Origin of the sequence: Hydrogenispora ethanolica, assembly GCF_004340685.1 — a bacterium.
GTDB lineage: Bacteria > Bacillota > UBA4882 > UBA8346 > UBA8346 > Hydrogenispora > Hydrogenispora ethanolica.
In genome coordinates this window covers 1-57671 of the sequence record NZ_SLUN01000019.1, presented here as the reverse complement: position 1 = coordinate 57671, position 57671 = coordinate 1, and the positions used below count along the sequence as shown (strand labels likewise).

53 protein-coding genes, 1 tRNA gene and 1 other annotated feature (1 of these 55 running past the window's edge) are annotated in these 57671 nt (G+C 51.1%); of the genes, 5 read left to right on the top strand and 49 right to left on the bottom strand.

What is annotated here, in order from left to right; genetic code table 11:
* From EDC14_RS15330 to yunB, 4 genes are all read right to left on the bottom strand, one after another.
* Positions 1-397 carry the start of a pyridoxal phosphate-dependent aminotransferase gene (locus tag EDC14_RS15330; RefSeq protein ID WP_132015195.1) on the bottom strand. It extends 797 nt beyond the left edge of the window, so 397 of the gene's 1194 nt are visible here — the first part of the coding sequence; it begins with the start codon at positions 395-397; the stop codon falls past the left edge of the window.
* A 249-nt stretch (positions 398-646) separates the two neighbouring features.
* Positions 647-1954 (bottom strand): M20/M25/M40 family metallo-hydrolase, encoded by a 1308-nt coding sequence (locus tag EDC14_RS15325; RefSeq protein WP_132015194.1) that lies wholly within the window; start codon positions 1952-1954, stop codon positions 647-649.
* 75 nt (positions 1955-2029) lie between these two features.
* Positions 2030-2683, bottom strand: coding sequence for an HD domain-containing protein (locus tag EDC14_RS15320; protein WP_132015193.1), 654 nt, complete (start codon positions 2681-2683; stop codon positions 2030-2032).
* Between the two features lie 147 nt (positions 2684-2830).
* A complete protein-coding gene (gene yunB / locus EDC14_RS15315; protein ID WP_132015192.1) occupies positions 2831-3538 on the bottom strand; it encodes a sporulation protein YunB in 708 nt (235 codons plus the stop codon).
* 205 nt (positions 3539-3743) lie between these two features.
* Here yunB and EDC14_RS15310 point away from each other — a divergent pair, with 205 nt between their 5' ends.
* Both EDC14_RS15310 and EDC14_RS15305 read left to right on the top strand, forming a co-directional pair.
* Complete coding sequence (locus tag EDC14_RS15310; RefSeq protein WP_165908052.1) at positions 3744-6008, top strand: transglycosylase domain-containing protein; 2265 nt, start codon at positions 3744-3746, stop codon at positions 6006-6008.
* A 495-nt stretch (positions 6009-6503) separates the two neighbouring features.
* Entirely contained in the window at positions 6504-7040 is a 537-nt protein-coding gene (locus EDC14_RS15305) for a hypothetical protein (protein WP_132015190.1), read from the top strand.
* Between the two features lie 145 nt (positions 7041-7185).
* Here the strand turns inward: EDC14_RS15305 and EDC14_RS15300 are convergent, their stop codons facing one another.
* The 12 genes from EDC14_RS15300 to EDC14_RS15245 form a co-directional block, all read right to left on the bottom strand.
* A complete protein-coding gene (locus EDC14_RS15300) occupies positions 7186-9546 on the bottom strand; it encodes an endonuclease MutS2 (RefSeq protein WP_132015189.1) in 2361 nt (786 codons plus the stop codon).
* 227 nt (positions 9547-9773) lie between these two features.
* A complete protein-coding gene (lon, locus tag EDC14_RS15295; RefSeq protein WP_279388768.1) occupies positions 9774-12131 on the bottom strand; it encodes an endopeptidase La in 2358 nt (785 codons plus the stop codon).
* A 110-nt stretch (positions 12132-12241) separates the two neighbouring features.
* Positions 12242-14158 (bottom strand): ABC-F family ATP-binding cassette domain-containing protein, encoded by a 1917-nt coding sequence (locus EDC14_RS15290; RefSeq protein WP_132015188.1) that lies wholly within the window; start codon positions 14156-14158, stop codon positions 12242-12244.
* Between the two features lie 12 nt (positions 14159-14170).
* Positions 14171-14731 (bottom strand): signal peptidase I, encoded by a 561-nt coding sequence (gene lepB / locus EDC14_RS15285; RefSeq protein ID WP_132015187.1) that lies wholly within the window; start codon positions 14729-14731, stop codon positions 14171-14173.
* 693 nt (positions 14732-15424) lie between these two features.
* Complete coding sequence (locus tag EDC14_RS15280) at positions 15425-16177, bottom strand: polysaccharide deacetylase family protein (protein WP_165908051.1); 753 nt, start codon at positions 16175-16177, stop codon at positions 15425-15427.
* A gap of 107 nt (positions 16178-16284) precedes the next feature.
* Entirely contained in the window at positions 16285-16563 is a 279-nt protein-coding gene (locus tag EDC14_RS15275; protein WP_132015185.1) for an HU family DNA-binding protein, read from the bottom strand.
* A gap of 343 nt (positions 16564-16906) precedes the next feature.
* Entirely contained in the window at positions 16907-18385 is a 1479-nt protein-coding gene (spoIVA, locus tag EDC14_RS15270) for a stage IV sporulation protein A (protein WP_132015184.1), read from the bottom strand.
* A gap of 287 nt (positions 18386-18672) precedes the next feature.
* A complete protein-coding gene (locus EDC14_RS15265) occupies positions 18673-19701 on the bottom strand; it encodes an NAD(P)H-dependent glycerol-3-phosphate dehydrogenase (protein WP_132015183.1) in 1029 nt (342 codons plus the stop codon).
* Positions 19698-20324: a glycerol-3-phosphate 1-O-acyltransferase PlsY gene (plsY, locus tag EDC14_RS15260; protein ID WP_132015182.1), complete on the bottom strand. Its 627-nt coding sequence runs from the start codon at positions 20322-20324 to the stop codon at positions 19698-19700. Before plsY ends, EDC14_RS15265 begins: the two co-directional genes overlap by 4 nt.
* A gap of 13 nt (positions 20325-20337) precedes the next feature.
* Entirely contained in the window at positions 20338-21654 is a 1317-nt protein-coding gene (der, locus tag EDC14_RS15255) for a ribosome biogenesis GTPase Der (RefSeq protein ID WP_132015181.1), read from the bottom strand.
* Positions 21630-22997, bottom strand: coding sequence for a DUF512 domain-containing protein (locus EDC14_RS15250; protein WP_132015180.1), 1368 nt, complete (start codon positions 22995-22997; stop codon positions 21630-21632). Before EDC14_RS15250 ends, der begins: the two co-directional genes overlap by 25 nt.
* Before the next feature lie 274 nt (positions 22998-23271).
* The gene (locus EDC14_RS15245) at positions 23272-23721 is read right to left on the bottom strand and encodes a hypothetical protein (RefSeq protein WP_132015179.1); all 450 of its coding nucleotides are present in this window, start codon (positions 23719-23721) and stop codon (positions 23272-23274) included.
* Between the two features lie 225 nt (positions 23722-23946).
* Between EDC14_RS15245 and EDC14_RS15240 the strand changes: the two genes are divergently transcribed.
* Positions 23947-24279 (top strand): phage holin family protein, encoded by a 333-nt coding sequence (locus EDC14_RS15240; RefSeq protein ID WP_132015178.1) that lies wholly within the window; start codon positions 23947-23949, stop codon positions 24277-24279.
* 193 nt (positions 24280-24472) lie between these two features.
* Here the strand turns inward: EDC14_RS15240 and ytxC are convergent, their stop codons facing one another.
* The 4 genes from ytxC to EDC14_RS15220 form a co-directional block, all read right to left on the bottom strand.
* Positions 24473-25399, bottom strand: a complete 927-nt coding sequence (ytxC, locus tag EDC14_RS15235; RefSeq protein WP_165908050.1) for a putative sporulation protein YtxC — start codon at positions 25397-25399, stop codon at positions 24473-24475.
* A gap of 198 nt (positions 25400-25597) precedes the next feature.
* A complete protein-coding gene (locus EDC14_RS15230; protein ID WP_132015176.1) occupies positions 25598-26338 on the bottom strand; it encodes a class I SAM-dependent methyltransferase in 741 nt (246 codons plus the stop codon).
* A 191-nt stretch (positions 26339-26529) separates the two neighbouring features.
* Positions 26530-26606 (bottom strand) — tRNA-Val (locus tag EDC14_RS15225).
* Between the two features lie 211 nt (positions 26607-26817).
* Positions 26818-29010, bottom strand: coding sequence for a methyl-accepting chemotaxis protein (locus tag EDC14_RS15220; protein ID WP_165908049.1), 2193 nt, complete (start codon positions 29008-29010; stop codon positions 26818-26820).
* A gap of 292 nt (positions 29011-29302) precedes the next feature.
* Between EDC14_RS15220 and EDC14_RS15215 the strand changes: the two genes are divergently transcribed.
* Complete coding sequence (locus EDC14_RS15215) at positions 29303-29656, top strand: hypothetical protein (RefSeq protein ID WP_132015174.1); 354 nt, start codon at positions 29303-29305, stop codon at positions 29654-29656.
* Between the two features lie 132 nt (positions 29657-29788).
* Here EDC14_RS15215 and EDC14_RS15210 read toward each other — a convergent pair whose 3' ends face one another.
* The 29 genes from EDC14_RS15210 to EDC14_RS15070 all read right to left on the bottom strand — a co-directional run bounded on the left by EDC14_RS15210 (position 29789) and on the right by EDC14_RS15070 (position 56660).
* On the bottom strand, positions 29789-30943 hold the full coding sequence (locus EDC14_RS15210) for a homocitrate synthase/isopropylmalate synthase family protein (protein ID WP_132015173.1): 1155 nt from the start codon (positions 30941-30943) through the stop codon (positions 29789-29791).
* A 26-nt stretch (positions 30944-30969) separates the two neighbouring features.
* Positions 30970-31275 (bottom strand): (2Fe-2S) ferredoxin domain-containing protein, encoded by a 306-nt coding sequence (locus tag EDC14_RS15205; protein WP_132015172.1) that lies wholly within the window; start codon positions 31273-31275, stop codon positions 30970-30972.
* Positions 31276-31300: 25 nt separating this feature from the next.
* On the bottom strand, positions 31301-32557 hold the full coding sequence (locus EDC14_RS15200; RefSeq protein WP_132015171.1) for a radical SAM protein: 1257 nt from the start codon (positions 32555-32557) through the stop codon (positions 31301-31303).
* A gap of 56 nt (positions 32558-32613) precedes the next feature.
* The gene (locus EDC14_RS15195; protein ID WP_132015170.1) at positions 32614-33975 is read right to left on the bottom strand and encodes a nitrogenase component 1; all 1362 of its coding nucleotides are present in this window, start codon (positions 33973-33975) and stop codon (positions 32614-32616) included.
* Complete coding sequence (gene nifE, locus EDC14_RS15190) at positions 33965-35332, bottom strand: nitrogenase iron-molybdenum cofactor biosynthesis protein NifE (protein ID WP_132015169.1); 1368 nt, start codon at positions 35330-35332, stop codon at positions 33965-33967. The genes EDC14_RS15195 and nifE overlap by 11 nt, the downstream gene beginning before the upstream one ends.
* Positions 35333-35393: 61 nt before the next feature.
* The gene (gene nifK, locus EDC14_RS15185) at positions 35394-36770 is read right to left on the bottom strand and encodes a nitrogenase molybdenum-iron protein subunit beta (protein WP_132015168.1); all 1377 of its coding nucleotides are present in this window, start codon (positions 36768-36770) and stop codon (positions 35394-35396) included.
* Positions 36771-36817: 47 nt separating this feature from the next.
* Entirely contained in the window at positions 36818-38446 is a 1629-nt protein-coding gene (nifD, locus tag EDC14_RS15180) for a nitrogenase molybdenum-iron protein alpha chain (protein ID WP_132015167.1), read from the bottom strand.
* A 464-nt stretch (positions 38447-38910) separates the two neighbouring features.
* Positions 38911-39291, bottom strand: a complete 381-nt coding sequence (locus tag EDC14_RS15175; RefSeq protein ID WP_132015166.1) for a P-II family nitrogen regulator — start codon at positions 39289-39291, stop codon at positions 38911-38913.
* Between the two features lie 32 nt (positions 39292-39323).
* On the bottom strand, positions 39324-39650 hold the full coding sequence (locus tag EDC14_RS15170) for a P-II family nitrogen regulator (protein WP_132015165.1): 327 nt from the start codon (positions 39648-39650) through the stop codon (positions 39324-39326).
* 105 nt (positions 39651-39755) lie between these two features.
* Positions 39756-40580 (bottom strand): nitrogenase iron protein, encoded by an 825-nt coding sequence (nifH, locus tag EDC14_RS15165; RefSeq protein WP_132015164.1) that lies wholly within the window; start codon positions 40578-40580, stop codon positions 39756-39758.
* Positions 40581-40843: 263 nt separating this feature from the next.
* Positions 40844-41644 carry an ATP-dependent sacrificial sulfur transferase LarE gene (gene larE / locus EDC14_RS15160; protein ID WP_132015163.1) on the bottom strand — a complete coding sequence of 267 codons (801 nt, stop codon included), beginning with the start codon at positions 41642-41644 and terminating at the stop codon, positions 40844-40846.
* Positions 41645-41676: 32 nt separating this feature from the next.
* Positions 41677-42159, bottom strand: coding sequence for a 2-amino-4-hydroxy-6-hydroxymethyldihydropteridine diphosphokinase (gene folK / locus EDC14_RS15155; RefSeq protein WP_243662947.1), 483 nt, complete (start codon positions 42157-42159; stop codon positions 41677-41679).
* Between the two features lie 4 nt (positions 42160-42163).
* Positions 42164-43414, bottom strand: a complete 1251-nt coding sequence (folP, locus tag EDC14_RS15150) for a dihydropteroate synthase (RefSeq protein WP_132015161.1) — start codon at positions 43412-43414, stop codon at positions 42164-42166.
* Between the two features lie 318 nt (positions 43415-43732).
* Positions 43733-44512, bottom strand: coding sequence for a SigB/SigF/SigG family RNA polymerase sigma factor (locus EDC14_RS15145; RefSeq protein WP_132015160.1), 780 nt, complete (start codon positions 44510-44512; stop codon positions 43733-43735).
* Positions 44487-44936 (bottom strand): anti-sigma F factor, encoded by a 450-nt coding sequence (gene spoIIAB / locus EDC14_RS15140; protein WP_132015159.1) that lies wholly within the window; start codon positions 44934-44936, stop codon positions 44487-44489. Before spoIIAB ends, EDC14_RS15145 begins: the two co-directional genes overlap by 26 nt.
* Positions 44937-44949: 13 nt before the next feature.
* A complete protein-coding gene (gene spoIIAA / locus EDC14_RS15135) occupies positions 44950-45288 on the bottom strand; it encodes an anti-sigma F factor antagonist (protein ID WP_132015158.1) in 339 nt (112 codons plus the stop codon).
* A 216-nt stretch (positions 45289-45504) separates the two neighbouring features.
* On the bottom strand, positions 45505-46692 hold the full coding sequence (locus EDC14_RS15130; protein WP_132015157.1) for a D-alanyl-D-alanine carboxypeptidase family protein: 1188 nt from the start codon (positions 46690-46692) through the stop codon (positions 45505-45507).
* A gap of 122 nt (positions 46693-46814) precedes the next feature.
* Positions 46815-47108: a 50S ribosomal protein L27 gene (gene rpmA / locus EDC14_RS15125; RefSeq protein WP_132015156.1), complete on the bottom strand. Its 294-nt coding sequence runs from the start codon at positions 47106-47108 to the stop codon at positions 46815-46817.
* Positions 47109-47111: 3 nt separating this feature from the next.
* A complete protein-coding gene (locus EDC14_RS15120; protein ID WP_132015155.1) occupies positions 47112-47447 on the bottom strand; it encodes a ribosomal-processing cysteine protease Prp in 336 nt (111 codons plus the stop codon).
* Positions 47447-47893 carry a 50S ribosomal protein L21 gene (rplU, locus tag EDC14_RS15115; RefSeq protein WP_132015154.1) on the bottom strand — a complete coding sequence of 149 codons (447 nt, stop codon included), beginning with the start codon at positions 47891-47893 and terminating at the stop codon, positions 47447-47449. Before rplU ends, EDC14_RS15120 begins: the two co-directional genes overlap by 1 nt.
* Before the next feature lie 9 nt (positions 47894-47902).
* Positions 47903-47977: a sequence feature (ribosomal protein L21 leader region), on the bottom strand.
* Positions 47978-48018: 41 nt separating this feature from the next.
* Positions 48019-49704: an Rne/Rng family ribonuclease gene (locus EDC14_RS15110; RefSeq protein ID WP_132015153.1), complete on the bottom strand. Its 1686-nt coding sequence runs from the start codon at positions 49702-49704 to the stop codon at positions 48019-48021.
* Positions 49704-50408: a TIGR03936 family radical SAM-associated protein gene (locus EDC14_RS15105; protein WP_165908048.1), complete on the bottom strand. Its 705-nt coding sequence runs from the start codon at positions 50406-50408 to the stop codon at positions 49704-49706. The genes EDC14_RS15110 and EDC14_RS15105 overlap by 1 nt, the downstream gene beginning before the upstream one ends.
* A gap of 1 nt (position 50409) precedes the next feature.
* Positions 50410-52218 carry a TIGR03960 family B12-binding radical SAM protein gene (locus EDC14_RS15100; RefSeq protein WP_243662944.1) on the bottom strand — a complete coding sequence of 603 codons (1809 nt, stop codon included), beginning with the start codon at positions 52216-52218 and terminating at the stop codon, positions 50410-50412.
* Positions 52219-52444: 226 nt separating this feature from the next.
* Positions 52445-53188 carry a murein hydrolase activator EnvC family protein gene (locus tag EDC14_RS15095; protein ID WP_132015150.1) on the bottom strand — a complete coding sequence of 248 codons (744 nt, stop codon included), beginning with the start codon at positions 53186-53188 and terminating at the stop codon, positions 52445-52447.
* 137 nt (positions 53189-53325) lie between these two features.
* Positions 53326-53514, bottom strand: coding sequence for a ferredoxin (locus EDC14_RS15090; RefSeq protein WP_132015149.1), 189 nt, complete (start codon positions 53512-53514; stop codon positions 53326-53328).
* Positions 53515-53729: 215 nt separating this feature from the next.
* On the bottom strand, positions 53730-54521 hold the full coding sequence (locus EDC14_RS15085) for a DUF3307 domain-containing protein (protein ID WP_165908047.1): 792 nt from the start codon (positions 54519-54521) through the stop codon (positions 53730-53732).
* A gap of 188 nt (positions 54522-54709) precedes the next feature.
* A complete protein-coding gene (locus EDC14_RS15080; RefSeq protein WP_132015147.1) occupies positions 54710-55333 on the bottom strand; it encodes a SatD family protein in 624 nt (207 codons plus the stop codon).
* 458 nt (positions 55334-55791) lie between these two features.
* Positions 55792-56223, bottom strand: a complete 432-nt coding sequence (locus tag EDC14_RS15075) for a CBS domain-containing protein (RefSeq protein WP_132015146.1) — start codon at positions 56221-56223, stop codon at positions 55792-55794.
* Positions 56224-56366: 143 nt separating this feature from the next.
* Positions 56367-56660 (bottom strand): zinc-ribbon domain containing protein, encoded by a 294-nt coding sequence (locus EDC14_RS15070; RefSeq protein ID WP_132015145.1) that lies wholly within the window; start codon positions 56658-56660, stop codon positions 56367-56369.
* A 255-nt stretch (positions 56661-56915) separates the two neighbouring features.
* Between EDC14_RS15070 and EDC14_RS15065 the strand changes: the two genes are divergently transcribed.
* Positions 56916-57428: an amidase domain-containing protein gene (locus tag EDC14_RS15065; RefSeq protein WP_132015144.1), complete on the top strand. Its 513-nt coding sequence runs from the start codon at positions 56916-56918 to the stop codon at positions 57426-57428.
* Positions 57429-57671 lie beyond the last annotated feature (243 nt).

Sequence of the window (57671 nt, the reverse complement as noted above, 5' to 3'; positions counted from 1 at the left end):
GCAATACCTGCTCCGAATAGCTGACCCAATAGGGTCCGGGAATGACCACCTCATCGCCCGGGTCACAGATCACTTGAAACAGATTATACAGCGCATGTTTCGCGCCACAGCAGATCACCACCTGATTCGGGGCGTATTTCAAACCATGATCCCGTTCCATCTTCAGACAGACTGCTTCTTTCAGTTGGACAGTACCGGATGCCGGGGTATATTTCGTCTCGCCTTTTTTCAGCGCGGCGATCGCTTCGTCTTTGATAACTTCCGGGGTATCGAAGTCCGGTTCGCCGGCTCCGAAACCAATGACATCCATTCCATCCTTGAGCATCTGCTTGGCCTTGGCATCAATCGCCAGCGTCGGCGAAGGATTGATGCCGTGTGCCCGTTCAGACAATTTCACGATTATCCGCTCCTTACAACTTTCAATCACCCATATTTTATTCGGGAATTCGACCAATTCGCCCTTATTCCTGCATTTTTTCGCCAAAAACCCTGTATTTTCGATGCTTCTTGTATACCGTATTCTCTAGCGCGTTATTTTACATTTTGAAAAATGGTCTTTCTCCGCAAAGTTCATCATCATATAAAGAAACCCGGATTCAAGATCCGGGTAATGTGATTTTATATAGCAAATATAAAATTTTGGCGCCTATTCAAGCTGCCGCAAGATCTCATACATGATGCGCGTTCCCCGTTCTAAATTGGGAAGCGAAAGCCGTTCGTCGATGCCGTGCAGCCGTTGGAGTTCAGCCTCGGAGATAATGACCGGCATCAAGCCGTAAGCTGTAATGGAACGGTAGCGAAAAAACCGGGAATCGGTCGCGATAGGCGAAAGAAACGGCACCAAAACCGCCTGTGGCACTTCTTGTTGCAGGATCCGGCCCATGGTCTTGAACAACTGAGTGTCGGAGGAAGATTCCGTCGGATCGGCGGCCTGAAGTATTTCGTACTGAACCGCCGAATCATTGACGGATTTTTGAATCTCCGCCAAGAAATGACCCGGCGTTTCGCCGGGCAACAACCGGCAGTCTAAAGTCAGCTCACAAGCCTCGGGCAAGACATTGGCTTTCAAGCCAGCCTGTAAAATGGTGGGTGAAATCGTATGGTAGAGCATCGCTTGAATGGAGCGTTCATCCTTGAGATGGCGGGTGGCAAACAGTTGGAGACTGTAATCGAGCGCAATTTGGGACTCAAGATTCAGGCCCTTTAAGTAGGCTAATTCCTTCAAATACGCCCGGCTGGTTTCACAAAGAATCATCGGCCGTTTCAAACGCATAATCCGCTGGATGATTTGGACCATCTTGATGATGGCATTGTCCCGCGCCGGCATGGAGGCATGTCCGGGTGTGCCGGGCACCGTGAGTTTGACCCACAATACTCCTTTCTCCCCGCACTGGCAAGAGAATAGCGGAATTCCCTCCCGAATGCCGCCGAATCCGCCCTCGTTGATAACGTACTCCGCTTCTTTCAACCCCGGAATATCCTGTTCGATAAGCCAACCCATGCCCAGGTTGCCTCCGGCTTCTTCATCGGCGACAGCCACCAGCATAATTTCCCGCGGCGGCATCATTCCCGAGCGCTTGAGCAGGACCAAGGCCATCAGCTCCATCGCCAGCATGCCTTTCATATCCAAAGCGCCCCGGCCCCAAAGATAATCCTCCGCCACCGCGCCTTCAAAAGGATCAAACCGCCATTGGCCGGAGTTTGCGGGTACAACATCCAAATGGCTGAGTACAATGAGGGGTTTGCCATTGCCGATGCCGGGCAGGCGCGCCACCAGATTGGCCCGTCCCGGGGCGGCTTCATGGATGGTGCATCCAATCCCTTCCCGCTGCAAGAACTCCTGAATATACAGGGCAATTTGAATCTCGTTACCCGGCGGATTGGTGGTATTGATACGAATCAGGTCTTGTAACAGTCGGATCGTTTCGGTCCGAATCGAATCCCAATCGAACATCGTCTTACTCCTCCAGCCAATTCAAAAGTCCATGGGAACGGTCCAATATGGGCGGATAGTCCGTCCCGGCCGGCGTCACTCTTCTCCGACCACTTCGCGGGCGAGGATCTCCAAAAAAGCTTCCATGGTGCGATGGCGTTTTTCCGCCAAGGCCCGGGCGGTTTCCGTATACAAGTTATCTTTCAGGTATTGAAGTTTGATGAACCATTCTCTTTGCAGTGAATCGTCTTCCGGGCGGTTACTCCGAAAATCGGTTCGTTCCCAAACTTGGCGCGGAACATAAACCGTGCCACCCCGTTCGCCGAGCCACAGATAGGCGCGGGCGACTCCCACCGCACCCAGCGAGTCTAGTTTGTCGGCATCAAAAAGGCACTTCGCTTCGAGCGTTTCCGGTTTATGTTCATCCCGGTAACGATGGGTGGCGATACAATCACAAACCGCTTCCACCACCGCCGGGTTCATGCCGCGGCTGAGTAAAATCCGGCGGGTTCGCTCCGCGCTGGCCGCGGCATGACAGATCATTCCTTGGCTCGCGGCCTCCTCATCACGGGCTAAATCATGAAACAAAGCAGCCAAACCCAGGATCTGTAGATTTGCATTTTCAGCGGCGCCAATTTTCAGCGCCAATCGAAATACCCGTTCAATATGGGAAAAATCATGTGCGGGTCCGGTCTGATACAATTGGCGCGCCAATTGAAAATACTCCGGTAACGGCTGAACAAGTCTCATGATGGATCCCCAATCGTAGTCATAGTATTTCATTCCTTGATTTGCCTGTGAATCTTTTTCCATATGGCGCGGCTCGGAATGATGTCGAAAGGTGCCGATCCTTGATAATATTCCCCTTTCCGCGAGCTTTTCCTGTAATTTGTCAAATTATTTTCCAGGCGGATTCGGGTTTCCCGGCACGATCACGCCGGATCCGCCATGGACGTAAACGCCCGGGACAGCTCCCACAATAACCGCCTCGGTCAGCGGAATATCCGATGTTACCGCCACTTCTTCATGGACCAGCGGCACGATGACCCGAATTATCGCGGTGATTCGGATGAAGATCCGGTGCCGGGTCTGATTAATGCCGGCGGCATCGAATCGGTCATTGATCGTACTGTCCACCAGTCCTACCGGGGTGATCCGCACCGGTAACTCCGGCCCATAACCAGCCAAAATCTTGGACCCAAAGACCTGCCAAAGGGGAATTTTGACTTCCTGACGCGGTAAACCGGTTAATCGTTTCTGAACCGCAAGGGTGGCTTCAGAAGCGATCCGGTTAATCGCCCCGGTATTCGGCTGGAAAAAGGTTACCCGCCCTTCGGAGTCCAGCTGCATTCGGATCAGGCTCTGGTATTCGATATCCGGGGAAATATTCGCCCGGATCGAATCATTAATCGCTTGGATCGCGGTCTTGTGAGCCGCGACCCGGACCAGTTGCACCAAGGTCGGGCGAATCCGGAAATCAACGATATAAAAACTGATAATGGAGGTCAAAACCAAAAAGCCCAACGCCGTTAATGAAGCCAGCCATCTTTTTTTGTAAGGGGGAACCTGAAACCATACGATTCGTTTTTTTATATTGAACTTCATACGCACCGCCTCAACAAACTTTATGTTTGAATCCGTAAAGTTATAATATGCGTTCCGCCTGTCCCCAGCGAAAAACTTTCACGGGAGAAAGAGGCTTGTGGTATAATTTTGTTTATAGAAGCGATGTCGCAAGATGTGGCGAGAACGATTTGAACGAACCGGAATCAGCTTTTCGCGACACGCAAACGCCCCATGGAGGTGCTCAATGCCGGTCTCCAAGAAAAAGTCCCCGCCCCGCTCGCAAGCCAAGCGCCTTGATACCAAAAAGACAATGGTCATTGGTTTTACTGCCTTGGCCGGTATTTTGCTGGGTCTGCTGCTGGTGCTCATGATCAGTACTAACAGCAATCTTTTGAATCTGCCTCCTCCCAAGCAGGCAACCATTTTTTACGATGTTAATAAGAAGGAATTCACCCGGATATATGTAGAAAATCGCCTTGAGGTTCCACTCAGCAGGATTCCCGACGTGATGAAGCAGGCCATCGTCGACGTCGAAGACAATCGTTTCTATGAACATTCGGGAATCGATCTCCGCGCGATAGCCCGCGCCCTCTGGGTCGACCTGAAAGGGGGCGGCTATATCGAGGGAGCCAGCACTATCACTCAGCAATTAGCCAGGAATGTCCTTTTAACCCAGAAAAAGGCGCTCTCCCGCAAGGTTCAGGAGGTCTTCCTGGCCATGAATATTGAACGGAGTTATACCAAGGACGAGATCTTGGAACGCTACCTCAACCAAATCTATTTCGGCCACAATACCTACGGCGTTGAGGCCGCTTCCCGGTTGTACTTTGGAAAAAGCGTCTCCGAGCTCCGGTTGCACCAAGCTGCCATGCTGGCCGGATTGCCCAAAAATCCCAGCGGTTTCTCGCCGTATTTGCATCCCGAGGCCGCCATGGAGCGCCGGGCGGTGGTGCTCGGCCAGATGTTAAAGTACGGCTCCATTTCACAGAGCGACTTTGACGCCGCCAACCGCCGTCCATTGGACGTGATCCCGCTCTCGGCCGCCAAACGCCGCGCCGCTTATTTCATCGATTATGTGGTGCAGAATCTGAAAGGCGTCGTCGACGAGCAGGCTTTATTTACGGGCGGCTACAAGATCTACACCACGCTAGATCCGCTGGCCCAACAAGCCGCCGATGAGGCCGTCGCCGCGCTGAATGGCGGGAAACCCGATGCCCACGGCGTCCTCCAGCCGCAAATGGCCTTGGTGGCCATCGATCCGCATAACGGCTACATTAAAGCGATGGTAGGCGGCCGCGACTTTGGCAACACCCAGTTGAACCGCGCGGTCTATGCGCACCGGCAGCCGGGTTCGGCGATCAAGCCCTTCACCTATGTCGCGGCCATCGACAGCCGGAAATATACGCCGAGTTCGATCGTGCGGGATGAGCCGTTGAGTTATCCGACTTCTGGAGGAGTCTGGGCGCCGCACAATTATGACAATATCTTTCGCGGCGACATCACGTTGCGGCATGCGCTGGAAGAATCGGTGAATATGGTGGCCATCAAATTGGTGGAGAACCTCGGGCCCAGCACCGTGATTAAATACGCTCAGGACATGGGCTTGAAAAATTTGGTCATTAACGGCGAACCCAATGACATGAACCTTTCTTCACTGGCCCTGGGCGGTTTGACCCGGGGAGTTACTCCGCTGGAATTGACCGCTTCTTATTCGCCACTGGCCAACCAGGGAATTTATGTACAACCCATCGCGATTCTGGAAGTACGCGACGCCAATGACAACATTCTCTATCAGGACCGGCCGCATAAAAAGATCGCCATTCCGGAGGATACGGCATTTCTGGTAACCGACATGATGCGCGGGGTTATTATGCGGGGAACCGGCCGGGCCGCGCTGATCGATCGCCCGGCGGCGGGCAAGACCGGGACTACCAGCGACTACACCAACGCCTGGTTTGTCGGATTTACACCGGATTTGCTGGCTTCGGTCTGGATCGGCAACGATTCGCAAAAAATACCGGTACGGATCAACGGCAACGTCATCGGTAGCGGTAAAGCCGCCCAGATCTGGGGTATCTTCATGCGCAAAGCCTTGTCCGAGACTCCGCCATCGGATTTCATTCCTCCCGCGGGCATCGTCTCCGGTGTCGAGATCTGCGCTCAAAGTGGGGAACTGGCCACGTCCAATTGTCCGGAAACTCTCTATGAAAGTTATCTGGATGGGACTCAGCCTACGGTTCCCTGTCATCTGCATTCCGACGGCCAACCGCCGCTGGATAATAACAATCCGGCTGGCGACGGCTCCGGCACGCCGCCGGTTGACAATAACGGTTTCCAGCAGCAACGCTCCGCCAATTGGCCGTTTGCCAAGAAAAAACAGGTGGCTGTCAAAATCTGTACTGAGAGCGGCTTGCTGGCGACCCCGTATTGCCCGAGTGATTGGGTGGTCACTGAAATTTTCACCGACGGCGAACAACCTACTTCGTATTGTAATATCCACCGGAGATAACCAATTGAACCCGATAAAAAACGCCGGAAAACCGAAGCGTCAAGGCTTCAAATTCCGGCGTTTTCTTTTCGGACCGTCACCATAAAAAGTCAAAAAGCAATCGTTTGAAAATCGGTCCCGTTTGAATACGATTACCCAGAGCGCTCAATCTCAACGTCCTTGAGCATTCCCTTTCCGTTTTTTTGCTACCAATCGCACCCGGCAACTATGATCTTCGAATGTTTCTCCAAATCCATCAGCAGCTACGATATTGCCGATAAGCAAAATCCAAAAGTCTGACTCATCGGAAAACAAAATCACCGCAATATGGCAACCGCTCCGGTGATAAACGATTCGGCTCACGGTTGGGAGGCTTCTTTGGCTGCGGCGAGGAATTTTTTCAATTTCAAGTTAAATTTCGCTTTCTCCGGAACAATTTGGCTCGATCCATCGTCTATCTTTACAAAGAGCGCTTCTTTGAATCCCACTTTGAATTCCAGTAGAGGAGGAACTATCATGAAAAAATGGTACATTGGTTTCATGGTTGCGGTTTTGATCGGATCTTTTTCAGTGACTGCTTTGGCGGGTCCCGGCAGAGGTCCCGGTCCCGGACCGGGTCATCGTTATGATGGACCCGGCAGATATGATAAAGGCCCGGGCGGTCCCGGAGATCGCCGGGTGAGAGACGATGCCCGTTTTGTGATTCACCGGACGGCACAAGTCATCGACGACGCTCAAGCTGCGGCGCGGCGCGGCCATCGCCCGATGGGCTTGGCGCAGGCGGTGGCTCATCAACGCTGGGCCCGCGATCTGTATTGGAAAGGCGCTTATCGCGACGCGATTTATCATTCCTTGCGGGCGCGGAACATCGCCTTCCAAGTCTTGGAGAATAACCGTGGCTGGGTCCGGCGTGAATATCGCCGGGACAATATGGAGGAAGTCTACTTCCGCAGTTCGCCGCGGGATAAAGATTTAGATCTCAGCCTGGGTATGATCAAGGTCGGCCGCGATGATGAATTTATTTCCATCCGCTTAAACCTCGATTTAGATTGAGCACCTGTGCGTCAAAACCGCCACTCCTCCGAACATCAACAGTGAGGTTTGGAGTGGATGCCTATTTTGAGTGCAGGGAAAACAAAAAACCGGTTGTAGGCTTCTACCTACAGCCGGTTTTTCGACACTTCACGCGCTAAATTTATTAACGTTTCAACTCCACTACCGTGGCACCCAAACCGCCTTCGCTCTGCTCGGCAAAACTGAAACTGCGGACCACCGGATGACCTTTCAAAAACTGCTGCACTCCGATGCGTAAAGCGCCGGTGCCCTTGCCGTGAATAATCCGGAATCGTTCCAGGCCGGCCAATAAGGCCTGATCCAGATACTTCTCCAACTCGTATAATGCCTCGTCGACCGTCATCCCGCGCAGGTTCACTTCAGCGGAGATAGTTTTGGCGGCATCAAGGCCGGTCTCGCCGCTTTTACGCTTGGTTGCGGGCTGTTGGACTTTTACTTTCGGTTCGGCGATGATCTCAATATCGCCGAGTGGCAGGTTCACCTTCATGATTCCCAGTTGCACCAGGGCCGTCCCCTCGCCGACCTCCAGCACCGTTCCGACCTGATTCAAGGAGATGGCCCGCACTTTGCCGCCGGGTTTAAGGTCGTCAGCCTCGGGTTGCCGATCGGTCCGGGCCGGGGTTTTCACCTCGTCCAGCCGCTCCAGCTCCTTGGTGATGCGTTGCCGCGCCTCGTTGACAATGCCGCTGAGTTCTTCGCGGGGCGCTTCTTTTAACCGGCGCAACAGATTCTCGCTGTCGCGTCGGGCTTCAATCAGGATCTCCCGGGCCTCGGCCTTTGCCTGGCGTAACAGTTCCGCCCGCTCCTGCTGCAGCCTTTTCAATTCGGCCTCATATTGCTGTTTGTAAGTTTCCCCTTTAACGCGCGCCGCCTCGCCGGCGATCCGATCTTCCCGGGCTTGTTTGCTGTCGGCCTCGATCTGCCGTAATATCTGTTCTACTTTGGCTTCCTCGGCTGAAATATAACCGCGCGCCTCATTGACGATGCCCATGGGCAGCCCTAACTTGGCTGCGATCTCAAAGGCCTGGCTGCTGCCGGGCAGACCGATCGTCAGATGATAGGTCGGCCGTAACGTGGCGATATCGAACTCCACCGCGGCGTTACGAAGGCCGGGAGTTTTATAAGCGAATACCTTTAACTCACTGTAATGCGTGGTAGCCACCGTCCGGACCCCCAAACGGTGGAGGTGGCTGAGGATACTCATGGCCAGAGCCGCCCCTTCGGTCGGATCGGTCCCGGCCCCCAACTCATCCAAGAGCACCAGCGAATCCGGGCCTTGCGCCGCCGCAATGATCTTCACGATCTGGGTAAGATGCGACGAAAAAGTGGATAGGCTCTGTTCGATGCTCTGCTCGTCGCCGATATCGCAGAACACCTGATTGAAGACGGCCAGCTGCGAACCAGGGGCCGCCGGAATGTGTAAGCCGGATTGGGCCATCAATGTCAGCAGGCCGACTGTCTTCAGCGTCACAGTCTTGCCGCCGGTATTGGGGCCGGTGATTACCAGCGTATCATAGTCCTGGCCGAGCAGGGCGGTGATCGGAACCACTTTACCGGTGAGCATCGGGTGGCGGGCGTCATACAGTTGAATGATGCCATCCTGATTGAGCTGCGGTTCACTGGCATTCAACGCCAAGCTGTAGCGGCCTTTGGCGAAAGCCAGATCCAGCCGGGCGAGAATCGCCACCGCATTCGTCAAGGGTTGCTGGACCTCCTTCACCCGGCCCGAAAGTTCGGTCAAAATCCGTTCAACCTCTTCAACCTCTTGGGACTCAACCACTCGCAACTGGTTATTCAGCTCGACTACGCTCATCGGTTCGATGAAGAGCGTCGCGCCGCTGGCCGACTGGTCATGGACGATCCCGGGAAAGAACGAACGGTATTCCTGTTTCACCGGAATGACATAGCGCTCGTTACGGACAGTGACGATCGGATCCTGCAGATATTTGCCGTTCTCGGAGGAACGGACGATCGAATCCAGTTTGTCGCGGACCCGGTTCTGAAAAACCTTGATCTGGGAACGGAGCGAATGCAGTTTCGGACTGGCGCTATCATTGACCTCGCCGTTATCGGCGATGCAGCGCTCAATCTCCCGTTCCAGGCCGGGAAAGGCCGCGAGACGGCCGCCCCATTCGGGTAGGATGGTCAGCGTCTCCCCTTGCTCACTCAAAAATTCGCGCATCAACCGGGAGGCGCGGATAGTGGCGGCAATCTCCAGCAGTTCCTGGGGAATGAGCGATCCTCCCAGTGCCGCCTTACGGAGTGAATTCCGGATATCAAAGATCCCGCCCAACGGGATCCGGTCGGTCTCCAGCAGGATCTGGACCGCCTCCGAAGTGATCTGTTGCGCCTCGCGGATCTCGCTCAGATAGGTCAACGGCTGCAACTCTTGCACGAGTTCCTTACCCCGGGTGGAAGAGGCGAACTCCGCAAGTTTGGCGATGATCTTGGGGTACTCCAGGACGGTTAAGGTTCTTTCGAGCACGGAACAACCTTCTTTCACGATTTCTACACCAGCCGGAAGGCTGCGCGTCCGGCGTCTCTTACCGGAATCATTCGAGCAGTATTTAATTTCTGGATAGTTTTTCCGAAATCCTTTTTCTAATCAAAATGGGTAAAACAATCCTTTCAGGATGAATCGGCCATTGCCGCGAAATCTAATAAACAAAAACCGGGAGAAGTCGCCCTCTCCCGGAAGCAAAAGTCTGGTGTTTAACTAACCGAGGCCACCTGGATTTTGGGAATCAGGGCTTCCCGCCAAACCTCATCCATGGATTCGACGAGGACCAGTTCCACTTTGCGCAGGATATTGGCGGGGATCTCCTCCAGATCTTTTTCGTTTTCTTTCGGCACCAGGATCTTCTTGATCCCGCCGCGGTGGGCCGCTAAAATCTTCTCTTTCAGTCCGCCGATGGGCAGTACCCGTCCGCGCAGGGTAATCTCGCCGGTCATGGCCACGTCTTTCCGGATCGGCTGCTCGGTGAGGGCCGATGCCAAAGCGGTAGCGATAGTGATGCCCGCCGAAGGGCCGTCTTTCGGAATGGCTCCTTCCGGAACATGAATATGCAGATCATACCGTTCATGAAAATCTTCCGGTATTCCAAGCTCTTTGACGCGGGAACGGATATAACTGTAGGCTGCGTGAGCGGACTCGCGCATCACCTCGCCCAGTTTGCCCGTCAGGATTAACTGGCCCTTCCCTTTGACCAACGAAACCTCGACTAATAAGATATCCCCGCCGACCTCAGTCCAAGCCAGCCCAGTGGCCACCCCGACCTGGTCGGCATTCTCCGCCAGGCTGTGGCGGTATTTGGGAATGCCCAAAAACTTCTGGAGATGCAATTTATTCAGACGGATCGTGTTCCGTGAAGACTGCACAATCTCCAACGCCGTTTTCCGGCAGACCGTGGCGATCTCGCGCTCCAGATTCCGGACGCCCGATTCCCGGGTATAGCCGGCGATCAGCTGCCGGATGAATTTTTCATGGAACAAAACGCTCTGTTCGGTCAGGCCGTGCTCTTTGAGCTGCTTCGGAATCAAATGGCGTTTGGCGATCTCCAGTTTTTCCTCCTCGGTATAGCCGGAGATATGAATGACCTCCATCCGGTCCAGCAACGGCCGGGGAATGCCATGGAACGTATTGGCCGTGGTGATGAAAAGCACCTGCGACAGATCGAAAGTGACTTCGAGATAGTGATCGCCGAAGGCGCAATTCTGTTCCGGATCCAACACTTCGAGCAAAGCCGAAGCGGGATCGCCCCGGAAGTCCGCGCTCATCTTGTCGATCTCGTCCAACAGAATCACCGGATTTTTCGTCCCGGCCTGTTTCATAATCTGAATGATCTTGCCGGGCAAGGCTCCGACATAGGTGCGGCGATGGCCGCGAATCTCCGCTTCGTCCCGGACCCCACCGAGCGAGAAACGGACGAATTTGCGGTTCAAGGCCCGGGCCACCGATTTCGCCAGCGAGGTTTTGCCGACGCCGGGCGGTCCCACCAGGCAAAGGATCGGTCCTTTCAGTTGATTGGTCAACTGGCAGACGGCGAGGTATTCCAAGATCCTCTCCTTCACCTTCTCCAGGCCGTAATGGTCTTCGTTCAATACCTTCTCGGCACCTTTTACATCCAGACTATCTTCGGTTAAAGTATTCCAAGGCAATGAAAGGATCCAATCGATATAATTCCGGACTACCACGGCCTCTGCGGCCATTGGCGGCATTTTCGACAAACGGTCAATCTCCTTGAGCGCCTTCTCTTCCGCCTCGGACGGCAGATTCAGCTCCGCCAGCCGTGACCGGAGTTCCTCCACCTCCGCGGCGCGCTCATCGCCATCACCCAGTTCTTTCTGGATGGCTTTAATCTGTTCCCGGAGATAATATTCTTTCTGGGTCTTTTCCATCTGTTTGCGGACCCGCAGATGGATCTTGCGTTCCATCTCCAGAATATCGATCTCTTTCACCAGAAAGGTGCAGAGCGTCTCCAAGCGGGACTTGGCGGAGACCGCCTCCAGAATATCCTGTTTCTCTTCGATCTTCAAATTCAGATGCGAAGAGATGATATCAGCCAGCCGGCCCGGGTCTTCAATATTGGATACTGAAGTCAACACTTCCGGCGGGATCTTCTTGCTTAACTTAATCAACTGTTCGAACTGATACAGAGTGGACCGCATGAGGGCTTCCACTTCGACATTTTTCTCATCCGCCTCGGCAACCTCGGCGAGTTGCACCCGATAATGGGGATCGGATTGTACGAAACTGACAATCTGGGCGCGCCGGATCCCTTCAACCAGCACCCGAATGGTACCATCGGGCAATTTCAACAACTGCTTTACCTCAGCAATCGTCCCCATGGTATAGATATCGTCCGGTTCGGGGTCGTTAATTTTGGCGTGGCGCTGTGCGGCCAACACAATCAACCGTTCCTGGACCATAGCCTCTTCCAAAGCACTGATTGATTTATCCCTACCGACATCCAATGGGATGACCATAAACGGAAAGACAATCATTCCCCGTAGCGGCAGCAAGGGTAACACTTCTTTAAAAGAAACGACGCGATTCTCTTCTGTATTCAATACCGGTTACACCTCCTGCTAAAATCCTAGATATTCGACATAAAGACTGTTTATTCGCCGTAAGATCTGGAAGATCCTTTCTGTAAATATTGGAGAAATCCCCAAAACCCCTACGGTTCCGTTTCCAGCTCGGCCAGCTCGGTCTGGAGCTGCTCCCACGCTTCGTACAAGCGCGCCAATTCCGCTTCACACGCATTCAGCTCCGTGCTCAATTCCAGACTCTTTTTATAATCGGTACTGTTGGCCGGATCGCTTAGGGTTTCAGTAAGAGTAGTTTTCCTGGCTTCCATTTCAAAGATGGCCGTTTCAAGCTGTTCCAGAGTTCGTTGTTTCCGTTTCAGCTCCCGCTGCGCCTCTTTGGTTTGAGCCCGCCGGATCTGAGCCTCACTCCTGGGTTTGGCTGTTTCCGGGCTGCCGGCGGCTTGCCGGGAGTGCCAGGCCAGATACTCATCATACGAATCGAACGGGATGACGGACCCCGCATCGATCAGCAAGAAACGATTCGCCACTTGATTGAGGAAATAGCGGTCATGGGAAACCACCAGCACGGTTCCCTGATAGTCGGCCAAGGCCTGTTCCAGCACTTCAATGGATTGCAGATCCAAATGGTTGGTGGGCTCGTCCAGTATTAAGAAGTTGGCCTTGGAAAGGATCAACCGAATCAAGCCCAAACGGCGCCGTTCGCCGCCGCTCAGGTCGGTCACGGCCTTAAAGACATCGTCGCCCTGGAATAGGAAGCGGGCGAGAATCGTCCGGGCCTGGGTATTGTCGAGATCGGCCATCGCCATGACCTGGCTGAAGGGCGTGCCTTCCAGGTCCGATTCCGCGGTAAACTGGGAAAAATAGCCGGGATCGACTTCATAACCGAGCCGGATCCGGCCCTGGTCCGGTTCCTCCAGTCCCATGACCATCCGCAGCAAAGTTGTCTTGCCGGAGCCGTTGGGTCCGATAAGGCCTACCTTTTGGCCCGAATAGACCGTGAAATCCACCGCCTTCAGCAGCTGCCGCTCGGCGAAGTTTTTGGTAAGTCCTTCGATCTCCAGCACTTTCTTGCCGCTCGGCTCATGGCCGCCGAAGGCCATCTTCAATGTCTTCCCGTCGGTACGGGGTTTATCAATCCGTTCCAAATGTTGCAGGCGTTTTTCTAAATTATGGGCTTTCCGTTTGCTTTTTTCGGTGGCCCGTGACTCTCGAATCAACTTTTCCTGGCGGCTGATCTCCTTTTGTTGCAGTTCATATGCTTTAAGTTGGACTTGGTAATCCGCCTCTTTTTTCTGCCGGTACGCGGTATAATTGCCCTTATAACGGGTGATCCGGCAATCTTCCATCTCCATGATCCCCTGCACCACGCGATCGAGAAAAAAACGGTCATGCGAAATGAGCAAAACCGCACCGGGAAAACTGATCAGGAACTCTTCCAGCCATTCAATGGCCACGATGTCCAGATAGTTGGTGGGCTCGTCCAGCAGCAGGATATCATTGGCAGTCAGCAGGATGCGGGCCAAGCCGAGACGGGTCCGCTCCCCGCCGCTAAAACTGGCGGCAGTGTCATTCCAGCGTTCTTTGGGAATCCCCAATCCCCGCAAGACTCCCTGAATCCGGCCCTCGATCTGATACCCCCCGCGCTGGGCGAATTCCTCGCTCAGCCGGTGGTGTTCCTCGATCAAAGCCTCCAGGGCGGAAGGCGCCAGCCCCGGTTCTGACATTTTGCCCTGCAGCGTGTTAAGCTGGTTTTGCAATTCATCCAGTTCGCGGAAGATGCCCCGCAACTCGTCATAGATGGAAAGAACCTCGCTAAAATCAGCTTCCTGCCGCAAATAACCGACTTGGCAGTTTTGACTCCAAAAGATGGAGCCGCGGTCGTAATCTTCCTGGCCGGTGATGATCCGCATCAGCGTGGTTTTACCGCACCCGTTCTTGCCGACCAAACCCCATTTTTCGCCCGGATGAATCTCCAGGGACACATCCCGTAAGATCGGATTGGCTCCGTAATATTTGTCGAGATCGCGAATTTGTAATAATGCCATGGATACTCCAGATTAACGAATGATTCCCATGCGGTTGACCGGCCAAAATCTGAACCATGCCTGGCCTTTGACGTTTTTCAGCGGTAGGGTTCCCCAGTACCGGCTGTCTTGACTGTTATTCCGGTTGTCGCCCATCATAAACAGACTGTCTTCCGGCACCATCACCGGGCCGAATTCCTGAATCGGAGCCCGATCCGGAGTAATATACGGTTCCTTCAACGGTTTCCCGTTGATGTAGACCACCCCCCGGTGCACTTGAAGGGTTTCCCCCGGCAACCCGATCACCCGTTTGACGAAGTCATCCTTGGAACCGGCTTCCGCGGGCGGCTTGAAGATAATGATCTCGTACCGCTGGGGTTTCTTAAACCAATACGCCGTCTTATTCATCAAAAAACGGTCTTGAACCTCAATGGTGGGAACCATCGAGGGCGAGGGCACGAAACGGGACTCCAAAAAGAACGTGTGGATCACCAGGAACAGAATCACTGCCGGCACAACGACTTCCAAAAAATCGCGCATGAATTGCTTGGCGGAATATTCTTTCGCGGGCTTTTGGGACGATTCTTTTGCCATTCTTTTTTCACCTCAGATAATTAACCAGAAATTCTCCAAACAGCTTTCAAAAAGCAATGAAGCCGCTTTTTCGGTAACAACCCACCGCAGCCGCACACACTACTATACCTAACGCAAAGGTTCAGAAAAAATTTCAGCACGTCAATTATAACATAAATTTATCCATTGTCCATTTCGAAGTGCGAGATTTGCATGACTCTTCGTAAGCTTTGCGCCACAGTCTGATAGGATAGCCAATTCCCCCGGGAATCAATCCGCTACGGTCCCCTTCCGTTCAACTCCCGCCCGGAGCCGGGGGAAGGCCCGCCGGATTTCCCGCGGGAGGGGTGGCGGCGACCGCCACAGTTCCTTCGTTCCCAACAGCAACTACCGGAGTCAGCAAAGGCGGATCATGATCCACCGCTGCAACGCCTTGAATGACTCAAGGCACAACTTGATTCACAAACGATCAATCGTTATCCACAAAAGCAATTCCCGGATTCGCAAAAGGAACGCCGTGATTCGCGGAAGCAGCGTCTTGAATGATTCAAGGCGCTGCTTGATGGGCAAACGATCGCCCTCCGGCTATCCCCGGGTCCAAATGATACCCTCCAGGCTTGCATTGCTCCAACCGGATAGAGCGGCTGCCGCCAATGCTTCCGCCGCGCTGAGCGTGCGGTCCAGTATGAATCCCCCGTCGCGGACGACCGCTCCTTACCGCGGATCGCGCCGGATCAACTCTCCGTTCGCCGCCAGCTGTGACAAAGCCACCAGCTTCAAACCTTTGGCGCGCAAACCCGAGATAATTCCGGGAAGCGCCAGATGAATTTCTTGGCTGGAATCACTGGCATGGCACAAAATAATGGCTCCGGGAATCGTTCGAGCCAACACCCGGTCGATCATATAGCGCGGTCCGGGATTCTTCCAATCCAGCGTATCCACGGACCAGATGACGGTCTCATAACCGAGTTCGCGGGCAGTATCGATCACCACATCATCATAATCTCCGTTGGGCGGGCGAAAATAAGGCGCCACTCTGCCCGCTACCGACAGGATATCCTGATGGGCCTTGGCGATATTATCATGTACCACATCTTTGGAGACCTGACTCAGGTTGATGTGGCGATCGCCGTGGCTGGCGATTTCATGGCCATCATTGACAATGGCTCTTACCGCTTCCGGATGCCGCACCGCCCACGGGCCGGACACAAAGAAAGTCGCCGGAGTCTGGTTCTGCTTCAGCACCTTTAATACCAGCGGCAGCGTCTTCTCGCCCCAGCTGATATCAAACGTCAGACAAACCTCGGGCGCAGATTTTTTCACATAAAACAGCGGCATTTCCTTGGCCAAAAGCCCCATGGTCGGCCAATTCTCATTGTGAAACCGGCCGGCCAGGTAGCCAAGGCTGAAGACGAGGGCTATGCCGATACCCACCCAAAGAATCGACCGAAAATAAAAAATCCGCACTCTTAATCCCACCTTTCCTGCCATAATGTATTCGGCGGGATTTCCGGTAAGAACAGCGCGGAAATAAGAATGGACCCAATGAGGTCCATTCTTTATTTACTGTTTTATTACTTCTTGCCCACAGCATCTTTCAAAGCCTTGCCGGCTTTGAACACAGGAACCTTTCTGGCAGCAATTTTAATTTCAGCACCGGTTTGAGGATTACGGCCTTTACGAGCCTCTCTCTTACGGACTTCAAAGCTACCAAAGCCGACTAATTGAACTTTCTCTCCTTTGGACAATGCTTGGGTCATAGCGTTAATCACTGCATCAATCGCTTTTCCCGAATCCTTCTTTGTCAAACCACTCTTCTCGGCGACTTTGTCGATGAGTTCGGTTTTGGTCATGAACAATTCACCTCCTTCCGAAAAAGGTGGAAAGCCTTTACTTAAAGTTCAAGGCGATATTTGGTTAACCAACATACCCTTTATTCTAGATTCTTCCCTTATCTCCTGCTTTTAAAACAAAAAAATAGGTTTTTTTTCAACAATAACCTGCGTTTTCCGAATCGTACCAGCTAAAACGATTATTCAACTTGTTTGCTTGGAGAAAAGCCTGAAAACTCCAGTACTATACTATCGTCAAGGATCAGGAAAAACATTATAGCCAGTTCTTTTGGGATCAAAAAATGTTGACTGAATCCTCCGATTTCTTACATCAAATAAAAAAAATGGTCTCTATGGACCATCTTTACAGGATAATGCAGATTAAGCCTCCGCTACCCTCATTAATTATCTTTGTTAAAGTCTCTTGCAGTTTTTCCTGGGCATTATCCGGCATTCTGGCGAGTTTGGACTGGATTCCCTCTTTCACCAAGTCATACATGGTCTTGCCGAAAAAATCGGTCTGCCAGATCCGGGACGGGTCCTTCTCGAACTCGCTGGTCAGATAATGAACAAATTCTTCGCCCTGTTTTTCAGTTCCGACAATGGGCGTAACCTCCGTCATGATGTCGGCTTTGATCATATGGATCGATGGTGCACTGGCCTTGAGTTTAACTCCGAAGCGGCTCCCGTGTCTGATCAATTCCGGTTCGGCCAAAGTCAGTTCTTCGAGCGAAGGATTGACAACGCCATAACCTGTCTGCCGGACTTGTGACAACGCCCCGGAAAGTTTATCATATTCCCGCTTGGCTACAGACAACTCCCGCATCATTCGCATTAAGTGATGATCGCCGCTGACCGTAAAGCCGGACATTTCTTCCAATACTTTATAAAAAAGCTGCCGATCGACGGTCATCTCAATCAGGACCGATCCTTCGCCCAGATCGACCCGATGCATCAAGACATCTTTGACATCCTCGGTCTGGCGTAATGAACCGACAACCTGGTCGATGTCTTTGACGCGATCCACTCCGGCGATTGCGCTATATACCGCCCCTTCAAAACGAGTCCGCAGCCAGTGTGCGGGTTCGAGTTCTTCAACCCATTTGGGAAAATCCACGCGGAGTTCCCGCAACGGGAACATATACAGAAGTTCCTGCAAAACTCTTTCAACCTGCGCGCTGGACATCTGCTGGCAATTGATCGGAACTACCGGCACTGCATATTTCTCTTGCATTTCTCCGGCTAGTTTCAGCGTCTCGCCGCTGTCCGGCTGTATGGAGTTTAAAACGACTACAAATGGTTTCCCCAGGGCCTTCAATTCTCCGATGACTCGCTCTTCGGCCGGGATATAAGCGGACCGCTGAATTTCCGTGATGCTGCCATCGGTCGTTATCACCAAGCCAATGGTCGAATGATCGGTGATGACCTTTCGAGTTCCCATTTCGGCCGCTTCGCCGAAGCTGACCGGACTCTCTTGCCAAGGTGTAATGACCATGCGGGGTCCGGAATCATTTTCATAGCCTAATGCGCCTTCCACTGCATATCCTACACAGTCGACCAAACGCACCCGAAACTGGATGTTGTCCCCAACCGTCACTTCCACTGCTTCGCTCGGGACAAATTTGGGCTCCGTCGTCATTATCGTACGTCCGTTGCCGCTTTGTGGCAATTCATCCTGGGCGCGTTGCTGGTCATAATAATTGCTGATATTCGGAATCACCATCAGTTCCATAAATCGCTTGATAAAAGTAGACTTCCCTGTACGTACCGGACCGACCACTCCGATATAAATATCACCATCGGTACGTTCGGCGATATCTTGAAAGATATCAAACCTCTCCATGATTCTCCCCCCTTTTCACCGAATTTGTATTTATTGAAACGGGAATTGAGCCATCCCCCCTTTTGTTCTCATCAATCCTGCCTGACCATTAAACAATATATATATATTGATAGGTTTAGCCCAATATAACTAAATGCTGCTTCAGACAAACAAAAAACGGTTCCAATAGAACCGTTGCTTCATTTTGTGTTGTATTGACAGGATTCTCCACCCGCTACATACGGGTCATCACCGAGATATCCCGCTTCTACCAAAAAGTTCGATCAATCCTTCCGGTTTGGATTCGTTTATTGCCAGGTATAGGTCGCCGCTACTACTTCTTCCATTTCATGCGTGCGAACCCGTTCCATTAATCGGCTGACCCCTTCCAGCGGGGGAACGCCTTCAAAAAGAACTTGATATGTGATATTCGTAATGGGAATTTCGACCTGTTTTTCTCTGGCTAATCGATAAGCGGCTTGGGTCGTGGTGACACCCTCGACTACCATTTTGGTGGAAGAAAGGATCTCCGCCAGGGAGCGGCCCTTGCCAAGCTCCCGTCCAGCCCATGCGTTGCGGCTATGTTTGCTGGAAGCGGTCACGAATAAATCTCCCATTCCGGAGAGGCCGGAAAAAGTCGGGGTTTGGGCTCCCATCGCCGCTCCCAGGCGAGCCATTTCGGCAAGCCCCCGGGTGATCAGGGCCGCTTTGGTGTTATCTCCGAAACCCAATCCATCGGAGATTCCGGCGGCCAAGGCGATGATGTTTTTTAAAGCGCCTCCCAGTTGCACGCCGAGACGGTCGGGATTGGTATAAACCCGCAACAATGGCGAGATCAATAAATCCTGAACTTCTTCGGCAAATTTCAGGATCGGAGTGGCAACCACCGTAGTCGACGGAATCCTCCGGGCCACCTCTTCGGCATGATTGGGCCCGGATAGCGCGATGACCGCACCCGGCTCGACCATGGGCAACTCTTCTTCAAGCACGGTGGCCAATGTTTTTAGGCTCTGAACTTCCAGGCCCTTGGAAGCACTGATGATCAGATGATTCCGGGTGATCAAAGGAGCCATTTTTTTGGCGACGCTTCGCAACCATTGACTGGGAACCGCAGTAATCACATAACGGCAGCCGCTTAAAACCTCTTCCAATGAGCCACTGGCTTGTATGGACTCGGGTAACGTAATTCCCGGCAAAAATGTTGCATTGGTATGTTGGCGGTTAATTTCCGTGACCACTTCAGACTCGTGAGCCCATATTTTTACCGGGTACCCTTTTTGAGCGCAATGAAACGCCAACGCTGTGCCCCAGCCGCCGCTTCCTACGACAGCGATCATGATTTGTCTCCTCCACGATGTTTATACAGAATTCGGTGCTCCTCGCCGCGTAATAAACGTTTGATGTTCGAATGATGCCGGTAAATCGCCAGAACCGCGATGATCAGGGCCAGGAACTGTTTATACGGATCATCGTGATAAAAAAGAAATACCGATACGGGATAGGCAATCGCCGCAACAATGGACGCGAGCGAAACATAGCCGGAAAGCAGGAAAACCGCCAGCCAGACCGGTAACGCCGCCAGAATGCTGACGGGCGTCAACCCAATCATCACTCCGGCCGACGTCGCAATGCCTTTTCCGCCTTTAAAACCGGCGTGAACCGGCCAATTATGCCCGATAACTGCAAACACCCCGGTTAGAATCGCCATGTCAAAGCCGTGAAAACTGCCCAGGACATAATGTCCCAATAAAACCGCCAGAATCCCCTTTACAATATCGCCGGCCAGCACGACAGCACCGTAGAAAGAGCCCAATACCCGGAAGGTGTTAGTAGCGCCGATATTGCCGCTGCCTAGACTCCGCAGGTCTACTTTTTTGATGCGAGCTACGATATCGCCCGAAGTAATACTGCCGATGAAATAAGCCACCGCCAAAACGATGACCGTTTTAATCCAAAGCATGTTGTCACTCCCGTCAATCGCCGTTTTTATTACTGGTTTTCAACTCAAACTTGATAGGGGTGCCGACAAAACCGAAATACTCCCGGAACTTGTTTTCCAGATAGCGGTGATACGAGTAATGAAAGCCTTCCGGATCATTCACGGTCAGCTGGAATGACGGCGGTTTTACCCCCGATTGCCGGGTGTAATAGATCTTAAACGGCCGGCCTTTATTGGAAGGGGGATGGTGAATCACAATCGCTTCCGAGACCACTTCGTTCAGGCGGTTATTGGAGATCCGGAAAGTGTAACTCTCCATCACCTGGTTGACGAGGGGCAAGATCTTTACCAGCCGTTGTCCGGTTTTGGCCGAGATGAAAACCAGCGGCGCATAATCCAAAAACCCGATCTCCCGGCGGATCTTCGCCTCATATTCCGCGGCCGTCGCTTCGTTCTTTTCAATCAGATCCCATTTATTTACAGCAATAAGGCAAGCTTTACCGGCATCCTTGATGATCCCGGCGATCTTCAAATCCTGTTCGGCAACCTCCGCCGTGGCATCCAACACCAGAATGACGACATCCGAACGTTCAACCGCCCGCAGCGCCCGTAAAACACTGTAGTATTCGACTGACTCTTCCACTTTCGATTTGCGCCGGATCCCGGCGGTATCCACCAACAAATAATGGTGGCCATCCGCAGCCAGGGGGATGTCCACCGCATCCCGGGTCGTACCGGGTCTATCGCTGACGATCATTCGTTCCTTGCCCAGGAGTCCATTGACCAATGAAGATTTGCCGACATTGGGCCGGCCGACCATCGTGACCCGGATGAGATCCGGATCGCTCTCCTCCTCTTCCTTGGGAATACTCTCCAAGGCCGCATCCAGCAAATCGCCGATGTTTTTGCCGTGTTCGGCGGAGATGGGGATCGGTTCGCCGAGGCCCAACGAATAAAACTCCGGGTCCACCGTTTGAGCGATGTTTTCAATTTTATTGACCGCCAGCACGGTAGGTTTATGGCTTTTTCGCAGCAGGGTAGCCACTTGATAATCGGAAGCCGTCAGCGGTTCCCGGCCGTCAGTCACCATGATGACCGCATCCGCTTCCTCCAGAGCCATCTCCACTTGGGTGCGGATTTGCTCTTGGACCGGATCGCGTTCATCCGTGATTCCGCCGGTATCAATCACTAAAAAGCTCCGGTCCAGCCATTTGCCATCGGCATAGATCCGGTCGCGGGTGACGCCGGGGGTATTTTCGACGATCGCCAAACGTTGTCTGACGATCCGGTTAAACAGGGTGGATTTTCCGACATTGGGTCGGCCAACTATTGCAATGACTGCTCGAGACAACCGTCAACACATCCCTCATGAATAATCCAGCGAAGCCATTCGGCGGCTTGCGTCGGCACGATCATCACCCGTTTCGGCGCGCATGCCTCGCGCAATTGGGCGACGGATACGCCATCTAAAAAAAGATCGTCCCCTTGGCGGAGCGTGATTTGCGGAACCAGATAACAGGCCTGATCCGCCGGCTGGTGGCTTTGAATCGCCTCCATCACATCGTTGCCGCTCAATAAACCCGTGACCGTTACGGTACTTCCCAAAAAACGGTTTTGGATGGGTAATAGTTCCAACGTCAGGGCAAGATTTTGCGCCGCCCAATAACGCCGCACTTCCTCCCACATTCCGATGGCCGCTTGTCCGGTAATGACCACCAACTTGCCTTGGAGCCGGGAAAGGGCTTGATAGAGGGAAGGAAATGTTTCATAAAAATCCGTCAAAAACCAGCGCAACAGCCCCACGCCGTTGTCAAGCTGTAAGTAATCCTCATACGCTTCATCCTCCGGGACCTGCCTCCCGGCTAAAACATACCACTCATCCGCGGCGAAAACAAAGCGCGAACCGAGAGATTCCCGAAACTGTTTTTGAAAGCGGTGCACCAGGTCGATCACCCGGCTGGCCTCATCCGGCCGAAAGATGCGCAACGGGAATAGCTTGGAACGGTGTTCGGTCAATCCCACCGGCACAATGGCCAGGGAAGCAACTTCCGGCCAGAATTGCGCCAAATCCTGAATGGTCTGTTCCAGAACCGGACCGTCATTGATCTCCGGACAAATAACCGCTTGGGTGTGAACGGTGATGCCCGCTGCAACCAGCCTTTTAATTTGTTCGAGGATCGGTGCGGCACCTTTTACGCCCAAAAGTTTTTGACGGACTGCCGGATCGGTAGCGTGCACCGAAACATATAGGGGACTCAGATGTAGTCTCTCAATCCGCCGCCAATCCGATTCGGTTAAATTCGTAAAAGTAATGTAGGCTCCATGCAAAAAGGAGAGCCGGTAATCATCATCCCGAATATATAAGGTGGCCCGCTGCCGCGCGGGCAGCTGATGCACAAAACAGAACAAACAATGATTCGCGCATTCCCGGATCCCGTCGAACACTACGTGTTCAAAGCTTACACCCAGAGATTCCGCCGCATCTTTCTCGATCTCAAGGAGCTCAACCGCTCCGTTCTTTTTTTTCAGTACTTCCAAAGAAATACGCTCATCGGCATTGGCCATCAAGAAATCAATATAGTCCTCCAGTACGGCCCCGTTCACGGATAAAATGCGGTCACCCGGTTCCAGCAGTAATTCCGCGGCAATGCTGTCCGGCTCGACCCGATGAATTATCGCTCCATTTTCTGCCATAAGAGCCTCCTTAAACCTGACTAATATTCGCGCTCCCAGTTCATAACTCCTTCATCTTTTCTTAATTATCTGCGCATTTACGGCTTCGGCGGAGGGGCGGCATTTTTTATCATATTTAAAAGTGTTGTGATAAGCCCCGTCCGAAAGGTCGGGGTGTTCACAAAAGCTCAGAAAAGCAAGTGATAAAGTCGTTTATAAAGAGCCTTTTTGCCTTCTGATTTCCGATTCAAAAGACTTTATCACATGGCTTTTAAAATACCATAAAAAAAACGGCTCAGGTTGATGCCTGATCCGCTAATACTTCGGCCCCTCTGCTCTCTAGAATGACCCGCAGTTTGGCCCGTAATTCGGGTTCAAAATCGATGATCGTGACGACTTTGGAATCCTTAATCCCCTGCTGTACGATTTGTAGTGCCTGACCCGCCAAGGTTTCCGGGAGCACCTGATTTTTACCGGGCTGCCTGCGAAAGGTCGTGCCATAGCGGATCTTTCCCAAGCCATCCCAGTAATCCCGCCGCAAGCCCGACCAATCCCTTTTCTCATCCCGGTCCTGGGCCGCAAATTCGGCAGCCAACTCCATCGAGTCATTGTTCGAGGACTCAGGCGAACCTTCCGGCAGAATGACTGTGAGATCAGCCCGATGCCAACTTTCTTTCTTGATCCTTCCCAAAGCATTGCGGGCATCTTCGATATTGGTGAACATACCATAGATTCTTTGCCGCATTCGACTCCTCCCCGGGTTCGTCGCATGAGCTACTTTTCCACAACACCTGCCAAAGACCCGAATAAGCAGTTCATGCATTTAGCGATATTTTTTACCGGGCAGCCCCGTTTTAATCGGATGGCCAGGGAAAGTCCAGATTGGAGTTTTTTGCCATAGCCGCTGTGCATAGCTTATCCTGGATTGGATAAGATAAAACCGATATTCGAAGCTGAAGGAGGTGATTTCATGGATTGGCTTAGAACCTTGGTGCGTTTTGTCGTCGCCGCCCTTGTGCTGATGTTCATTGGCGCGATCGTACCAGGATTTAAATCGTTGAATTTTATCAGCGCCCTTTTGGCAGCAGTGGTAATCGCCGGAATCAGTTACCTCATCGAATTGGTGCTTGGAAGAAATCTCTCGCCGTACGCCCATGGCGTTGTAGGATTTTTGGTCTCGGCGGTGGTTATTTATATCACTCAATTCATTGTTCCGGGAATGTCGGTTTCGGTAATCGGTGCATTACTGGCGTCTCTCGTCATCGGGATCGTCGACCTTTTCATTCCAACCCGTATCAAATAATAAACCCAGCTTTCCCAATGCTTTAAATGGGCGCGTCAGCGCCTTATTTTATTTTCCGGATTAAATCGCCACATTTTTAGTTTGTTTGCCATGAAAGATATTATCGGGGAAAGCGCCAGCTTCTTCGATAGAGTTCCAAGTCAAAAAAAATCACCCTTCCATGACGCGAAAGAGTGAATGACTTATGTTGGGATTAACGAGGGGAAGTGGGATGCAAAGAACTGGATAAAAGGACGGGAAACGTCTGTTTGCCGCATAGCTCGCATCCCCCGCACAGAATGACCCGTTCTCGAAAAACGCTGATGATCGTTTCCATGATTTCGATCCTGGCCAGCGCGTGAATGACGATTCTCCGGGGCGAGATGGTTATCAGGGCGCTAAGCAGGAGATCGTCATAATCGACTTCGGTATTTTCACTGTGGAGTTCTGCCAGGACGCTTTGGAGCTGTTCCTCTTCAATCGGTTTTTTCTCCTCGTCCAGCAGGTAAAACGAGTCCTTATCCTTGATCAACACGTGCACTTCATCAATGCGCGGCTCCTGAATTTCGACGAAATAACGGAGTAATTTGATAAATTCCAAATACTCCCGCTCTACCAAGAAATTATCGATCGCCTTTTCAATGGATTCCTCCATCTCCTGAAAGTAATCTTTCAGGCGGAAGCGCAAAAAGCCTTCTAAATACAATAGGGAATCGGACTCCAAATACTGACTGATGCTGGTGAGGATCTGGTTATGACGGTATAGGGTCTTACTGATATCGCCGTCCTCATACAGGTTGTTCAAATACGAATAGGCGCTCTTGACAATGGCGCGTGATTCGCCTTGGGCAATAAACCGGTACCGATTCCTCACAATCTGGGCCATTAATTCTTTGGTGACCGTATTCATTAATAAATCCGTCAGGATATTGGCCAAATAGTAACGGAGAATCTTTTCATGAGCTTCTTTCAGATCGGGTTGTTGTTCCAATATGGCGTACTGTAAAAATAAAAATTTTCCGGAAACCAGCTCGGTTAGTTCAACGTTGATTCCTTCCCTTTGAAGAAAATCAACCTCTTTAAGGAGGTTGTTCCTGATCTCCGGGTCAGTGTTGAGGGTGCTGATCGTTATCTCCGACATCTTGAATCCCCCCATTCTAAACCTATTATATGTGCTGGCTATATTTTGTATACTGTGAGAAGGGAGGAACCAATCGGCTGCAATTTCCATAAAAGCCAAAAGCAAAAGAGGTTGCCCGCGCTTTCAATTGGATGACGACCATTGGACTTTCGCGCATCCCGGGAAACCGGAGAACAAGGTAATTTCTCCACCGATTCTCTATTCGGAGGCTTTCAGATCCCGGACGCCTTTACCGCACCAATAGTGTCCCACCCGAATATTTCCCAGATGAAGCAAGGCCCGTCGATAGAATGCGATTGGCCAGGGGTCGTCGTCCGTATAACTCTCAATGGTCAGACCTGCCTGCTTCACGGTCTCGTCCCATTTTTCCCTCGACAAGAAGCAAACACCGCAGCCTGCCGTATTCGCGCCCAGCCGGCGCAGGACCGGAGCCATGGTCCGGTTGGCGGTGAGGCCAAAAATGAGGCGGCTCGGCAAATTGTCGAAATAAAGACCGTCGTACATATTTTCAAAAATCGAAAAGTAACCGCGCTCCGAAAGCAAGGATTTCGCCATCCTCAGGGCATTGGTGATATTCATCCTGGTCGCGCCGTAAGTATCGGATACCAAGTGATGCAGCAACCAGTTGCAGAATATAATGTCAGCGCTCCCGACGTAGCGCGCGGTATTTTCGATCGAGTCGCAGATGAGCACTTTGCGCGGAACCGGTCGATTCAGTCCAATCAGGTATTCGGAATTGTCGATCAGGACGCCGCGCGACCAGGGAAACTCCCGTAGAATCCGGTCCGTAAAGAGCCCATTGCCGCCGCCGAGGTCGACAAAACTGAAATCCCCTTCGGGAAAATACTTCGTGATGCAGGCTGCGACCATTTTCCAGCGGTTCGCATCGACGTATTCGGTATCGAAGGCCGCAATCTGGGAATCCGCTAGTTTTCTCATCCATTTTCTCTCCTCTCCCGCCGTTCCAGGGTTGATTTGACCGGCCTCTATTCGCAATAATATATGGGCACCACGATGGAAATAGAATATGTCACCTAAAAATAAAAAAAGGCTGTCCCGAAGCAACTTTTTCGGGACAGCCAAAATTTTGACAAAGAAAAAGCGAGGTTACCCTCGCTGAAAAATTCATATGGTGGGGAAGGTTGGGATCGAACCAATGACCTCTACGATGTCAACGTAGCGCTCTAACCAACTGAGCTACTCCCCCGTGGCAAAATGTATTTTATCATGTTCAGGATCGTTTGTCAACCGATCCGGGTCAATAAATTTTTGCTGTAAGAGGGCTTTTTTTAAAAAGCGTTGTGAAATACCCTGTCGAAGGTTTGGGTATTCACAAAGCTCAGAGAAGCGGGTGAAAAAGTCGGCTCAATCTTTTTACAAGACAATTTCCGTTTCGAGAGACTTTATCCCAAGGCTTCTTAAACATGAAATTTGGACGCCGCTTCCACCAGTCTTGCAGCCATGCTTTTCAAATCATCGGCCATTTCCTTGATCCGTTCGGCGATGGCGGTCTGCTCTTCGGTAGTCGCTGTGACTTCTTCCGTGGCGGCGGCGGTTTCCTCCGTGATCAGACTGATATTGACAAAAGCCTGGGCCGCATGTTCTTTGAATTGATCGATCCCCTGGATCCGCTGATCCATCTTTGAGATTTTCCGAACGGCCTGGTCCATTTCGTTGATAATTCCATCGAACGCGCGTTGGGTTGAGGCTACTGCGCTCTGTTGTTCCGACAGGATCAAGCTCGCTTGTTGAACGGTCTGGGCGGAATTTTGATTTTTGAGTTGAATCTGCTTCAGGATTTTATCGATGCCTCTGGCAGCTTCCTTGGATTGTACCGCCAGTTGGTTCACTTCATCCGCTACCACCGCAAAACCATGTCCCACATGACCCGCCCGGGCCGCCTCAATGGCGGCGTTTAATGCCAAAAGATTGGTTTGTTCGGAAATATTGGCGATAAGCGCGGTGATTGCCTGAATCTGCCCGGTATTGGTGTTCAAATCGGCGAGATCGGCCACGATTCTGTTGGTAATCTGCTCCGTCTCGCCGGATTTACGGATCAACTGCTGAATGATCGCTTTGGATTGGACACTCAAATCCCGGGTAGAACCGGTAATTTGGGCAACTTCATTGGAGTTTTTGACCAAACTACCGATCTCCACCGCCAACTGGTCCATTTGGGCCGTCGTCTGTTCTGCCTGGCGGGTCTGTTCCGAGGTGCCCCTGCTGATCTCTTCCATGGCTCTGGCCACCGACCGGGCCGAATGAGCCGCCTGTTCCGAACTGGTCTCCAACAAGGCGGCGCGTTCCAAAACGGCCTGGATAGCATTCTTGGTATCCATTAATAAACCGCTGATCCGGATGAGCATCCGGTTGAAACACGTAGCCAAGTAACCGAACTCATCCTGGGCCTTGACCGGTATCCGTATCGACAGGACGCCGTTTTCCGCCGTTTCCATCGCCTGCACCATTTGCTGCAGCGCCTTTGAGATATTCAAAGAGAACCGTACCGATAAAAATATCGTCAGGAAAGCGACGGTCAACCCCAGCATCAGAGTATTCAGCCCCACCGCCCAGGCCTCCCGGTACAAATATGAGGTCAGAGTGATACTCAAAAGATGCCAGCGCGAATTGGCGCCGATTCCGGTTTCGCTTCCAATTGATTTATAGACGACCAATGAACTTTGACCATTTACCCGAGTCAGATAACTGCCTTGATTTTGTTCGCCTCCGTAATCCCGATCCGAGGTTTTTCCGCGCAGCAATTCCCGCAGCGGCGCAATCCCAGCGATCATCCGCCCGACCGGCTTGCCGATGTCTTCCTTGAAGGGCGTGGAGACCACCTTTCCCTGCTCGTCGATGATCAGGGCGTAATTTTTGACTTGGTCCATCGCCAAATCCGCTTGGTTATAAAGATAGAAGTTAACGAGTCGGTCGAACTTCTCTTCATCGATGAAAATTGCGAGAATACCCATGCTTTTGCCGGTCTCCGGGTGTTTCAGGCTCCGTCCCAGCAGCTCGTAATGACTGGCTCCAAGTTTGAGCGAAGAGACCCAGACACTGCTCCCTCCGGCCCGAAGAATGGTTTGGTAGGATCGGGTACGCCGGAAGCGCCGGATAAACCCGGGCATTTCAGCGGCATAATCTTTCGTAACCGTGACGATCCGCTCCGGGCCTCCCTCTCCGATGAATACCATCGCCCCAATGTCTTGGTAACTGATCATATACGTATTGAAAAAAGCGGCCGCCGTTTTTTTCAAAGCCTCCAGGCCGCCATCGTCCGGACTGCTCTCCAATCGAACCAGAGCTTCGATGAAAGCCTGATTCAGCAACAGCTGTCCCGCTACGTTTTCCAGCTCTCTTATTTTTTGTTGAAGATTGGCCACTGACTGAGTCGTCACTTTGAGGGAGTACTCGGTTATCTTCTGGACCATGGCCTCCTTGGAACTGGTATACGACATGGTCCCGACGATACCGAGCGGTAACAGCGAGATAACGAGAAAGAAACCGATGAGTTTATAGCGGATCGGAATCGCGGCCAGGGTTTGCCAGTACCTGCTTTCTTGAAGACGAATGAGCCGATTCAGCCAGTTTTGTTCTTGATTTCCAGGCAAAATCATGACCTCCTTCATTTCGAAAGGAAATCGCATTTTCGCGAAATTGCCGATTCGAGTCAGGCAAACGAGTCTTTCAAAGATTAGTTAATCGATTGTTAAGTTTATCTTAATTCTTCTTAGGCTGACATCACCATAGAAGATTTTTTTTAATGATTTATTTTTTTTAACTGAGTATCAACTTAGCTCCGCTCACCCTCCCACTTTACCCGGTTTGAGCCGCACTTCCCCGACTTATCCACAGCCAAAACCATTAACTCCGTTAAACGGATCCGTTTATCCACAAAAATAGATGACTGATTCACAAAAAGAGCTTGCTGAACGACTGAGCAAGCTCTCCCATTCACAAAACAAGCTTGCTTATCCACAAAAAGAGCTTGCCGAGCGACTGAGCGAGCTCTCTTATTCACAAAACCAGCTTGCTGATTCACAAAACAAGCTCACTCATCCACAAAAAGAGCTCGCTGAACGACTGAGCAAGCTCTCTTATCCACAAAACGAGCTTGCCCGACGACTGAATGAGCTCTTTCAGGACCCAAAGCGCTCCGTGATTCATAAAACGTTCTCTTTCAGCTCCTCACCCCGGTCACGTATCCGCCAAACGACGCTACTAGACGCCATGACTTATCCTTCAATCCCTTCGTGAGTGAGCGGAGCTAACTTGATAATCGTCTTTTTTTAAAACAAAAAGAAACTCAATCCGTGAGAATGAGTTTCTGTCATTTTTAAATCACTCAGATTCTTTCTGATTACATATTCCCCGCATGGAGTGAGTCCTTCAATGCATCCTTTGCCGAGATTCCTTACTCCGATCATAAAATGCCAGAACTTCCTCCGCAGTGCATTCGCGTTTCGATTCCGCGGCGCGGCGGCGGATCTGGCTCAATACGGAGCGAACCGTTTCTTTCTCAATCTCCAGACCCTGAGAGGTCAAAAACTGTTCCACCATGGCGGAACCGGAATGCTTTCCCAAAACCATGCGGGTACCGGGCTGGCCGACGCTTCGCGCCGGAAAGAGTTCATAGGCCGAGTCGTCTCGAAGCAAGGCATGGCCGTGAATCCCGGATTCGTGATTAAAAACCCGCTCCCCGACGATGGGTTTATCCGCCGGTATGGCTCTGCCGGCGGCTGCGGCGACCAACTTGCTGAGGTCATACAGGCCTTCGGTGACGATGCCGCAATCTTTTTGGGCGATAATTCTCATGGCCATTACCACTTCGGCCAGGGCGGCATTGCCGGCCCGCTCGCCCATTCCGTTCACGGTCACACTCGCCGATTGCGCTCCGGCTTCCAGAGCGGCCAGAGTATTCGCAGTCGCCAAGCCAAGGTCATTGTGGCCGTGAAATTCCAGATTGGCCGTAGGCGCGACCGTTAATAAGCCACGGAACAGTCTATGGGTAGCCGCCGGATCGAGGAGTCCGACAGTATCGGCGATCCGTACCCGTTTTGCCCCCAGGCGTAAGGCTGTCAGCATAAACTGTTGCAGGAACGGCAGATCGGCCCGGGATGCATCTTGGGCTCCCACGGAGACATGATCAAACCAGCGCACGGCGACAGGTAAAATATCGGCGAGTGCCCTTTCGATCCAGGCCGGATCTTTTTCCAGAATACGCAAGTGGATCGGGGATACCGGAAAAGAGACATGAACGCTCCGCAGACCCGAATCACGCGCCTGAGTCAGATCGAAGATCGTTGCCCGGCACCAGCCCGTCAAACGGGCTTTCAGGCGGAGAGCGACCAGATTCCGGATGACGGCGATCTCCGCTTCACCCATCGCCGGAATTCCCACTTCCAGTTCGGGCACTCCGATATCGCTCAACGCTTGAGCGATGGCGCATTTTTCAGCATCACTGAAGACTACTCCGGCCGCCTGTTCGCCATCGCGCAATGTAGAATCGATTAGCCATGCCGCCCGGCTCTGACGGTCATCCATATTCCTCGCTCTCCGTTTCCTCGCTGCTACATTAATAAAAGATCGGTGGCGGCCTTTCCCTCTTCCAGGGCATCCAGAATTTGGTCAATGGCCTCTTCATTGACATTACCGTACCAATAGCCTTCCGGGTAAATCACCATCACCGGGCCGTGGTCACAAAGCTTCATACAGCCCGTATTCGTGACCATGACTTCCTCCATGCCGCGATCATTCAGTTCCGACTCCAAATATTGAATGAGTTGGGAAGCTTCTTTCCGGGAGCAAACCCCTTTCGGTTCGCCGTTCACCCGGGAGCTGGAACAGACAAAAATGTGGTGTTTCGGTTTTTCCACTGCAATTCCTCCTTTTGATGATTATTCAACCGCAGCCCAGGCCATCGCCCCGGCAACTTTCACCGCAGACGAAACGGCGCGGCGCGGGAATAAACGTTCCATGAAATACCGCTTCACTGACCTGTTCAATGATTCCGGCGGTTTCAATGACTTGGATCCCTTGCTCGGATAATGTCTGGCGCGGCGATTCGCCCGCGCCGCTAGCCAATACCGCCCGGCAATCGCCGAGAATCTGCGCCAGCTTTAACCATCGTTCTTTGCCACCGCCCGGCGCCGGAGTGGTCCGGGTTTCGATCATTTTCAACCCTTGCGCGGTTTGCGCGAAGATCTGCAACGATTCCGCTTCACCCAGATGCAGATTGACCAGGAATCCTTCCCGGCTGGCGACCGCAATGTAGGGGCGATCTTGCTTTAAGCCCGGAATCTTGCGTGAATACTCCGCCAGCAGTTGAGCGGACTCGTCGGAAAGCCCCTCGCCGAGCAAGCCGACGGCATCGGCCCGGCAGCGGGTACAGTGGGCCATCTGCGGCAGATATTGTTTGAGCCGTTCCCGCAGACCATTTACAGTCTCATCGGAGGCCGGGATCACCTTCTCAAAGATCGTACCCGCCGTAGGATAAACGGGAATACAATTAAAATAGTCAGCGCCTAACTCAGCGACGCGGCTGGCGACCCGCTCAATCTCATTTTCATTGACACCAGGAATGAGGATCGAATTCACTTTAACCCGGAAGCCATGAGCTTTTAGTTGCCGGACTGTCTCCAACTGTCTTTCGATCAACAGTTCGGCACCGGCAGTGCCGCGATAAATGGATTTCGCATAACGGACCCAGGCATAGATCTTGGCGCCGATTTCGGGGTCGATAGCGTTCATGGTTACCGTGAAGTGTGTGACATTCAACTCAGCCAACTCTTGGATATAGGGCAAGACATTAAGCCCATTGGAGGCCACGCAAATGGTAAGGCGCGGAAATCTCTCCCGAATCAGCCGAAATGTCTTTAACGTCTCTTTGGGATTGGCGAAGGGATCGCCAGGTCCGGCCACGCCCACCACGGTGATCCGGGGATCGTTGCGCAAAACCTCTTCCAGGTACAGAATCGCCTGTTCGGGCTGGAGCACCGCGCTGGTCACTCCGGGACGGCTTTCATTCAAACAGTCATATTTGCGATTGCAGAAGTTGCACTGAATATTGCACTTTGGCGCCACCGGCAGATGAATTCGGCCGAACTGGTGCCGCACCTCCGGATCGAAGCACGGATGATGGGTTGGAAAACGGTTCATCGTGATCACCCCGTCTTTTTGACAAAATCATGATTGGGCCGAAATGGCCCGAAGCCTTACATATAACTGTAGCCGACCGGCGATGCGTCTTGCTGTCGCTCGATCACCGCATTGACGATCCGGTCGAATAGTGCTTGGGTGCCGCGATAGCCCAGGTGGAGCAGGCGCTGCCCGCCAAGACGGTCGTGAATCGGAAAACCGACCCGGATCAAAGGAATCTGCAACTTTCGCGCCAGGGGATAACCCTTGCTGTTGCCGACGATGAGGTCGGGTTGCAGCTTTTCGGCCAATTCGGCAATGTCCATAAAGTCGGCGCCGTCCCGGACCGTAATCCGGTCCGCCACTTCCGGAGCCGCCGCTTGTACGGCTTCCGCCAGCCTTCCGCTCTCACCGCCCGAGGCGCACAGAACCGGAATTACACCGATCTCCGCCAGGAATCCGGCCAGGGAAACCACCAAGTCCTCTTCGCCATAGAGAACCGCCCGTTTACCAAAGATGTACTTATGGCCATCCACATAGGAATCGACGAGCCGGCCCCGTTCCTTCCGGTAACAGTCGGGAATAGGATTGCCGCTGACTTCAGCCAGTTTGGTAAAGAATTGATCACAAGCCCGAACTCCGATGGGCATCGCGGTCTGTAAATAAGAAATGCCAAAGCGCTCCTTCAGCAGGTTGCCGGTTGAATGTTCGGCCGCGATGGTCCCGCTGAACTCAAAGGAAGCCATGGCGCGGCCGGTCCGGCGGATGGCCGCCAATGGCGTTCCACCCGGAGCAATTTTTTGATACTCTTGCCAAATCTCCCCGTCCAGTGTCTCTGAGTAATCGGGCAACAGCGTGTAATCCACCCCGAAATCAGCCATGATTTCCTTCAGGTGACGAAGGTCGGCCGGGGATACTAGGCCGGGAAAAAGATTGATGCGCCGTTCCGGCGCGCCGGCTTCCGCCAGTTCGTCCACTGCGGCCCGAACCGCCGCGTGAAAACCGTCCATGTGAGTCCCCCGGTAACTGGGGGTTGAGACATGAATGATCTCCGGCGGTCGTTCGGGATGCTCGCGGCGGTACTGCCGAATGAATAACGGGACATCGTCCCCGATTGTTTCACTCAAACAAGTGCTGGCGACCGCGATCAGTTCCGGATGATACTGGGCGGTAACATTTTGCAAAGCGGTCGCCAGATTGACTCCTCCTCCAAAGATGGCGCTGGATTCGCTGAAGTTGGAGGAAGCCACGTCAATGGGTTCCTTAAAGTGACTGATAATATAACGCCGGATGTAGGTAGAACAGCCTTGCGAACCGTGCAGCAGAGGAACGGTTCCTTCGATGCCGCGAAAAGCCAGACAGGCGCCCAGCGGCGTACAGAGTTTGCAGGCATTGGTGGTAACGCTGACTGCCGGCCGGGGTTGATGGTTAACCGACATCGGCCACACCTCCCCCGCAACAGGAATAACGCGGCACCAGTTTCCAGATGGGACTGCAGACCGTGCCATGGACCTCCCGGGCAAAATTGAGCATTCCCACGAAGCCCGCCAAGGCAATCTTGCGTTCATGATTATGATCGCAGAAGCCGATCCCCATCTTATAGGCGATAGGCCGTTCTTTGACGCCGCCGATAAAGAGATCGACGCCTTTTTCCTTTAAAAATCCGGCCAATTCAAGCGGGTTCGAGTCGTCAACGATGACAGTTCCCTCGTCGCATAAATCTCTTAATTGCTGATAATCTTCGCTACTGCCGGTCTGAGAACCCACCACTGCCGTTTGCATGCCCAGAATCCGCAGCGCCTTTACCAACGAAAAGGCTTTAAAGGCGCCCCCGACATAAATGGCGGCCTTCTTCCCAGTCAGCGCCTTGCGGTACTCCAGCAGCTGCGGATAAACCGCCGCAATTTCGTCGCGTACCAATTCTTCGGTGCGCCGCATCATTGCCGTATCATTGAAGAAACGGGCCACCTGATACAACGCCTCCGCCATGTCCTCGATTCCGAAGTAGGAGACCTGCAGATACGGAGTTCCGTATTTCTCTTTTAGCATTTTCGCCAGATGATTCATGGAGCCCGAACACTGCACCAGATTCAAGGCGGCACCGTGCGCCCGCCGGATCTGATCGACCCGGCCGTCCCCGGTGATCGTGGCCACGACTTGAATCCCCATCTTCTCGTAGTACTCGCGGATCATCCAGACTTCCCCGGCCAGGTTGAAATCGCCCAAAATATTGATACTGTGCGGCTGGATTCCCTCGGCCGGTCCGGTCCCGATCAATTGCAGCAACGCTTCACAAGCCGCCCGGTAGCCGTCCTTTTTGGTTCCTTTGAAGCCTTCGGAATGGACCGGCAGCACCGGAATGCCTTTTTCGGCGCTGACCCGCTTACAGACCGCCCCCACATCGTCGCCGATGATCCCGATGATGCAGGTGGAGTAGACGAATGCCGCCCGCGGTTGATACCTGTCGATCAGCTCCACCAAGGATTGATATAACTTCTTTTCACCGCCGTGGATCACCTCGATCTCCCGGAGATCGGTAGAGAAGCTCAACCGGTGCAATTCGGGTCCGGACGAGAGCGCGCCGCGGATATCCCAGGTGTAGGCGGCGCAGCCCACCGGACCGTGTACGAGATGGATCGCGTCGGCGATTGGGTATAGCACAACCCGGGAGCCGCAGAAGACGCAGGCCCTTTGACTGACCGAACCGGCCAGACTGGTCTTGCCGCATTCCATGGCATACGGTTCGGAACCCTTGCGATAAATCTGTCCTTTCCGCTCTTCCAGCACCTTGACCACGGAGCATGCCCCCTTTCTCGATTTAAAGCTAATGTCAGTTCGGGAAAATTACGGGCGAAAACTACATAACCAACTCGAATTTTTCCTCCAGAGCATCCCGGTCTTGCCGGTCCTGGAAGGCGTATAGGAATTTCTCGATTAAGCGCATCGCTCCGACGTATCCCACCGACGGGAAAAGGGAGTGCCCCACCCGGTCGAGAATGGGAAAACCGAACCGCACGAAAGGAATATCCTCATCCCTGGCGATATACTTGCCATAAGTATTGCCGATCAGCAGATCGACGGGTTCACTCTTGATCCATTGATGCAACAGGAATGAGTCTCCGGCCGCGCGCACATTGACCTGAGGAACATCGTGCTTCAGGATCTCCCGAATGCGCTGTTCGAACCGTTGTCCCGGGGTTCCGGTGACAATATGGACCGGCAGCATATCCAAACTGACCAAAAACTCGGTCATAGCGATCAACTGATCGGGATCTCCGAAGAGGGCCACTCTTTTACGGTAAAAATACTGATGCATATCGGTAATCAGGTCCACCAGCCGGCCCCGTTCGTCGGTGATGGCGTCGGGAACGGACACTCCGGCGGTTTTGCGCAGCGCGTCCACGAAACGGTCGGTCGCCATCAAACCGATCGGCAGGTCCAATACCTGGCAGGGAACCTTACACTTGGCATCCAAGGCCTCCGCGGCCGGTCCCGAAGCGAACTGGCCGAGGGCGATGGTCGCCCGGCTATCCCCGGTGCTCCGAAGCTCCGGAATGGTCACGCCGCCCTTGGGAAAGAGATGATGCTTTCCGGTCTGCGGAGTATCCAACACATCCGACGTATCCGGGAATAAGACGGTCTTGATGCCCATCATTCCGGTCATGCGCTTGATCTCCCGCATATCGGACGGTTCCACCCACCCGGGGATGATATTCAACTGATCTTTTTCGGTCCCGCTGGACTCGGAGAAATAGTTGACCATGCTCTTGGTCATATTCGCGAAGCCGGTGACATGAGAACCCACATAACTGGGGGTACTGGTATGAATCACGTATTTGCCGTCGGGAATCTTCCCGTCATCCTTGGCTTTGGAGACGATCTGCGGCACATCGTCGCCGATGGTCTCCGAAAGACAGGTGGTATGCACGGCAATGACATCCGGATTATAAATCGTGAAGATATTATTGATCGCTTCCACCAGATTGGCCTGGCCGCCGAAGACCGATGCGCCTTCCGTGAAGGAGCTGGTCGAGGCCATTATCGGTTCCTTATAATGCCTTGTAAGCGTACTACGATGGTAAGCGCAGCAGCCCTGAGAACCGTGGCTGTGTGGCAGGCAACCGTGAATGCCTAGGGCGGCGTACATAGCCCCGATCGGTTGACAGGTTTTGGCCGGGTTCACCACCAGAGCCTCGCGCTCTTTCACTTCAGACGGTGTATGTCGTAACAACATGAATATTCCCTCCTCGCATCCGGGGGTCCGCGACCGCCCGGGAAACGTTATTTCACAGCATAGGTGGCGGTGATCTCCGGATTTTTCTGCCAGGGGGCCTGGATGTAGCCCCAGATCTTGCTATTGACCAAGCGGTCGATCTCCTTGTAAAAATTAATGGCGCCTTCAAATCCGGCATAAGGCCCGCCATAATCGTAGCTATGCAACTGCTTGCAGGGGACCCCCATTTTCTGCACGGCGTACTTTTCCTTGATTCCGGCGCAGAAGACCGCGGGCTTGTAGATCTCGATCAATTTTTCGGATTCATAATGGCTGATGTCGTCGATGACCAGGGACTCCCGCTCCATCTCGGACATCATTCCCTCATAATCGCTGAATTCAAAACCCTGTTCCTTCAGGCGTTGGCGCTCGGCCTCGGTTTTGCGCGGCCGGTAACGTTCGGGATCCGGTTCCACCGTCAGCTGTTCGATATTGCGGCTATCGGCGTCCACTTTAATGTTGGGGAGCACCCGGCGACCCTCATAATCGTCGCGGTGCGCGAATTCGTAACCGGCGGCCACGACCTTCATCCCGATCTCCCGGAATAAATCCTGGTAATGGTGGGCGCGGGACCCGCCGACGAATAACATGGCGGTTTTCCCTTCGCAGCGGGAGCGGATCTCGGAGCGAACCTCCTCTACCTTCGCCATTTCTTCGGCGATGACTTGCTCGACCCGTTCCATCAATTCGGCGTCCTCAAAATAAGCGGCGATCTTCCGCAGCGATTTGGCGCTGCTCTCGGCGCCGATAAAATTCACTTTAATCCAAGGAATTCCGTATTTCTCCTCCATCATCTCGGCGACATAGTTGATGGAGCGGTGACACATGATAGCGTTCAGATCGGCGGTATGGGAGTTGGCAAAAGCATCGTAACTTGAGTTGCCGCTGAAAGTGGCCACCAATTTGATGCCGCACCGTTCCAAGAGATCCTCGAGGACAAAGGCGTCGCCGCCGATGTTGTACTCGCCCAGCAGATTGATCTTGAATTTCTCGGGATGCGGAGTATCGTCATTGCCAATGACGTGTTTGAATAACTGGTTATTGGCGATATGATGGCCGGCGGACTGGCTGACGCCTTTATAACCTTCGCAGCTGAAACCGAAGACGTTAATCCCCAGCTTTTCTTTCATCTCCCGGGCCACCGCGTGCACATCGTCTCCGATCAGGCCCACCGGACAAGTGGAGAAGATGCCGATGGCTTTGGGGTGAAAAATATCAAAAGCTTCTTGCACCGCTTGCTTCAGCTTTTTTTCGCCGCCGAAGACGATGTCGTCTTCTTGCATATCGGTGGAGAAACAGTAGGTCATGAAGTTCTCGTCGGTCTCTTCGGGCGGTCGAGTCTGATTGCGTCGGGTCAACCAGCTATAGAAGCCGCAACCGATCGGGCCATGGGTGATGTTTAAAATATCCCGGGTCGGGCCGAGCACCACGCCTTTACAACCGGCGTAGGTGCAGCCGCGCTGGGTGATGATGCCCGGCACGGTCCGGACATTGGCGCCAATTTCCGGCATGGACTCAGGATCCGGATGATTGATAACAATCTGTTTGGTACGTTTCCGCGCTACTTTGGAGGGGTATTTCTTGATCAGCTCCTCCTTCACTTCGGCGGGAACGGGAAATCGCGCTTTGTCGATCATGGATATTCCTCCTTTGGACCATTTCCTTTCCTAGTCGATCACTCGAAGCCAAGTCTTATTCCGCAAATTATGATAATTGCCATTTCGTCGCTCAAATTTCGAACATTTTACAATTTTATGAGCGCAAATTAAACTATTTAGCTTACAATTTCCATTTGTTAAGACTAATTTTCATTTTTTAAATGCAAATTTTATTTTTTCCGCTAACAAATTCAATTTGTCATCATCCAATTCCAATTTGTGAGGAAGCAAAACTGGCTTGAATACAATTGCCATTGGACAGCTCGCAAATTCCATTGGCATTCTGACAATTCTTTTTTGCGGGTCCGAAACTTACGTTCCGCTCCTGTTCTAAATGGCTGGGAACCTTTCGGTCAGCCTGCCCATTGACAGAATGGTGCTTTCAGTACGGCCGAGACGGTTCCATCCGAGAAAACCGTTCCTCCACCCGCGCTGCCCTAATCTCAATCATCCAGCACGTCGTCGCCGGATTCTCCGGTGCGGACCCGATGCGACTCGAGTACCGGCAGCACAAAGATTTTGCCGTCGCCGGGCTGACCGGTCTGATTGACGGCGATCAGGGTCTGGATGACGGTCTGCACCAATTTATCCGGAACCACCACGATCAACAGCCGTTTCGGTATCAGGCGGGGGCCCCGGTCCAATTGCGAGATGGCTTCCTCGTGCCCATTCTCGGCACCTTGCAAAATACGGAAATCGACCATGCCCTTGCCGCGGCCCACCACCCGGCCGGTGGCGGTGAACGAGGAGATTCCGGCATCGGCCAAGGCTTGCTTGGTCTTATTCATCATGTTCATACGGATGATTGCCATTACTTCTTTCATTTCGCCCACCCTTTCATGAGGGATAGATTCAATTAAGCTTCCTTTACACCGGAACTGATGGTGTAAACCTCTTCAACCGGCGAAACGAAGATTTTGCCGTCGCCGTACGCGCCTTTCTCACCGGTGCGGGCGCTTTCCATCAGCGTCTTCAACACAAAGTCCTTATCCTGATTCGGGATGACCATGATCAGCATCTCTTTGGGCAATTCATCGTAATGAACTTCGCCGACCTTCAGACCGCGCTGCTTGCCGCGGCCGAACACCGATACCTTGGTAACCGCCGGAAATCCCGCTTCCATCAAGGCGGCCATCACTTCATCGGCTTTTTCCGGCCGCACGATCGCTTTTACCATCAACATGTTCTCATCCTCCAATGCCTTTTTCTCGATCCTTACAGCTTGCCCAAGCTCTTCAAACGCCGTTTCGTCAAACTACACCGAATTCGCTGTTGAACCATGGTAGCCTTAGTTGGCGATACCATACTCAATCAGCAGCTTTTCCAGTTCTTCAATGGACAATGGTTTAGGAATGACGAACATTTCATTCTCGTCGATCCGTTTGGCCAGATTCCGGTAATGATCGGCCTGTTCGTGCGCAGCGTCATAATCGATGACTGTCTTGCGGTTGATCTCCGCCCGTTGCACCATATTATCGCGCGGCACAAAATAGATCATCTGGGTTCCCAGCCTTTTTGCCAGGGCTTCGATCATCGCTTGCTCATTGTCTACTTTCCGGCTGTTACAGATCAAGCCGCCCAAGCGCACCCCGCCGGCTTCGGCGAACTTGACAATTCCTTTGCAGATGTTATTGGCTGCATACATGGCCATCATCTCTCCGGAGACGACGATGTAAATCTCCTGGGCTTTTCCCTCGCGAATCGGCATCGCAAATCCGCCGCAAACCACGTCGCCGAGAACATCGTAGAACACGTAATCCAGCTCTTTATCCTCTTCATAAGCGCCTAGTTGTTCCAGCAAATTGATGGAGGTGATGATTCCCCGACCGGCGCAACCCACGCCAGGTTCGGGACCGCCCGATTCAACGCAACGGGTGTTACAGAAGCCTTCTTTCAATACGTCTTCCAGGTCCAGATCCTCGCCTTCTTCCCGCAAGGTGTCCAGGACCGAACGTTGGGCCAGACCGCCCAATAACAATCGAGTCGAATCCGCCTTGGGATCACAGCCCACCACCATGACTTTCTTGCCCATCTCGGCCAACCCCGCGACCGTGTTCTGAGTGGTGGTGGATTTACCAATACCGCCTTTGCCGTAAATCGCTATCTTACGCATGTTCAATCGCTCCCTCCAGCACATGTAATGTATGTGTAATATTTATATCTAAAATACTCTTTTTCGGGGAAAAAGTCAATCATAAATATAACATATACCTAACATCATGACTTTAACAGTATGTAAATAGCGTGAAAAGCCCGTCCTGACAGGTAAAATCCGAAGTTTTCACTTGGCCCGCCAGGCTCAAAGTATAAAAATAGGGCTTGTTGTTCCGAGGAACAACAAGCCCTATTGCAAAACCCGATCACAAAAAGCTCACATCATTGAGAGATTGAAAGCACCTCGTTCATACTTCCAGTACGATAGCCTTCCAAATCCAGTGTAATATACTGATAGCCTAACGCTTTCAACTGTTGAACGATGGCGACCCGGTTGTCCAATAACAGTTGCAGTTGCTCCATGGCAATCTCGACGCGGGCGATGGTGCCATGGTCGCGCAAACGAAATTGCTTGAAGCCTAACCCCCGCAACAGGTCTTCCCCCTGGCCGACCCGAAGCACGCCTTCCTTGGTGATGGTGGTTCCGTACGGAAAACGCGACGAGAGACAGGCAAACGAAGGCAGATCCCAAGTCGGCAGGTTATATTCCTTGGATAAATCGCGGATTTCCTGCTTGGTAAAACCAGCCTCCTGCAGCGGACTCCGGACCCCCAATTCTTTACAGGCGCGCATGCCGGGACGATAATCATTGGAGTCATCTGCGTTCGTCCCGTCCACCAAGGTCGCCAAGCCCAGATCGGCGGCCATCTGCCGGAGTTTTCCGAATAGCTCTTTTTTACAATAATAGCAGCGATCCGGCGGGTTCCCCTGGAACTCGGGGATATCCAGCTCGGAGGTTTCGATGGTTATGTGCTTGGCCCCCAGCGACTGCGCGACCCGGGTGGCGGTCTCCAATTCATGAGCGGGATAGGTCTCCGAAAGCGCGGTCACAGCAACGGCCCGTCCCGGCAAAACATCCAAGGCTACCTTCAACAAAAAGGTGCTGTCCACTCCCCCGGAGTAAGCCACCAGAACACTGCCGCATTCAGTCAAGATCTGCTGTAATCTTTCCAACTTAGTCATTTTATAAAATCACTCTTTCTATAAATGAAATATTATTGAACCATTCGCTCACAGCGGGCTAACCGCGGCCGATTTTGCTCCAGTATTTCCGTCAGCGGAATGCCGGTGCGGGGATGGATGAAATCGGGAAGAATCTCCACTAAGGGCATTAACACGAAAGACCGCTCTTCCAATTTGGGGTGGGGTACCGTCAGATTGGCGGTTTCCAATACCCAATCCCCATAGAATAATAGATCCAGGTCGATCAACCGCGGCCCGTACCGAGCTCCCGGAATCCGGCCCATCTGGGCCTCGATTGCTTTGAGATTCTTCAATATGACCAATGGCGGGAGCGGAGCATCCGTTTCGAAATATGCCACTTGATTGAGAAACCACGGTTGGTCCCGCACTTCAACCGGCTCGCTTCGGTAGACCGAGGAACAAACCAATGGCGCTCCGAAAAAGGCCTCCATCTTTCGGACTGCCTGTTCCAGGTTGGCTGAGCAATCCCCGAGGTTGCTTCCGAGCGCAATCACGATTTTAGTTTGCCGATCGTATTGCGTCACACATCTTCACCGCCCTAACCGTCTCTTTCACATCATGAACCCGCACAATATTGACTCCTTGGGAAATACCCCACGCTACCGTAGCCAAACTCCCCGCCAACCGTTCCTCAACCGGGAGATCCAGTGTCAATCCCACCACCGATTTCCGGGAAGTCCCCAACAAAACCGGACAACCCAAAATCTTCAACTGATCCAGATGGGCCAGGACAGAAAGGTTATCCTGATGGGATTTGCCAAAGCCAATCCCGGGATCGATGATGAGCTGTTCCTTTCTAGCTCCGGCCGATTGGGCGATCTCTATCGATTCAGCCAACGAGTCAATGATCTCTCGCATCAGATGAGCATAACCCGATTGACTCCGATTGTGCATCATGATAATCGGGACTCCGGTCTCGCCAATCAGTTTAGCCATCCGGCGTTCCGGATCTTCCGGCGACTGCAACCCCCAAATATCGTTAATCATTGCCGCACCCAAATTCAAGGCTTTTTCAGCCACCGACGGTTTATAGGTATCAACCGAAATCGGGATTTTTACCGCATTCGCCAATTCCTTAATAACCGGTAGTAACCGCCGTTCTTCTTCCTCGGCGGAAACTCGGGCTGCATCTCCATTTACCGGAAAGGTGCCGCGGTTCATCAGCGTACCGGGCCGAGTCGATTCGGCGCCAACATCCAGAAAATCAGCGCCGTCTTCAATCATTTGCAAGGCTTGTTCCACAGCTGCCTCAATAAAGTTTTTATCCCGGTAAAGGCCGTCTCCTGAGAAAGAGTCGGGAGTAATGTTGATAATCCCCATCACATAAGTCTTGACAGACCAGTCATAGCTACGCCCGGCCAAAGTTAACACAGGCCGATCATTCCTGTAGTTATCGAGGGCATTCTCAATTCGTTCCGCCAGGTCCGGCAGGCCGAACGGTTGCAGCTTTAACTTAGCGATAAATTGGTATAGCTGCCGTAATGTACCGGAAAGCAACAAGCCAGTTTTTGCCATGCCGCCAAAATCCATGGAGCAGATCTGCCATGAAACAGCGGCTTCCGCTCCTCTGGCCAGCATTTCCTGTTTAATGATTGACGCCTGGCGGGGGGTTAGCTCGAAAAGGCGAATGATGTAATGCTGAAATTTATCCGTCATAATTTCAATACCGCGCCAGTCTACCCCGATCTCGGTCATCTGCCGCTCGATCTCCTGTCGCGTCCAACCACGATCAATAATGACTCCTTTCATTCCGAACACCCCGAATTCAATGTATGCCTTGATTTTATCATGAAAAAAACGATACGGAAAGTATCGTTCTGCTCCAATGATTCTTATTTTGCCATTTTATACGAAAAAACGCAATAAAATTTAGGGAAATTCCCCAGTCTAAAACTTTTCCACCTGTATGGCGTGAACCAATCTGGCCTTGGTTTGATTGCGGTCGTCGTCGAACAGCCAATAATATGCCAGGCCGAAAATTAACACGAGGAATGATAATATCATCAAAATAATTCCCGTTTTGCGCATCAAGCTTCACCGAGAATATTATTCCCCGAACCCCGAAAACTAATCGCTCAAATATAACTTCCGCAATTGGTGCAAGGCTTCTTTCTCCAGACGACAAACCTGTACTTGGGAGACCCCAAAGATCCCGGCAACCTCAGTCTGCGTCTTCTCCTCGAAAAAACGCAGCTCGATGAGGGATTTTAAACGCGGCGGCAATTTTTCGATCACTTCGCGCAGGGCAAAATGCTCCAGCCATTTGGAATGATCTCCATCCTCCCCCACTAATTGTTCCCGGTATAAAACATCTCCCTCATCTTCGCGAATGAAGTCCTGCAACGAGTTGACCGGCCGGGTCGCCTCTAACGCGCCGGCAATCTCTTCCCGGGGCAATCCCGAAGCCTCTTCCAGTTCGGACAGGGTGGGCTCCTTTCCCAACAGATTCAGCAATTGAACCCGGGTCTGTTCGACCTTGACGGCAACCTCCTTAATACCCCGGCTGATTTTGATGGGACCCTCATCGCGGAGGTGCTGTTTAATTTCGCCGATAATCACCGGCACGGCATAAGTTGAAAACTTGACCCCGTAGGTCGGATTAAACTTCTCCACCGCCTTCATCAACCCGATGCATCCGATCTGAAACAAATCTTCAAGCTCGCCCCGGTTGCCGAAGCGTTGCGCGATGCTCATGACCAATCGCAGATTATGCTGGACAATGGTATTTTTCGCTTCCGAATTCCCGCCATGGTACTCGGTGATTAAGCGCAAAAACTCCTCATCACTAAGCAGTCCGTCGTTGGGCAGAGTAATATCGTTTTTAACAGCTCCTGGAGATCCCGACATTGACGAACCCCCGTTCTGGACGCTTTTTCATAATTACGGTGGTTCCTTCCTGGGGACGAGAACTGATGTTCATTTCATCCATGAATGATTCCATGAAAACCAAGCCTAAACCCATTCGTTCGGGATCAGTGGAAAAAGTAGCTTGTTTCGCTTGCTCGATGTCGGAAATGCCCTTTCCGAAATCCTTCACCTTCATCGTAAGCGTGGCCCGTTCGATCATCAACTCCAGCTGAACGATCCCCGGTTTTTTGGGGTAAGCGTGAATAACACAGTTTGAGACCGCTTCGGAGATCGCCACGCGAATCTCCTCCACTTCAGACAAAGTGAATTCCAATTGCGCGGCAAATGTTGCTACAATGGACCTGGCCAAGCCGACATTCTGAGGAAGACTGGGGAATTCCATTTTTAAATAGTTTTTCAACATTATCCTACCCCCACTAAAACCTGTCGAGTGCTTGCTGACGGTTCTCGTAAATATCCATGATCTTCAACAATCCGGATAACTCAAAAATTCGGCGGATGGGAGGCGATACATTAATGGCTGAGAGTTTCCCGCCCTGTTGACTCAATCTTTTAAACCGGCCGAGTATAACTCCCAAGCCCGAACTATCGATAAAATTTACTTTTTTCAGGTCCAGTATCAAATGTTTAATAGTATCGTACTGAGTTAACCGGTCTTCAACTACCGTCCGGAAGGCCGGCGAAGTCTCCAGATCGAGTTCACCATCCAATTCGACCACTAGATTCGTGCCAATTCGCTCTGTTTCGATGACCAAAAGAAGTCCTCCTTTCCAGATCCTTGCAAAGGATTCGCCGTCGGTCCGGCAGATCCTGCTTCGTAAAAAGACAAAAAAGCCCGGAAAATCACTATTTGTAACGGTTTTTCAATCAGGTGGCGATGACGTTTTTGTAAAAAAGAACCAGGTTTTCCCACCTGGCCATATTTTCATATAAAAAACCCAGATCGCTTTGATCTGGGCTTAGGATGATTCTTAAGATACTCCAATTCGAATGGTCCGTCGGAAGATTTCCCACCATATCTGGAGAACGGACGCTCGTTTGATATCGGCCGCCGCTACCAGATCCACTTGTCCACAGCTCTTTCCATCGATGGATAATAGCACTTGACCAATTTTTTGTCCCTTTCGAACCGGGGCGTTGACGACCCGTTCCAACTGAATCGTCTTTACGACATTCCCTCGCGCCTCTCGATGCAGGACTGCCGCCAATTCACGAGGAACCACCGCCGCAACCAATGGTTGTGTCCCGCGGAAAACCTTAACTCGACTGACCGTCTCCCCTCCTTGATAGATTTGGACTGCCTTAAACTTTGAGAACCCGTAATTCAGTAATTTGCTGATATCTTTTGAACGGGCGTCGGTGGTAGGCGAGTTCATGACGACTGCAACGAGGCGGACGCCATCCCGTTTTGCCGAGGCAACCAAACAAAATCCGGCTTTAGCGGTGTAGCCGGTCTTCAAACCGTCGCAGCCACGATAAAAACGTACTAATTTATTCGTGTTTCGCAGAAACGATTTGCCACCGCGCAGACTGTCGATCCAAACTCCAGTCCAACGAAAAACAGTCGGGTGTTTGATGACTTCCCGGGCCAATAATGCCATATCCCCCGCCGAAGTCATATTTCCGGCGCCGCCGCCGTCGGGATCGAGCCCGGTCGTATTGACATATACAGTACTTTTTAAGCTAAGTTGCTTGGCCCGCTTATTCATCAGAGAAATAAAATTCTCTTCCGAACCCGCGATGTGTTCCGCTAAAGCATACGAAGCGTCATTGGCCGAAACAATACATACCGCCTTCAAAAGCTCGGACACGGTCATTTGCTCACCGGGTTCCAGCCAGATTTGAGAACCGCCCATTTTGCAGGCTTCCGGAGATGCGGCAACCACATCTGTCAGTTTGACGTCTCCCCGGTCCACCGCTTCCAATACCAACAGCATCACCATCAGTTTGGTAACGCTAGCCGGTGGAAGTTGTAAATCGGGATTTTTCGCAAAGACAATCTCTCCGGAGGACGGTTCCAACAGCACCGCCGCATGAGCGTCAATTTTTAATTGCAAATCAGGATTTAGCGCCTTCGCTCGAACAAGAGCGGGCGAAACGAGATTCATCATTAAGACGACCGCAAACAGCACAATCGCAATCTTCCAATTACTCTTCAAAAAGAACGCCCCCTTGCGCTTTATAAATAGATTTTGCGCAAAAAAAGGGAGCGATATTCTTCGAACATCACCCAACCCATTCCAGTAATCATGAATAAAAAAAAGACCTGGTAATCCAGGTCTTAAACGGTAATCGTCTTTTCAGGGTAAACACTAACTTGCTTATTCGTCCGACCGACTCGCTCAAAAGTAACGAACCCGTCAATAAGAGCGAACAAGGTGTCATCCTTACCAATTCCCACGTTATTACCGGGATGGAATTTGGTGCCGCGCTGACGAACCAGAATGTTCCCGGCGGAAACCTCCTGACCGGCAAAACGTTTGACACCCAAACGTTGTGCAGCGCTGTCGCGTCCATTTCGGGAGCTTCCAACCCCCTTTTTATGAGCAAAGAACTGCAGATCAAATTGGATCATGACTCACACCTCCACTTCAAGGAGTTTTAAATTCTTAGGATATAGCTTCTGAATCTCAGACAAACCCAGCCTCATTGCCCCGACTAATAAATCCGCCTGCGCTTGTTTGAGCGGATCATCCGGAGACCATTTACAATCTAGAAAACCCGTTTTTGGTTCCGCTTCCACTTGCAGTTCCAAGTCAACAAGCTGATTTAGAGCGAGCAGCGTAGTCTGTGTCAAGGCCGAAATTCCAGAACATACAATATCAAAACCTTTATCCGAATAATCGGCATGTCCGGAACAAGTGAACCCGCACAATAGCCCGGATAAATCACGTTTGATAAGAATTGAAACCATTAGGCCTTGGTTGTAGTAGCTTTCTTCGTCCGGGTTGTCTTCGGTTTTGCTGCTCCGGTTTCCTGGGTTGCCGCTTGTTCAGCTTTTGCTTTTTTGGCAGCTTTCACAGGTTGCTCGGAAACCGTGTCGGTTTCTCCGGCTTTCAAAATCTTTTGCACTAAAATAGCGGTGAATGGTTGACGATGTCCATAACGGACACGGATGTTCTTTTTGGCCTTATACCGGAAAACAAGCACTTTCTTGCTTTTATCCTGATTCAAGACTGTCGCTACGACTCGAGCACCCTCAACGAACGGATTCCCGATAATCGTTTGCTCGCCACCAATTAACAAAACTTTGTCAATGGTGAGATTGGAACCAACCTCGCTCGGCAATTTCTCAACCCGAACCAGATCGCCCTCCTGAACCCGATACTGTTTACCACCACACTCAATTACAGCATACATTCGGTACACCTCCCTCATCAGACTCGCCGAATCCGGTACACCAATACGGTGTTTTAAAACCTACTCGTGCGGTTACATGGGGTAAAAACCCACAAATAATATAATATCATGCCCACTTTTGGAAGTCAACCAATGATTCTTGCTTTGGCGTATGTTTTAAATGTTTTCGTAATGGCTGCTTTAATTTTTTTGCCAATAAAGGCTCCCGCCCCTTCGACATCCACTACATAACCTTCGATCCGGCCGATGCCGTCGCCCGGATTGGTGATGTGGTGCTCCACGATTTTTATCTCGACTTCGTCCCCTTCTTTTACCGGCAGAGCCAAAGCCATGATTTCTTCTTTGGTTCCGGAAGCCAACAGTCGAACTTGATCCTTCTCTAAGCTCTCTTGCCCTTTAATGAACAATGTCTTATTGAGGCGCCGTTCTAATTTTTCCTGGTTGGTTCCGCCAGGACCGATTAATAATGAAGCGATCTGCGGGTTCACTCCCAGGAGTAACGCCTCATCGTTGATATCGCGGGCCATCTGGAGAATAGCTCTTACCGCTTTGTTGGAAAGGCTCTCCAACGTCAAGGTGTATCCGGTCCCGTCACAGCACTCACATTCGGTCTGAAAAATCTCCCTTAAACTTTGGCGGACTTTTTTTCGAGTCAACTCAAGCAGTCCCAAAGAAGTGAAGCCTAGAATATTCACTTTGGTCTTATCGTGACTCAGCTCCTTTTCCAGGAGTGCAATCACCTTATCCCGCTGACTGTCGGAGCTCATGTCAATGAAATCAATAATAATGATCCCCGCTAAGTTCCGCAATCTTATTTGCCGGCCAATTTCTTTTACCGCCATCAAATTGGTTTGAAACACTGTATCTTCTAACGAAGTCGAGCCGGTAAACTTACCCGTATTGACATCAATGACTGACAGTGCTTCAGTTTGATCAAAGATCAAGTATGCTCCGCAATCCAGCCATACTTTCTTGCATAAAGCCCGTTCTACTTGGCTTTCAACTGAATACAGTTTAAATAAGGGGATTTCCCCCGTATATAACTGAACCCGGTTACGCAGGGATGGCGCCAGCGTCTTCACGATCTCCAGCGCCTTAAAATAGGCTTCCGAATCATCAATGACCAGTCTCTCTACTTCTTTACCAAGATAGTCTCGGAGAATCCGGTATAAAAGATCATGATCCTGGTAAATTAAGGATGGACAAGGGCCTTTCGTGATTTTGCGTTTTATTTTCTCCCAAACTTTGATAAGAAACTCAAAATCACTCTGTAATTCAGCGGCTTCGACCTCTTCCGCGGCAGTCCGCACAATCAATCCGATTCCGGATTTTTTGAATTTTGTGACAATGTTCTTTAGCCGTTCCCGCTCGGATTCGTCAACGATGCGGCGTGAAACTCCAACATAATCGACAGCAGGAACTAAAACCAAATATCTGCCAGGAATAGTGATCTGGGTCACCACTCGGGGTCCTTTGGTCCCAATCGGCTCCTTAATCATCTGCACCACAATTTCCTGGCCTTCGTGCAGTAAGTCCTGGATAGAACAGTTTTTTAGATCAATTGCGGTATCGGAATCGCTTTCACGCGGGATAACGTCATCAATATATAAAAACGCGTTCTTTTCTTCCCCAATATCAACGAAAGCGGCTTGCATCCCCGGCAATACATTTTCGACCCTGCCCCGATAGATGTTGCCGGCCCGTCGCTGCTCATCGGGATGCTCCACCGCAAATTCAACCAAAACTCCCTCTTCCAAGATCGCCAGTCTTGTCTCGTCAATACCGATATTGATGAGGATCTCTTTGGTCATCAAACTCCCCCGGTTCCATCACAGAAATCCATCGGTTTCAAAACCCGCCCCTGCTCCTCGTGCCATAACCCAGTCCGGACGATACTGACAATTTCCACCGGCTGGGGTAGCGCATGGATAATATCTTCCGGCCGCAAATGTCCCCCGCTACCGATTTCACCGACGATATAAACGGCCAGGATATTGTCATTGATCTTCTTGGTACTTAAGTTATGCAGCCACGGACGAATGTTGACTACTTTTTGACCTTCCTTGGTGTTCCGAGCAATTTTTATTTCCGAAGCTTCTTTCAGCTGATCCAGCTGAGACATTATTTCTGCTTGCGCCCCGGCGGCCACGTTTAATTCTACGGTATAGGCCGCCCGGTTCAAGATGGCATTTAATGATTTAACAGGGTGATGGGTCTCAATCTTTTTGACGGCCAATACTCGCAAACCTTCGGGAAGCGCTCCATTTAACTCTTTCGCCAGACGCTCCGGCTCGTCATGATCGACTAATTCCAAGTCAAAATACTCATCCATACTGCTGATACCTACCGCAAGGGCCGGGCCGAAACTCAGCTTTGGGTGGGGGTGATATCCTTCGGAATAAGCCATGGTTAACCGGCCTCTCCGAATCGCCCGTTCGATCGTTTTAATAATCTCCAAATGAGAGAGATACTTCAAATTGTTTTCCTTGGAAAAGCGAATCCGATACTTTGCCATCCTAGTTGCCCTCGATTTTTTTTGAAACATGCAGAGTCGAACAAACGCCGCAGCTTGTACAGGAGTCGGTACGACAATCCGAAGTCAAAACTTCCTGATTGGCACGTTCATTTTCCAGCCGTAAGAAATCCTTTGAAAGCCCGGTGTTCAAGTGGGACCAGGGCAAAACCTCATCATAATTCCGTCCCCGGATGTAAAAACTGGGATCGATTCCCTCCTGTCTGAAGGCATCCATCCAAAGTTCAAATTGAAATTGATCGCTCCAACCGTCAAATTGAGCGCCTTTCAGCCAAGCAGTTTCAATGACTTTGGCGAGGCGCCGATCACCGCGGGTCAAGATTCCTTCCAAATGACTCATCAACGGATCGTGCCAATTGAGTTCTAATTGGCGACCGCGGATTCTCTCCTGTAAAAACTGTTGTTTCCGGATGGTTTCAGCGATGGAAATCTGCTCCCGCCATTGAAAAGGAGTATTTGCCTTGGGTACAAAAGTTGATACGCTGACCGTAATTCGCAGTGCATTACCCTTGGGATGATATTGCCGGCCAATCTTTAAAACCTCAAAAGCCAAATCGGCAATTCCTTCTAAATCCTCCTGGGTCTCGGTGGGCAGCCCAATCATAAAATAGAGTTTCAACTTCTGCCAACCCGCTTTAAAAGCGGCGTGAGAAGCAGTAACCAAATTTTCGCGAGTAACGCCTTTATTGATCACCCGGCGCAAACGCTCCGTACCCGCTTCCGGGGCAAAGGTAAGACTCCCTTTACGATTGCTTTGAAAGCGTTTTGCCAAATCGATCGAGAATGAATCAATCCGCAAAGAAGGTAACGAAACATTAATCCCTTGCGGCGTGAAACAACCGCAAGCCTCAGTAAGCAACTCCTCGATTCGGCTATAATCGGCACTGCTCAACGAGGTTAAAGAAAGCTCCTCATAACCGGTAGTCGACAATAATCCCTTTAGCGACTCCAGAATCGCAGCGGCGGGGCGCTCACGCACTGGTCGATAAATCATTCCTGCTTGGCAGAATCGACAACCCTTCGTGCAGCCGCGTTGAATTTCATAGGCTACTCGATCATGGACGATATCAAGATACGGTACTAGCCACCGCTTAGGAAAGAATGCCCCGGAATAATCCCGTACCACGGCCCGCTCCGGCTGAGCCCCGGTTAGGGGAGCTATCCGTTGGATTCGACCATCCGGTTCATAACTGACTTGAAAATGAGCCGGAACATAGACGCCTGAGTTTTTTTCCAGTTGTCTCAATAATTCAGCTTTCGTTTGACCCGTTAGTTTCCATTTTCGAATCTGTTCCAATATTTCGGGCAAAATTTCTTCCGCTTCGCCGATTAGAAAAAAATCAAAAAAATCGGCCAAGGGTTCTGGATTGAATACACATGGTCCCCCGCCAATCACTAATGGATCATGTTCGGCTCGTTCCGAGGTGTAAATTGGGATTCCTCCCAATTTTAACATCGTCAGGACATTGGTGTAGCTCAATTCATACTGTAATGAAAAACCAACGACATCAAATTCGTTCAAATCCCGTTTATTCTCCAATGACATCAAAAGAGCGTTTTTGGAACGCAATAAGGCCTGAAAATCCGGCCAAGGAGCATAAACGCGTTCAGCCAGCATTTTAGGATGATCATTAATCAGCTCGTAAAGTATTCGCAATCCCATGTGGGAAAGGCCGATCTCGTATATATCCGGGAAGGCCAAAGCCACACGGATGTCCGCCTGATCCCAGTCTTTGGTCTGAATATTATATTCCCCGCCCGTATAACGTCCTGGTTTACTTACATTTCCCAATAAATTCTCAATCGTTTCCCAACTACTCGTAGATAGCCCTCCCGTTAACACTGTGGAATACTTTGTGTTTGATCGTTTTGAATGCCATAATACTAAATTTGAAAAAATATAAACGGCAGGTTAATTCTATCGCATCTTTACTTATTCTGCAAGTTCTTATGAAAAATTTCAGGTATGGGTCGCCAATGGAACCCATACCTGAGACACTTTCCTTCAAGCAACGAACTTATTTGAGTAATGTTAACGGATTCACCGGCCGTTCTTGATGAAAAACTTCGACGCGGATGAAAGGTAAATTCCGTTCCAATTGAGCAATGGTCGCTCCGGATTTGACCGATTGTCCAGTGGTCACCCATACTTTGGCGAGATGCCGATAAACTGATTTCCAACCATTACCGTGGTTAATGGTGAGTCCCCAGCCGTCTTCAGCCCGATGAATCACTTCTACGATTTCCCCATCGGCCAGAGCATAAACTTCGGCTTCAGGTAAGGCCGTGATCTCAACCCCTTGGAAAAATTCTTTGCGGTGATTGTCGGAGTTGTAACCCCAGCCGAACTCTTTGGTGACTCTGCCATTCACCGGCCATGAGGCTTTCGGAAGCGTCGTTGTCCCATTGGTCGCAGGGACGGAGTCCGCCAATGGATTATTGCTTTCCAGGCGAACCCACTGGCGACTGCTCTGAATCAAATTCTGCAAGGCCGGATATTTCCAGATATGCCCGAAAGTCGCCTCGCTTGAAGCATTTACCGCCTGGTGAATCTGACTCCGAATCCAATCCGTCCAAGGCTGCCGTACCCTCCCAACCAGTAAAACCATGGTCAAAGATAGGAAAACAATCATGGTTTGCATCAATAATCGCCCTGAGAATGGATTTCGCGGATTTTCCCCGTTCTCAACCTGGGCTTCTTCCGGATGGCTGTTTTCTTCCTCTTCTTCTGCGAAAGTGTATAATTCGGTATTTTTTATCATTCCGACTCTCCCCTTACGTTAAGTATATGGGGAATAGGACCCGGCTATTACTATGCGCCAAAAACTCTGTCAAACCCATTGAACTTCGCCGGAATGATGAAGTTTATTAACCGAATTGCGCCTTCCGCTACACTTCACTAATGAGTCGAGATTGCGTCGGTAGGACAGCCATCCGCAGCGTCTTTAACACAGTCTTCATTTTCGGAATTAACGGCTTTTTCGTCAGCCTGCGCTTTCTCATCATCATTCCATGAGAAAACATCCGGACAGCTGGACACGCATAACCCACAACTAATGCAGAGATCTTGATCGACTGAAACTTCCATAGTTTTCGCTCCTCATCAATAAAATCAAACTACCAATGGGATATTATCCCATAAAATAAACAGTTTTATTCGAAGATTTCGGTCATGATTACCGACTGTTGATTTACTCTCCCGGTTTTACGTCTTGAATTCAAATTCGTCTTGAGATTCAGAGATTATATCATTCCTTTCACCACCCATTGGCCAAAGATGTAGGTAATTCGCTCAGAGAGATACTAGCCAAGGAAGAACGATAAAAAAATAATCAAATAACTGCCGCAAAGTGCCAACGCCGTGCTGGAAAGTGTTCCGAGAAGATAGTATTCGGCAAAATCCTTATCACTTAATTCGTTGAAACGGGCAATTGACTTGGCGGTTAAAATGAATACGACCGAAGGAAGAGTATCGTTCTGGATAAAAATCATTATCAATAGTCTTTCCAAGAATCCAATATAGGTCCCGGTTTGAAAAGTCGAGCCGCCATGAGGAGATGCATTATCATTATAATCTAGACAGTTCAAGAATTTGCGGATCAGATAGGTACCCCCGAAACAGATATAGATACAACCAGTGACCCATAAGATGACTTCGTCGCTGTTCCACTGGAATGAAGGGGGAATGTTTGCAAATGCCGAAAGCGTTTTGGGCTGCAGCAAAGAGTGGTAAAAAGCGATAATCTTCGAGTTGGGCTGTAAATCAAAGCATTGCCAAATCCCGAAGATGAGCAGTACATGGCCAAACTGATCCAGGATAAAACCGAGCAGTTCCTTTTTGGGGGTTCCTTTTAAGATTACCAGACACTTGAGGTAATCCAATAAGATATGGAGTGCGGAAACAATGACTGCATATACCAAGGCGGTTCCGATTTGCATCCAATGCAGAAAAAGGATTAAGACCGAAAAAATGATGCAGCCGTGAATGAAAAAACCTTTCCATTGTAAATTGCTCTTATCCTTTACCATTCCATCGGATTGGAATAAAAAATCGGCGATCCCGTGCGCCAGATAGGTCAATAAGAGCGTTTCCATGGTACCTCCGTTATCTGAGAGAATTTCAAATCGCTTCGGAAAAAGCTTCGCCATACAATATATTGATTGATATATCCTGGCTACTCACTATATATTGTATGGCGAAGGGAATGTTATGGTAATTTGAAATTCTCTGATCTAGTACCCATGCACCTTGATTAAGGTTCATTTTAAAAAGACACCCTTGTTCAGGTGTCGCGGATCAAATCGAAAGCCAACAATTTGCTGACATTCTCCTCCGCTTGCCGAATTTCATTCCACTTTGCAGCATAACAACGTTTTTGAACATTTTGGCGAGCAATCCCCAAGGCTTCGGCAGTCCGAATATAGGTCCCAAACTGTTGATAGGAATGAATCGCTTCCCACTGGGCGTCCGTCCAATTCTCCACGATGGCGTCGACCAACCGGTAAACGGTGTTCAATGCCAGATCCAGGAGGGGCTCATTGGTTTTGAAACGAGTTCCCGCAAATTTCTCCTTCGACAGATAATCCAAGGCATTGCGAGCCATAAAGAAGGCCTCGCCGTTCATTTCCCAAGAGTTTAGCGTGAATTCGCTTCCCTCCACTCCTCCGATGCCAATTCCAAGGCGGATCCGGAATGGCCGGCAAAAATAACGCAGCTCGCGAATGAGGCGGGGTAATTGGGTTGTATCGCTGCAAACTGCTTGGATCTCATCCCCTCGGTACATTGAAAAGGGGGTAACCAAAAAAGGGTAATTGATCCGGCTCAATTGCGGTTTCAATTGTAAATCGATCCGGCTGGCCCGCTTTGAATCAATGATATCGGCCGTCAAAACTGCAAATTGTTTCAAAGTCCAGCTCCTTACTTACAATATATTGGGTGATTTTGGCCCAGTATGCCTTATTTTTAAAATTTGTCTTATCCGAAGTTGAGTCGCCGATCGGACCCCGACGATCCTTCAGCGAATACCGAAATCCATCAAAAACTAGAAGCCATACTTGCTCTGAGCTTTTATGTTCACCCTGCCCTTCGGACAGGGTTCATAACGCTTTTAGATGTTATATTGATATTCCTCTCAGGGCAAAAAAAATGTCGCATTCGTTCTCTCTCAATTAGGAACGAATTGCGACATTTACGATTACGATTCACAAGTTCACTACCGCTTCGAAAAAAGCTGTGATAAACCCGGCTAAAGCCGGAATGGTCACGGCGACCGCTTGAAGCAAGTGATAAAGTCGTTTTTAAAACTTTTTGGAAGCCGATTCCATTTGGAACAGACTTTATCTCTTGGCTTCAAAGTAAATATTTTTATAAATTTTCCGGTTCGGAGGGGGTTGAAATTAGCCCCAGAGTTTTCGCGAGTTCCACATCAGTTTTAGCCTGGGTTGCCAGATCTCCCAACGAAACAATGCCCACGATGCGGTCTTTATCAACAACCGGTAAACGCCGAACCTGGCTTTTGGCCATGATTTCGGCCGCCTGGTGGAGATCCATGTCGGCATTGACCATTCGAACTTGGGAAGTCATCACGTCCCGTACCGGAGTTGAATGAGGATCCCGTCCATGAGCGATGTTTCGCACTACAATGTCTCGGTCGGTGACGATTCCAATAAGGTGTTCTCCTTGGCAAACCGGAATGGAGCCCACATCGTGTTTCTGCATCAACTGAGCCGCCTGAGTCACGGTTGTCTCAGGACTGACATAAGCAACTTCATGGTTCATGATATCTTTTATCTTCAATTCAGTTCAGCCTCCTGTTTTTTTCTCAGTTTGCCCAGGAAGCAAAAACTCATACGGAATTCGGGATATCCTCCTTTACGAATTCCTCATATAATAAAAAAAGGCCCCGGCATTCGGGACCTTTCAATCTATGATTCCGTTAATTAAGCTTGTTTACGGGCTTGAAAACAATCGCGGCAATACACGGGTTTTTCACCTGTGGGACGGAACGGAACCTGTGTGCTGGCTCCACACTGAGAGCATACCGCATCGAACATTTGACGGGTGCGTTGACCAGTACTGGCGACACCACGTTGTTGCTTCCGGGCGGAACGGCACGCAGGGCAACGACCGGGTTCATTCTCAAAACCTTTGGAAGCATAAAACTCTTGCTCACTGGCAGAGAAGATGAAGTCCTGACCGCAGTCCTTACAGGTTAACGTTTTGTCTTGATACATGAAACAACCTCCCAAATATTTAGCCCATAGGGCTATAGTCGGCCTTCCCTCGGGCTAAGTATAGAGGAAGCGTTAACTTGACTAGTCAATCTGCTATACCAGGCAATCCTAAGTTTCAGGCTCTATTCTCATTTTATCATGAAGTTGGAAAAATTCAAGTGCGTTCCATAAGAAAATTACCATCATAATATTCTACAAGCAATACTTTCCATCTTCCAGCTCGATAGCATCATAAAAAATCAGGCGGTGACAATCATGAATCTGGCAGGAACGACTAAAGAATACGATCGTTCAGCCGCGCTCGCGTACGCGCGCCGCTGGGCGTTGAGCAGAAATCCGGCCTTTTTTGATTATTCGGAAATCGGAGGCGATTGTACCAACTTCGCTTCGCAGGTACTCTACGCCGGATGCGGAGTCATGAATTTTACCCAAACATATGGTTGGTATTACCTGAATCCGAATCAAAAATCGCCGTCATGGACTGGAGTTCCTTTTCTCTATCAATTCTTAACCGAGAACCGGGAGAAGGGTCCTTTCGGGGAACAAAGGGAATTGAAGGATCTAGAAGTAGGCGATCTGATTCAATTGGGTTTCCGGAAACAGGGCCAGTTCGAGCATTCCCTAATTATTACAAAATTCGGCACTCCTCCCATTCGTCCGGAAAAAGTCTATTTTGCAGCGCATACCCAGGATCTTCTCGACCAAAAGCTCACCTATTATAACTTCGTGGATGTGCGGTTTATTCATATTCTGGGATACCGGATCTGATCATTTCCGGCGAGCCGACGCCAACAGAACGTGACCGCCCTAATCCCGAGTCGTTATATCAGTAGTTTCCGGTAACATCCCCACTTCACGTCATCCCCTCATGTAAGGTATGGTCTTTCGTCCAACTAGGATATTCTTCATCCTTGTTAGATATAATGGAAGTGCCAGCATCCGATTCGCAAAACGTAGGTTAAACTAAGCGAGAGCTTAGAACAGAGCTACAATACGAAGGAGGCTGACACT

Bases quoted from the DNA above. Each gene is read 5' to 3' on its own strand.
- EDC14_RS15325 (WP_132015194.1), bottom strand. From the start codon at position 1,954: ATGTTCGATTGGGATTCGATTCGGACCGAAACGATCCGACTGTTACAA.
- EDC14_RS15320 (WP_132015193.1), bottom strand. From the start codon at position 2,683: ATGAGACTTGTTCAGCCGTTACCGGAGTATTTTCAATTGGCGCGCCAA.
- yunB (WP_132015192.1), bottom strand. From the start codon at position 3,538: ATGAAGTTCAATATAAAAAAACGAATCGTATGGTTTCAGGTTCCCCCT.
- EDC14_RS15310 (WP_165908052.1), top strand. From the start codon at position 3,744: ATGCCGGTCTCCAAGAAAAAGTCCCCGCCCCGCTCGCAAGCCAAGCGC.
- EDC14_RS15305 (WP_132015190.1), top strand. From the start codon at position 6,504: ATGAAAAAATGGTACATTGGTTTCATGGTTGCGGTTTTGATCGGATCT.
- EDC14_RS15290 (WP_132015188.1), bottom strand. From the start codon at position 14,158: ATGGCATTATTACAAATTCGCGATCTCGACAAATATTACGGAGCCAAT.
- lepB (WP_132015187.1), bottom strand. From the start codon at position 14,731: ATGGCAAAAGAATCGTCCCAAAAGCCCGCGAAAGAATATTCCGCCAAG.
- EDC14_RS15275 (WP_132015185.1), bottom strand. From the start codon at position 16,563: ATGACCAAAACCGAACTCATCGACAAAGTCGCCGAGAAGAGTGGTTTG.
- spoIVA (WP_132015184.1), bottom strand. From the start codon at position 18,385: ATGGAGAGGTTTGATATCTTTCAAGATATCGCCGAACGTACCGATGGT.
- EDC14_RS15265 (WP_132015183.1), bottom strand. From the start codon at position 19,701: ATGATCGCTGTCGTAGGAAGCGGCGGCTGGGGCACAGCGTTGGCGTTT.
- plsY (WP_132015182.1), bottom strand. From the start codon at position 20,324: ATGCTTTGGATTAAAACGGTCATCGTTTTGGCGGTGGCTTATTTCATC.
- EDC14_RS15250 (WP_132015180.1), bottom strand. From the start codon at position 22,997: ATGGCAGAAAATGGAGCGATAATTCATCGGGTCGAGCCGGACAGCATT.
- EDC14_RS15245 (WP_132015179.1), bottom strand. From the start codon at position 23,721: ATGCGGCAAAGAATCTATGGTATGTTCACCAATATCGAAGATGCCCGC.
- EDC14_RS15240 (WP_132015178.1), top strand. From the start codon at position 23,947: ATGGATTGGCTTAGAACCTTGGTGCGTTTTGTCGTCGCCGCCCTTGTG.
- ytxC (WP_165908050.1), bottom strand. From the start codon at position 25,399: ATGTCGGAGATAACGATCAGCACCCTCAACACTGACCCGGAGATCAGG.
- EDC14_RS15230 (WP_132015176.1), bottom strand. From the start codon at position 26,338: ATGAGAAAACTAGCGGATTCCCAGATTGCGGCCTTCGATACCGAATAC.
- EDC14_RS15215 (WP_132015174.1), top strand. From the start codon at position 29,303: ATGACTGATTCACAAAAAGAGCTTGCTGAACGACTGAGCAAGCTCTCC.
- EDC14_RS15210 (WP_132015173.1), bottom strand. From the start codon at position 30,943: ATGGATGACCGTCAGAGCCGGGCGGCATGGCTAATCGATTCTACATTG.
- EDC14_RS15200 (WP_132015171.1), bottom strand. From the start codon at position 32,557: ATGAACCGTTTTCCAACCCATCATCCGTGCTTCGATCCGGAGGTGCGG.
- EDC14_RS15195 (WP_132015170.1), bottom strand. From the start codon at position 33,975: ATGTCGGTTAACCATCAACCCCGGCCGGCAGTCAGCGTTACCACCAAT.
- nifK (WP_132015168.1), bottom strand. From the start codon at position 36,770: ATGTTGTTACGACATACACCGTCTGAAGTGAAAGAGCGCGAGGCTCTG.
- nifD (WP_132015167.1), bottom strand. From the start codon at position 38,446: ATGATCGACAAAGCGCGATTTCCCGTTCCCGCCGAAGTGAAGGAGGAG.
- EDC14_RS15175 (WP_132015166.1), bottom strand. From the start codon at position 39,291: ATGAAAGAAGTAATGGCAATCATCCGTATGAACATGATGAATAAGACC.
- EDC14_RS15170 (WP_132015165.1), bottom strand. From the start codon at position 39,650: ATGTTGATGGTAAAAGCGATCGTGCGGCCGGAAAAAGCCGATGAAGTG.
- nifH (WP_132015164.1), bottom strand. From the start codon at position 40,580: ATGCGTAAGATAGCGATTTACGGCAAAGGCGGTATTGGTAAATCCACC.
- larE (WP_132015163.1), bottom strand. From the start codon at position 41,644: ATGACTAAGTTGGAAAGATTACAGCAGATCTTGACTGAATGCGGCAGT.
- folP (WP_132015161.1), bottom strand. From the start codon at position 43,414: ATGAAAGGAGTCATTATTGATCGTGGTTGGACGCGACAGGAGATCGAG.
- EDC14_RS15145 (WP_132015160.1), bottom strand. From the start codon at position 44,512: ATGTCGGGATCTCCAGGAGCTGTTAAAAACGATATTACTCTGCCCAAC.
- spoIIAB (WP_132015159.1), bottom strand. From the start codon at position 44,936: ATGTTGAAAAACTATTTAAAAATGGAATTCCCCAGTCTTCCTCAGAAT.
- rpmA (WP_132015156.1), bottom strand. From the start codon at position 47,108: ATGATCCAATTTGATCTGCAGTTCTTTGCTCATAAAAAGGGGGTTGGA.
- EDC14_RS15120 (WP_132015155.1), bottom strand. From the start codon at position 47,447: ATGGTTTCAATTCTTATCAAACGTGATTTATCCGGGCTATTGTGCGGG.
- rplU (WP_132015154.1), bottom strand. From the start codon at position 47,893: ATGTATGCTGTAATTGAGTGTGGTGGTAAACAGTATCGGGTTCAGGAG.
- EDC14_RS15110 (WP_132015153.1), bottom strand. From the start codon at position 49,704: ATGACCAAAGAGATCCTCATCAATATCGGTATTGACGAGACAAGACTG.
- EDC14_RS15105 (WP_165908048.1), bottom strand. From the start codon at position 50,408: ATGGCAAAGTATCGGATTCGCTTTTCCAAGGAAAACAATTTGAAGTAT.
- EDC14_RS15095 (WP_132015150.1), bottom strand. From the start codon at position 53,188: ATGATAAAAAATACCGAATTATACACTTTCGCAGAAGAAGAGGAAGAA.
- EDC14_RS15090 (WP_132015149.1), bottom strand. From the start codon at position 53,514: ATGGAAGTTTCAGTCGATCAAGATCTCTGCATTAGTTGTGGGTTATGC.
- EDC14_RS15085 (WP_165908047.1), bottom strand. From the start codon at position 54,521: ATGGAAACGCTCTTATTGACCTATCTGGCGCACGGGATCGCCGATTTT.
- EDC14_RS15070 (WP_132015145.1), bottom strand. From the start codon at position 56,660: ATGTATCAAGACAAAACGTTAACCTGTAAGGACTGCGGTCAGGACTTC.
- EDC14_RS15065 (WP_132015144.1), top strand. From the start codon at position 56,916: ATGAATCTGGCAGGAACGACTAAAGAATACGATCGTTCAGCCGCGCTC.